Annotated in this window: 40 protein-coding genes and 1 pseudogene; 28 read left to right on the top strand and 13 right to left on the bottom strand. The window is 42.1% G+C overall.

Annotated features, from left to right (window positions below; genetic code table 11):
• The first annotated feature begins 102 nt into the window (after positions 1–102).
• From D3222_RS17935 to truC, 7 genes and pseudogenes are all read left to right on the top strand, one after another.
• Positions 103–471 carry a hypothetical protein gene (locus D3222_RS17935; RefSeq protein ID WP_118987370.1) on the top strand — a complete coding sequence of 123 codons (369 nt, stop codon included), beginning with the start codon at positions 103–105 and terminating at the stop codon, positions 469–471.
• Positions 410–1012 (top strand): hypothetical protein, encoded by a 603-nt coding sequence (locus tag D3222_RS26140; RefSeq protein WP_232832570.1) that lies wholly within the window; start codon positions 410–412, stop codon positions 1010–1012. Before D3222_RS17935 ends, D3222_RS26140 begins: the two co-directional genes overlap by 62 nt.
• Before the next feature lie 8 nt (positions 1013–1020).
• Entirely contained in the window at positions 1021–1458 is a 438-nt protein-coding gene (locus D3222_RS17945) for a hypothetical protein (RefSeq protein ID WP_118987371.1), read from the top strand.
• Positions 1459–1650, top strand: a pseudogene (locus tag D3222_RS17950) (DUF637 domain-containing protein); the annotation flags it as partial.
• A gap of 1834 nt (positions 1651–3484) precedes the next feature.
• Positions 3485–4039 carry a SecY-interacting protein gene (syd, locus tag D3222_RS17955; RefSeq protein ID WP_118987373.1) on the top strand — a complete coding sequence of 185 codons (555 nt, stop codon included), beginning with the start codon at positions 3485–3487 and terminating at the stop codon, positions 4037–4039.
• Positions 4040–4563: 524 nt separating this feature from the next.
• Positions 4564–4896 (top strand): YqcC family protein, encoded by a 333-nt coding sequence (locus D3222_RS17960; RefSeq protein ID WP_118987374.1) that lies wholly within the window; start codon positions 4564–4566, stop codon positions 4894–4896.
• Between the two features lies 1 nt (position 4897).
• Positions 4898–5668 carry a tRNA pseudouridine(65) synthase TruC gene (truC, locus tag D3222_RS17965; RefSeq protein WP_118987375.1) on the top strand — a complete coding sequence of 257 codons (771 nt, stop codon included), beginning with the start codon at positions 4898–4900 and terminating at the stop codon, positions 5666–5668.
• Positions 5669–5788: 120 nt separating this feature from the next.
• On the opposite strand, the gene D3222_RS17970 is transcribed toward truC, so the two are convergent.
• Both D3222_RS17970 and D3222_RS17975 read right to left on the bottom strand, forming a co-directional pair.
• Positions 5789–6178: a hypothetical protein gene (locus D3222_RS17970; protein ID WP_157975356.1), complete on the bottom strand. Its 390-nt coding sequence runs from the start codon at positions 6176–6178 to the stop codon at positions 5789–5791.
• Positions 6179–6369: 191 nt separating this feature from the next.
• The gene (locus tag D3222_RS17975; RefSeq protein ID WP_118987377.1) at positions 6370–6615 is read right to left on the bottom strand and encodes a hypothetical protein; all 246 of its coding nucleotides are present in this window, start codon (positions 6613–6615) and stop codon (positions 6370–6372) included.
• Positions 6616–7110: 495 nt separating this feature from the next.
• On the opposite strand from D3222_RS17975, the gene D3222_RS17980 reads away from it, so the two are divergent.
• Complete coding sequence (locus D3222_RS17980; RefSeq protein ID WP_118987378.1) at positions 7111–7560, top strand: flavodoxin; 450 nt, start codon at positions 7111–7113, stop codon at positions 7558–7560.
• A gap of 57 nt (positions 7561–7617) precedes the next feature.
• Here D3222_RS17980 and D3222_RS17985 read toward each other — a convergent pair whose 3' ends face one another.
• From D3222_RS17985 to map, 4 genes are all read right to left on the bottom strand, one after another.
• A complete protein-coding gene (locus tag D3222_RS17985; RefSeq protein ID WP_036781518.1) occupies positions 7618–8004 on the bottom strand; it encodes a DUF3461 family protein in 387 nt (128 codons plus the stop codon).
• A 209-nt stretch (positions 8005–8213) separates the two neighbouring features.
• Positions 8214–9038, bottom strand: a complete 825-nt coding sequence (gene dapD / locus D3222_RS17990; RefSeq protein ID WP_118987379.1) for a 2,3,4,5-tetrahydropyridine-2,6-dicarboxylate N-succinyltransferase — start codon at positions 9036–9038, stop codon at positions 8214–8216.
• A gap of 46 nt (positions 9039–9084) precedes the next feature.
• On the bottom strand, positions 9085–11733 hold the full coding sequence (gene glnD, locus D3222_RS17995; RefSeq protein ID WP_118987380.1) for a bifunctional uridylyltransferase/uridylyl-removing protein GlnD: 2649 nt from the start codon (positions 11731–11733) through the stop codon (positions 9085–9087).
• Positions 11734–11872: 139 nt separating this feature from the next.
• On the bottom strand, positions 11873–12670 hold the full coding sequence (gene map, locus D3222_RS18000; protein ID WP_118987381.1) for a type I methionyl aminopeptidase: 798 nt from the start codon (positions 12668–12670) through the stop codon (positions 11873–11875).
• Between the two features lie 433 nt (positions 12671–13103).
• Between map and rpsB the strand changes: the two genes are divergently transcribed.
• From rpsB to tilS, 18 genes are all read left to right on the top strand, one after another.
• The gene (rpsB, locus tag D3222_RS18005; RefSeq protein WP_046974080.1) at positions 13104–13829 is read left to right on the top strand and encodes a 30S ribosomal protein S2; all 726 of its coding nucleotides are present in this window, start codon (positions 13104–13106) and stop codon (positions 13827–13829) included.
• A 150-nt stretch (positions 13830–13979) separates the two neighbouring features.
• Positions 13980–14831, top strand: coding sequence for a translation elongation factor Ts (tsf, locus tag D3222_RS18010; RefSeq protein WP_118987382.1), 852 nt, complete (start codon positions 13980–13982; stop codon positions 14829–14831).
• A gap of 278 nt (positions 14832–15109) precedes the next feature.
• The gene (gene pyrH / locus D3222_RS18015; RefSeq protein ID WP_118987383.1) at positions 15110–15838 is read left to right on the top strand and encodes a UMP kinase; all 729 of its coding nucleotides are present in this window, start codon (positions 15110–15112) and stop codon (positions 15836–15838) included.
• 119 nt (positions 15839–15957) lie between these two features.
• On the top strand, positions 15958–16515 hold the full coding sequence (gene frr / locus D3222_RS18020) for a ribosome recycling factor (RefSeq protein WP_046974077.1): 558 nt from the start codon (positions 15958–15960) through the stop codon (positions 16513–16515).
• A 142-nt stretch (positions 16516–16657) separates the two neighbouring features.
• Positions 16658–17854 (top strand): 1-deoxy-D-xylulose-5-phosphate reductoisomerase, encoded by a 1197-nt coding sequence (gene ispC / locus D3222_RS18025; protein WP_118987384.1) that lies wholly within the window; start codon positions 16658–16660, stop codon positions 17852–17854.
• 281 nt (positions 17855–18135) lie between these two features.
• The gene (ispU, locus tag D3222_RS18030) at positions 18136–18831 is read left to right on the top strand and encodes a (2E,6E)-farnesyl-diphosphate-specific ditrans,polycis-undecaprenyl-diphosphate synthase (protein ID WP_232832572.1); all 696 of its coding nucleotides are present in this window, start codon (positions 18136–18138) and stop codon (positions 18829–18831) included.
• A 9-nt stretch (positions 18832–18840) separates the two neighbouring features.
• Positions 18841–19689, top strand: a complete 849-nt coding sequence (gene cdsA / locus D3222_RS18035) for a phosphatidate cytidylyltransferase (protein WP_118987386.1) — start codon at positions 18841–18843, stop codon at positions 19687–19689.
• Positions 19690–19717: 28 nt separating this feature from the next.
• A complete protein-coding gene (gene rseP / locus D3222_RS18040) occupies positions 19718–21073 on the top strand; it encodes a sigma E protease regulator RseP (RefSeq protein ID WP_118987387.1) in 1356 nt (451 codons plus the stop codon).
• Between the two features lie 34 nt (positions 21074–21107).
• Complete coding sequence (gene bamA, locus D3222_RS18045; RefSeq protein ID WP_118987388.1) at positions 21108–23501, top strand: outer membrane protein assembly factor BamA; 2394 nt, start codon at positions 21108–21110, stop codon at positions 23499–23501.
• Positions 23502–23611: 110 nt separating this feature from the next.
• Positions 23612–24109 (top strand): molecular chaperone Skp, encoded by a 498-nt coding sequence (skp, locus tag D3222_RS18050; RefSeq protein ID WP_118987405.1) that lies wholly within the window; start codon positions 23612–23614, stop codon positions 24107–24109.
• Between the two features lie 3 nt (positions 24110–24112).
• Positions 24113–25141, top strand: coding sequence for a UDP-3-O-(3-hydroxymyristoyl)glucosamine N-acyltransferase (lpxD, locus tag D3222_RS18055; RefSeq protein WP_118987389.1), 1029 nt, complete (start codon positions 24113–24115; stop codon positions 25139–25141).
• Between the two features lie 133 nt (positions 25142–25274).
• Positions 25275–25727 (top strand): 3-hydroxyacyl-ACP dehydratase FabZ, encoded by a 453-nt coding sequence (gene fabZ / locus D3222_RS18060; RefSeq protein ID WP_011145059.1) that lies wholly within the window; start codon positions 25275–25277, stop codon positions 25725–25727.
• A 3-nt stretch (positions 25728–25730) separates the two neighbouring features.
• Entirely contained in the window at positions 25731–26519 is a 789-nt protein-coding gene (lpxA, locus tag D3222_RS18065) for an acyl-ACP--UDP-N-acetylglucosamine O-acyltransferase (protein WP_118987390.1), read from the top strand.
• Between the two features lie 4 nt (positions 26520–26523).
• Complete coding sequence (lpxB, locus tag D3222_RS18070) at positions 26524–27708, top strand: lipid-A-disaccharide synthase (RefSeq protein ID WP_118987391.1); 1185 nt, start codon at positions 26524–26526, stop codon at positions 27706–27708.
• Positions 27705–28295 carry a ribonuclease HII gene (gene rnhB, locus D3222_RS18075; RefSeq protein ID WP_118987392.1) on the top strand — a complete coding sequence of 197 codons (591 nt, stop codon included), beginning with the start codon at positions 27705–27707 and terminating at the stop codon, positions 28293–28295. The genes lpxB and rnhB overlap by 4 nt, the downstream gene beginning before the upstream one ends.
• A gap of 57 nt (positions 28296–28352) precedes the next feature.
• Positions 28353–31835 carry a DNA polymerase III subunit alpha gene (gene dnaE / locus D3222_RS18080; RefSeq protein WP_118987393.1) on the top strand — a complete coding sequence of 1161 codons (3483 nt, stop codon included), beginning with the start codon at positions 28353–28355 and terminating at the stop codon, positions 31833–31835.
• A gap of 13 nt (positions 31836–31848) precedes the next feature.
• Positions 31849–32808 (top strand): acetyl-CoA carboxylase carboxyl transferase subunit alpha, encoded by a 960-nt coding sequence (gene accA / locus D3222_RS18085; protein WP_118987394.1) that lies wholly within the window; start codon positions 31849–31851, stop codon positions 32806–32808.
• 215 nt (positions 32809–33023) lie between these two features.
• Positions 33024–34352 (top strand): tRNA lysidine(34) synthetase TilS, encoded by a 1329-nt coding sequence (gene tilS / locus D3222_RS18090; RefSeq protein ID WP_118987395.1) that lies wholly within the window; start codon positions 33024–33026, stop codon positions 34350–34352.
• 32 nt (positions 34353–34384) lie between these two features.
• On the opposite strand, the gene rof is transcribed toward tilS, so the two are convergent.
• Positions 34385–34651 carry a Rho-binding antiterminator gene (gene rof, locus D3222_RS18095; RefSeq protein ID WP_112879158.1) on the bottom strand — a complete coding sequence of 89 codons (267 nt, stop codon included), beginning with the start codon at positions 34649–34651 and terminating at the stop codon, positions 34385–34387.
• 333 nt (positions 34652–34984) lie between these two features.
• On the opposite strand from rof, the gene nlpE reads away from it, so the two are divergent.
• Complete coding sequence (nlpE, locus tag D3222_RS18100) at positions 34985–35650, top strand: envelope stress response activation lipoprotein NlpE (protein ID WP_118987396.1); 666 nt, start codon at positions 34985–34987, stop codon at positions 35648–35650.
• A gap of 108 nt (positions 35651–35758) precedes the next feature.
• On the opposite strand, the gene proS is transcribed toward nlpE, so the two are convergent.
• From proS to metN, 6 genes are all read right to left on the bottom strand, one after another.
• On the bottom strand, positions 35759–37477 hold the full coding sequence (proS, locus tag D3222_RS18105; protein WP_118987397.1) for a proline--tRNA ligase: 1719 nt from the start codon (positions 37475–37477) through the stop codon (positions 35759–35761).
• A gap of 125 nt (positions 37478–37602) precedes the next feature.
• The gene (tsaA, locus tag D3222_RS18110; RefSeq protein ID WP_118987398.1) at positions 37603–38310 is read right to left on the bottom strand and encodes a tRNA (N6-threonylcarbamoyladenosine(37)-N6)-methyltransferase TrmO; all 708 of its coding nucleotides are present in this window, start codon (positions 38308–38310) and stop codon (positions 37603–37605) included.
• Complete coding sequence (gene rcsF, locus D3222_RS18115; protein WP_118987399.1) at positions 38307–38705, bottom strand: Rcs stress response system protein RcsF; 399 nt, start codon at positions 38703–38705, stop codon at positions 38307–38309. The genes tsaA and rcsF overlap by 4 nt, the downstream gene beginning before the upstream one ends.
• A gap of 142 nt (positions 38706–38847) precedes the next feature.
• Positions 38848–39663 carry a MetQ/NlpA family lipoprotein gene (locus tag D3222_RS18120; RefSeq protein ID WP_118987400.1) on the bottom strand — a complete coding sequence of 272 codons (816 nt, stop codon included), beginning with the start codon at positions 39661–39663 and terminating at the stop codon, positions 38848–38850.
• Positions 39664–39727: 64 nt separating this feature from the next.
• Positions 39728–40381 (bottom strand): methionine ABC transporter permease MetI, encoded by a 654-nt coding sequence (locus D3222_RS18125; RefSeq protein WP_118987401.1) that lies wholly within the window; start codon positions 40379–40381, stop codon positions 39728–39730.
• Positions 40374–41405 (bottom strand): methionine ABC transporter ATP-binding protein MetN, encoded by a 1032-nt coding sequence (gene metN / locus D3222_RS18130; RefSeq protein WP_118987402.1) that lies wholly within the window; start codon positions 41403–41405, stop codon positions 40374–40376. Before metN ends, D3222_RS18125 begins: the two co-directional genes overlap by 8 nt.
• A 194-nt stretch (positions 41406–41599) precedes the next feature.
• On the opposite strand from metN, the gene gmhB reads away from it, so the two are divergent.
• On the top strand, positions 41600–42166 hold the full coding sequence (gmhB, locus tag D3222_RS18135) for a D-glycero-beta-D-manno-heptose 1,7-bisphosphate 7-phosphatase (protein ID WP_118987403.1): 567 nt from the start codon (positions 41600–41602) through the stop codon (positions 42164–42166).
• Positions 42167–42533: the final 367 nt, after the last annotated feature.

Raw genomic sequence — 42533 nt, forward strand, 5'->3', positions numbered from 1 at the left:
AAATTATTTTTATTAACTTTTAGAGCTGACACGCAAGTTCAATAATTAGCTGATCATCTTTTCGGTTAAATCCATGCTTGGCGGCTGAATTAGCCGCCAAGCATGGAAAGCAGGCTATTTGAACCGGCATATAAGAATGAAACAGAACGGCAAATTCATAAACTTCAGGAAGCGCTGACGGGTAATGAAGCTAAGGCCCAGACGGCTAAATTTATCGGGGCGTTATCAGGTGCCCTGATTAGTCATACCCCGGAAGGCGCTTACAGTGCGGCAAACAGCGCGGAGCTTGTCTATCGTAATAACATGACTGAGCACATGTTGTATCAGTTATCGGCAGATAATCAAAAAGATATCTTGGCGGCGGAAAAAGGGGATAAAGCGGCGGAATGCCGCGATTGCCGTCACCGCCGTGGCGGCAGGCGGCTATGCGCTGGTTTATGGCGGTCATATACTGATTGCGGGCTCGGCTGAAATGGCAACGGCAGGGCGTATTGCGCTGGAAGGCTGTAAAGCCAATCCGGCGCTGTGCCTGAATAACGTGGGGATTTTTGTTGCGGATGCGGTTGCGCCGGAAGCGGCGGTTGGGACCGGTGCTTTGGCGGCTGGAGCGGTAAAAGTATTAGGTAACAGCAAAGAAGGGGCGAAAAATCTGGCAGAAGAGTTGAGTCATGCCTCAGAACCGCTGTTAAGAAATGCTAAACCTGATACCCATGCCGTAGCTAGTTTGATTGAAAATGAGAAGTTGTATGTTGGAAAGGGGACGAGCGCAAATAAACCCCTTGATTTAGGCTCTACTGGGCGCAATACTCCTGCAAATTTGAATGAAAAATTAGCACTTGAGCAAGCTATATCCAATCTTAATTCGGGGCGGCAGCTCCCTGTTCCTATGACTGATAAACGGTGGCCTGCGTCAGATGGTTGGGTAAAAATGTCTCAAAATATTAACGGAATAGAAGTTCACTATGTAAAGAATACAAAGACAGGGGCTATTGATGATTTTAAATTTAAGTGAGTATTTTTATGTTAATTAAATGTATTTTTAATTCGGGAAAAAATTTACCTGATGATAGCCGTTGTTTTGGCGAAACAGATGAAACAGATTATTCTTTTTTGGAGATTGGAACTGAATATGTAGTTTATGGTTTGATGTTGCTTTCATGTCGAATCGATTATTTAATCTGTCCTAATAAAGGTAACCCTGTATGGATTCCTGCTAATTTATGCGAGATTAAAGACGGTAAATTGTCTTCTAATTGGTCAATTTGTATAACTCATTTAAATGATGACTATAAAGTCTTATATGATAATTTTAAGATACAATCGATTATAGGTTATTCTGAGTTAGTCACATCCATCTCTCATTACATAGGTATTATTGAAAGAGAATCAGAGGATCTAGGAGTTTTTTTTCTCGAAAAGCAAAAAATCGATGGCGAATTTGCTTCTACAATTGACTGAAATGGCGGCAGTTTTACGGATAATCTGCAAGCGGCGTTGTTGAGCAATGTGGGTAACCAGATTAACGCGGAAGGCGCCAGGCTGATTGGTGATAATGGGGAGATTTTAGGCCACTCAGGAAAGATGTTAAGCCATGCGGTTGTGGCAGGCATTAGCGCTGAAATCGCTGGTGGGGATGCCAAAGGGGCTGCTATGGCCATTTAAAAGCACGAAAGCAGAGATATTAAAGCTTTTATATAAAAGACGGATTTAACTATGAAATGACATTAATTAAATTCAATGAAATTACATTAACCATTAAAAGAGAGCTAAAAATAAATCAGCGAGAAAAAGAATATTATCTGAAAAACATAAAGGGGTATTTTTATGCCATCAGGCTATTTATGGGTTGATTTATGAAGATAAAATAAAGGAATGTGACTTATAAAAACTACTCAGGATTGCCAATAAAACAGCGTCAGTAAAGATAAAAAGTACATTGATTAAACGTAAAACATAATATATCGTGATGATTAAACTTTAATAAAAATAAAGTATTAAAAGCAATAAAAATAATGGTTAAAACCTTATTATACAAGTTAAAACTAGAGGTTAAAAAAATGACTTTTAATAAGAGTTAAAAAACTGCCTATCATAAATCTATCAGTGAAAATGAGAAAAAGAATTGGCTTTATTAATGCTTTATATACCACGAACAAAAGGATAAATAAAAATATGAATCGGTTAAATAAGGTTTCATAATTCCGCTACACATGGTTTTATTCAACTCATTGTTATACATAGGGTTGTTGGTAGGTAAGGTGTAGCACCATTTTGGAAAGTTATTTAATCAGACAATCTGTTTTCTAAAATGAACCGACTTTAATAACGTTTTCAACCGGTGAATAAACTCTTTCATAAACCAGTTAAATAATTATTCATAAAAAACAGGAATAACAAAATCCGCAAATAAATAAATCAACCGAATACGAGATGGATGACTTACAGCGTTGTTATGTGGAATTTGTTATGCAACACTGCGATACATTAAATACATTCGTTAAAACTTGTTTTACACTACTTTATCCCGTTTAATAGCATTGCTTTTCTACCGTTTGATTTAAGTTATGCCTCTTTTTATACCTTAAATGTGATTTAACGATAAAATCAATTTATATTTTTATTTTCCCAAGCTATTTTCATACTCAGTTAACGTTTAAATACCCATTTAATCATTATACCCTTCATCTTTCAAGCTGCTGCTTTGTTGGCTACTTTCACTCACCCCAGTCACATAGTTATCTATGCTCCTGGGGATTCGTTCACTTGCCGCCGCGCTGCAACTCGAAATCTATTAGGTATATAATCTTTCTGGCTGATTAATCCGTCAGACTTTTCACTATTGTTGATATGATAAGGTGTTATTAAATTAATTCACTGTTCTATTTAAACATCATTTAAATAGATGTCGATCGGCAAGCTGCTTTTTTCGGTGATTAGTTAGTTAAAGGTAAAAAACAGGTATCCATTAATCCCAGATTTTGAAAAGGCACAGAGTGACTAAAAACGGATTATTCCCTATCATGTTTAATGTATTTATCAACGATGTTATCCTTATCTTATTTTACATTTACCTGTCCTGCCATAACCATTTAAAAGCACAAAAACAGATGTATTAAAGATTTTATATAAAAGACGAATTTAACTATAAGTGCAGTCTTTTTAAATGACATTAACCATTAACAGAAAACTTAAAATAAATCAGCGTGAAAAAGAGTATTATCTAAACAGGCTCATATTAAAGTGCTCTCTCGTCATCATTATTACGAAGTAAGCGATAAAAAATGGATAAAACGGTACCCATGCTTTCATGGTGAACCATACCCCGGGGTGTTGTGCGGTGGGTTTCGCTGTAATGTTAGCCGCAAATATTTTGGGTCAGTTTGGTGATGTGTAGATATCTATAGCCTTTAGGCAGGGGAACAGTCAGAATATTTGGTTTACAATAACATTAAGTACACCCTAACAGTTACTGGTTGAAAATAATATGATTTCTAATGTTACAGAAGCGCTGTCTAATTTTACCCGTCGTTATGTTGATTTGTGGCAACAGGAAACTGGATCCCCGCCTGTCAGCCGTGAACTTTATGGTGTACCATCACCTTGTATTACCCAGACTGGTGACAACATGGTTTATTGGCTTCCTCAGCCTTTTCCTTTAAAAGATAAGCTGAATAGCGTCGAAGTTGCACTGGATATTCAATTACAACCGGCAATTCATGATTTTTATACGTCGCAATTGGCCGGTGATATGACGGTAACGTTTGAAGGTCAACAGTTTAGTTTAATTCAGGTTTGGAGTGAGGATGACTTTATCCGTTTACAGGAAAACTTGATAGGACATTTAGTGACGCAGAAACGGCTGAAACTGTCGCCAACGGCGTTTATTGCAACGATGGAATCAGATGATATGGGGATCATTTCTCTGTGTAACTTGACCGGTGAAGTGATCTTGGAACAATTTGGTAGCCACAAACGAATGCGGTTATTTACCGATTTAATTGGGTTTCTTGGTGCAATTGAACCTGTCTCTATTTGTTAAGCCCGGATTTTTAACGCTATATTTGTGAGATATCTCTTACACTTCATGTAAGAGATATCATGGTTTACTTTTGTGAGTTTCACATTGGTTTATTATTTTCATTTTATTTCAATAGGCTATAAATAATCACAGATTTTATTCCCTGTTCTCACTTACTGGTTCCATTATGTGTAGCTTGTTTCATCGAACGAATTAATTCATTCTGTCCTCAGCAGGAAAGGAATCATTGCGCACAATTTCTCAAGGACAGATGAGTGATGATGGTCAGGATGACACAATGCATAACAGGATCGTATGCAACATAAATAAAATGATGGGTAACGGATAACCAACTAGGGACAATTTGTCAAGGAGTGAGCAGGGAGCATATTATTAGCGGGACTGCTATAAAATCAACTTAAGGGGAGCGCTTGTTCGCTCCCTTCTCTTATTTGGTGGAGCAAGCAAATTTTCAGCTTAAGGGGTATCGATGGTATTCTTGCGAACTTGGTCGTGTTGAGTAAAAACTGAGTCAGGCTGAAAATATGAGTACTGCAAAACAAATTCTGCATAAATTACAGTTAATTGAAGAAGCCATGAGGGAAATTGATCTGTGGCAGGGTCATCCGCCTAAAGCGGAAGCTTTCGAAAGTGTTGAGCCATTTTCCATTGATACGATGTTAGCTGAAGAGTGGTTGCAGTGGGTATTGATTCCGAGAATGTATGCATTGTTGGCGCAGGGATTGGCGTTGCCTACGGCATTTGCTATCGCGCCTTACTTTGAGGAGTTTTATAAAGAAGATACTACCGGGCGTTACCAGCAACTGCTTGAACATCTTCGTACGTTGGATTGTTTATTTATGCAGGATAATGCCTGATATGTTGGAAGTATTATATCAGGATGATCATATTGTGGTAGTTAACAAGCCTGCGGGGTGGTTAGTTCATCGTAGCTGGTTGGCGCGTCATGAAACTGTCTTTGTTATGCAGACATTGCGTGATCAGATTGGTCAGCATGTTTTCCCGGTACACCGTCTGGATAGACCAACGTCAGGTGTATTGCTGATGGCACTTTCCAGCGATGTTGCCCGTCAGCTTTCCCAACAGTTTGAACATCATCAGTTACAAAAAACTTATCATGCCGTTGTGCGTGGTTATGTGTTGGAATCGGCTATTATTGATTACGCTCTGGTTGAGGAGCTGGATAAGATCGCGGATAAATTTGCAGAGGGTGATAAAGAAGCTCAGCCTTGTGTAACTTATTACCGATCATTGGCAACGGTAGAGTGTCCGGTAGAAATAGGCCGTTATCCTACATCACGTTTTAGTTTGTTGGAATTGACACCGAAAACAGGCCGAAAACATCAATTAAGACGCCATATGTCACATATTCGTCACCCAATTATTGGTGATACGACACATGGCGATTTACGGCAAAACAGAGGGGTTGCCGCTCATTATCAAACCAGCCGGTTGATGCTTCATGCTAGTCATCTTGAATTAGATCATCCCGTTACGGGGGAGAAATTATCGCTTACGGCAAAATGGGATGCGTCATGGCAGTATTTGATACAACAATTTGGTTGGCAAGGTATTATTCCTGATTTGGAATATGATGAAGCGAATAAGATAGAAAATTTCATCGATTAAGATATTTTAAAAAAATACCCGTTGCCTTTATTTCTTAATTAATTCAATTAAGAGATAAAGGCAAGATTTAGATATTATTAATAAAGGTTGTCAATGTGTAAGTTTATTAATTTTTACTGGTTAATGTTGTTGTTTTTTTGAATTTATTCTTGAAAGAAAAATAGTCGATATAACTATTGAAGAAATTAGTAATATTGTAAATCCAGCAATGATTTCTTCAACGCCAACACCTAAATAAGTAGTATAAAAGAGAATAATCATAGTAATAAATACATAAGTCACTGATTGTATACCTAAAGTATAAAGAGAGTTTTTTGAATATAACCCTAAATAAGAGAAAAAAACAGGTTGCATAATTGTATTAGCTAAAAATACCATAATTGTGAATAGCAAATAGAGTATGCCAGAATTTATAATAATACCAAGTAGACAAAATCCGAGAGAAAATAATTGAATGATATTACCTACCGTGATTCTTTTGGTTAAAAGTACGGATTTAATGGCTTTCATGATGCCAATTGCACAGGGGAACCATATAATCAGTAGTATGATATACATTTGAATCATATCAATATGTTCAAAATATTGTGTTCGCATTGCTGGCATAATCATTAAGGAGAGGAAAAAGCAAACATTGATGATAACCAAACTGGAAAAGGCAAAGAAAACAACTAATGAAAAGAGAATGCAGTTTATAGTTGCTAATAATAAGAAGAATCCAAAAATATTTTTTTAAAAAAAGTAATATTCATTTTTCGAATAAAAAAGGATATGGTCATACATCCCAGAGATAACCCCAATAAATAGGAAAAAACAGGAATGTAGGCATTTAAAATCATACCGCCATCTTTAAGTACGGCATCTACCCAAGTCATCAGACCCGATGAGCCTGTAATGTTTGCTGTACTTAATAACACACTAAGCACGATGGCTCTATTATTAAACATGGTGATTGATCTCATTATATTTATTGTTCGCCTACGTTGTTCTATTAATCTGATTCGGCTATTATTTTTATTGAAATAGAGTATGTGGCACTCTTCTATGTTAATGAAAATGTTATCAAACAAAGTTGTTACAAGAAGTAATGTTAACACTAAATTATTATTGGATAAATAACTGAGTTTAATGTTACTGCATTTTAGCTGTTCTATAATAGTTGTCACGGATAACAATGTGTTTGATGATTACTTGTTACCGTTTTATGTAGAATAGCCACCGTCATTGATCAGTACATCTGCCTGTAATTAGTCTGGCAGATATATCGTTAGTCATTAGTGCTGATGAGATATTGTTTACATGACAGATTGAACTTAATAATGGCAATATTTGGTGCGATGGCTTAGCTGGTAAGGTAATTATCCCTGATTTGGCAAGGGTTGAGTTTTCTGTTGTTGCCAGCGAGGATAACTGATAGTTCCTTTAAAAAGAGATAAGAAGCTATGGCGAAAATTGGTATTTTTGTTGGTACTGTTTACGGTAATGCCCTGGCAGTTGCAGAAGAAGCACAGCAAATCCTTGAACAACAAGGTCATGAGATAGAAGTATTTGAAGAAGGGGAATTGGAACAGTGGCAGTCCTATCTTGATCACGTGATTTTGGTTATCACTTCAACGACTGGGCAGGGGGATTTGCCCGATAATATTCAGCCACTTTATTGTGCTTTATGCGATGAATTAGGTTATCAGCCGGAATTACGCTATGGCGTCATCGCTTTGGGTGATAGTAGTTACGAGAATTTTTGTGGTGGTGGGTGCACTTTTGATGAGTTGCTACAAGAGCAAGGAGCAATAAGAATCGGTGAAGTTTTGATGGTGGATGCGGTGGAAGAAGCTGAACCGGAAGTTTTTGCTCAGCCTTGGATCAGGCAATGGGGAGAATTAATTGAATAATCACAATACACCGCTTATACCAAATAGGATATAAGCGGTGTAATTAATAGAACCATTTTATTTACGGGTCAGCTTTTCCAGATCGGCTTCAATCTCGGCAATCTTGTTGGCAACAACGTGTTCAAGATGACGCAAGTCATCAAGGATTTTGTGTTTCAAATCGACTTCTGCTTGATCACGTTTGCAAATTTGATCCAACTCTTCAATCACATAACGTAGGTTAGTGTTGATTTCGTTGATCTCTTTGTATCCTTGCTCTGTATTGTTTGCAGTTACAGTTTTGCGTTGGCGCGGATATTTGAATTTCACGCTTTTAGCAAAGAATTCACCTTTATCCTTGCGAAAATAGATTTTCAGAATATCGTTGTTAGCTTCTTGACGCAGACTATAGCGGTCAATTTCTTCGGGATATGTGATTCCCAGACTCTTTAAGTTATCGTACATGGCACCACCTTAAGGGTATTTTCCCAGTAGGTTATTCTATGCGTCATTTTGAATGTGGGTCGTGCTCAAACGCCTTATGTACGCTGTGTCCGTTTCAGGTTGTGCACGTTGCCCGCGTTCAAACCGCCTATATTAATAACACTGACTGAGGTCGGTAATGATGATAAAAAGCAAAAAAATAGCGGATTTATTATCCGCTATTTTGAAGTTTAATCTATCGCTCTTAAGAGTTCATTAATGCTTACTTTTGCCCGTGTTTTAGCATCCACTTTTTTTACAATGACAGCGCAATACAGGCTGTAGCTGCCATCTTTCGATGGGAGGTTGCCAGAGACAACAACAGAGCCGGCAGGGACTCGGCCATAATGGATTTCGCCTGTTTCACGATCATGGATTTTGGTGCTTTGACCGATGTAGACGCCCATTGAAATCACAGAACCTTCTTCGACAATGACACCTTCTACAATTTCAGAACGGGCGCCAATAAAGCAGTTGTCTTCAATGATGGTTGGGTTGGCTTGCAATGGTTCCAGCACGCCCCCGATACCGACGCCGCCGGATAAATGGACGTTTTTACCAATTTGGGCACAGGAGCCGACAGTTGTCCAGGTATCTACCATTGTTCCTTCATCAACATAAGCGCCGATGTTGACATAGGAAGGCATCAATACGCAGTTACGGGCAATAAAGGCCCCTTGACGTGCTGTCGCGGGAGGAACCACGCGGAAACCCTCTTTTTCAAATCTTGCCTGATCATAGCCAGAGAATTTCATTGGGACTTTATCGAAATAACGGCTTTCGGTACCAGTGATGATCTGATTTTCATTGATACGGAAAGAGAGCAGTACCGCCATTTTCAGCCATTGATGCGTGACCCACTGACCGTCAATTTTCTCTGCAACACGCAGTTTTCCACTATCCAACAGATTGATGACTTGAGTAACAGCATCACGTGTTTCATGGTTAACTGTTGCTGGAGTAAGCGTTGCGCGGTTTTCAAAAGCATTTTCGATAATGGATTGTAATTGCTGCATTGCATCGGTTCCTTGGTTATCGTCCGAATCATAGGCTTATATTCAGTTATATTTTATCCTTTGGATTTAGGGTTGCTGTCAACCTTTCTGACAATTCTTCTCTGACTTTTTTATTTAATGCTTTGTGATCCTTATCCGCCAGAACAAAAAAGTCTTCGACACGTTCACCGATCGTGGTGATATGCGCACCATGTAGTGAAACCCCCATTTCGGCGAAAATATTACCGACTCTTGCCAGTAACCCCGGCTGATCTAGGGCAAATAGTTCCATATAGGTTCGTCGTTCGTTATGGGTAGGCAGGAAGGTCACTTTTGTTGGGACGTTGAAGTGGCGCAGTTTGGTTGGTAATTTTCGTGTTTTCGGTGTTTTGGTATGAGGATCCTGAACGACTTGTAAAAGTGCGTTACGTATTATTTCGTGGCGATCCGATGCTAAAGGATGACCATTGGGTTCCAGTACCAAGAAAGTGTCCATTGTCATGCCATCACGATTGGTAAAGATTTGAGCATTATGAACACTCAGGTTACGTCTATCCAGTTCACCGACAACCGCCGCAAACAGGGAAGGACGATCTAAGCTCCAGATAAAAATTTCTGTACCGCCGCGGGTTGGCTTGGTACTTATCAGTATCAGTGACTCTTGAGAATCATGTTGCATTAGATGACGGGCGTGCCAGGCGAGTTGTCTTGGCGTATGGCGAAGGAAATAATCTGCATGACAACGACTCCAGAGCTGATGAAGTTTCTGTTCGTTAATATTATCTTGGCGCAACAGAGCAAGTGCCTGAAAACGGTTATGACGGATGCGCTCCCGAAAATCTGGCGTATTTCCCTGGCGCAATTGATTCTCTGTAGAGAAATAGAGTTCCCGTAACAAGCTCTGCTTCCAACTATTCCATAGGTTGATATTGGTTGCGCAGATATCAGCGACTGTCAGGCAGATCAGGTAGCGTAACCGGGTTTCATTGAGGATTTGATGGGAAAATTGCTTGATGATTTCTGGGTCCTGAATATCTCTCCGCTGAGCTGTAACTGACATTAACAGATGATGACGAACCAGCCAGGCTACCAAATCAGCTTCTCGTGAAGTGAGCCCATGTTGCAGTGAAAATGCTAGCGCATCGTCAGCGCCAAGTTCGGAATGGTCGCCGGTACGCCCTTTGGCGATATCATGAAATAGTGCAGCAAGACGTAGAAGCTCTGGTTGAGGCAGACGAGGGTATAGCTCGACACAGAGTGGGTGGGCTGGGCGGTTATTCTCATCGGCAAAACTTTCCAGTTTTCTCAGTACGCGGATAGTATGTTCATCGACGGTATAAGCGTGAAACAGATCAAACTGCATCTGACCGACAATATTGCCCCAAAGTGGTGTATAAGCGCCAAGAACACTGTGACGATGCATGGGCACAAATGCGCTTTCAACCGCCCTTGGGTGACGTAGGATATCCATAAAGATTTGGCGAGCTTCCGGTAATTCACACAACGGCTGAGACAGGTTGCGGCGTGCATAACGGAGGTGGCGTAACGTAGTAGAATAAATACCTTGAACTTCTTCATGTTCCGCCATGCGATAAAACATTCGCATAATAGCCGCGGGTTCTTTGATAAACAGGGTTTCATCGATTAGATCAATAAGTTGCCCCCGTAGCTGGAATTCACTATCCAGTGGGCGGGATTTTTCATTGGTTTCCAATGCCAGAATGGCTTCATCAAACAGTTGCAGTAGCATATTGTTGAGTTCGCTAACGCGGCGTGTCATCCGGTAGAAATCTTTCATCATTCGTTCTACCGGTTGATTACGTTCTCCTTGATAGCCCAGTAATTGGGCAATGCTGAACTGGCGATCAAATAACAGGCGATTATCATAACGATTGACGATCAGATGAAGAGCAAAGCGGATATGCCAGAGGAAACTTTGGCATTCATTTAATTCATTACGTTCTTCTGCTGTCAGGAAACCAAAGTCGACCATTTCATCTATGGAGGTTGCACCAAAATGGCGACGGGCAACCCACAGTAAGGTATGAATGTCTCGCAATCCTCCGGGGCTGCTTTTGATATCAGGTTCCAGGTTATAACTGGTGCTGTGATAGCGCTGATGGCGTTCGTGTTGTTCGACAATTTTGGCATCAAAGAATTCAGTGGAAGGCCAAAAACCATCACTGAAAGTATGTCGCTGTAATCGAAGAAAAATGGATGGATCGCCACAAATTAACCGTGATTCGATTAAATTCGTCGCAATAGTTAGATCTGATAGCCCTTCCAGTAAACACTCTTCAAGTGTGCGAACACTGTGGCCGACTTCCAGCCGGATATCCCATAGTAAAGTGATAAATTGCCCAACATTCTGAGCTTGAGGCGGTGTGAGTGGTTGTTCACTGAGTATCAGTACGTCGATATCAGATAGCGGATGCAGTTCCCGCCGACCGTATCCACCGACGGCAATCAATGAAAGCGATGGAATTTTATCAAATCCATAGGCATACCATAATCTTTGTAACAACTGGTCTATGTAATCACTGCGTGCGGAAATCAAGGCTTCTGCGGAAATACCCGCTTTAAATGCCTGTTCCAGCCAAAACTGAAATTCTTCGAGGTGCTGTTTCAACACGGGATAGCGAAGTTCTTCACCAGAAAAATCAGCGGGAGAAAGTGGCGGGATAGGGGCTTGAATTGTGGCGATATCTGCTGACATAAGTATAAACCTATGAGAAAAGCGAATCATAACGGCCAGATTACTGAGAAAGTAGGGTGTTAAACAAGGGGATATTGCAGATGAAGAGATTGGAAGCCTTGTGTGTAATTTCATCAAGGCTTCGCTGTTTGCTATTTAATTATTCATTAATTAAAACTGCGGAGAGAGCGGGCTCTTCTTCTTTACGCAATGTCATGATTTCGCAGCCGTTATCAGTAACAACGATGGTATGTTCATACTGCGCGGACAGGCTACGATCCTTCGTTTTGACTGTCCAGCCATCTTTCATGGTACGGATGCGGTAGTCACCGATGTTAACCATTGGCTCAATAGTGAAAGCCATACCTTTTTGCAGAACAACACCACCATCATCTGCATCATAGTGTAGTACTTGTGGTTCCTCATGGAAGCCTTTGCCTATGCCGTGACCGCAATATTCACGGACCACGGAAAGATCGTTGCCTTCAACAAATTGTTGGATGGCTTTACCAAGGGTACGTAGACGAATACCAGGTTTCACCATTTTCAAGGCCAGATAAAGGCTTTCCTGAGTGATGCGGCACAGGCGCTCACCCTGAATGGTTGGTTTACCAACTATGAACATTTTTGATGTATCACCGTGGAAGTCCTCTTTGATAACAGTCACATCGATATTAACAATATCGCCATCTTTCAAGGTTTTATCATCATTGGGGATACCATGACACACTACGTCATTAACAGAGATACAAACAGATTTTGGGAAACCGTGATAGCCAAGGCAGGCAGAGACAGCTTGTTGTTTGTTGGTAATGTGATCGTGACAGATACGATCTAATTCACCTGTTGTTACACCGGGTTTGACGTAAGGTTCAATAAGTTCCAACACTTCTGCCGCCAGTCGACCAGAGACGCGCATTTTTTCAATATCTTCAGAGGTTTTAATTGAGATTGCCATGAAACTTGTCCATTCAAAGCCAGCGAATCTGCTGGTTGTCTGTTTTTCAACAAGGAAAAAATTATTGAACTAATGGTATCAGCCTACAGAATATCTGCCAATAACAGTTGGCAGCCCTATTTCCCTCGTTACCTTTATTTACCCATCAAGAATACCGTTCGTAACCCTGCTTTTCTTTATCACATTGAGCTATCAGAAAATGGCAACAAAAGTTGGTGTCTTAGGCGGGTTTGTGATATAAAGCGCGCCGGCGTTCTGTGTATTTGTTTCTAAGGCAAAACACCAGAGGCGTTAAATATACTCACTGTGTAAATAACACACACGGGTCGGCACATACGCCGGGGTGCTCTCATGCAGAACATGCAGCTAAAGAGTCGGTGTTATGGGGCTCGTGGAGGCATAACCCCAACTTAATATTTTACAGAGGTTTACAATGGCAACTGTTTCCATGCGCGATATGCTGCAAGCGGGCGTTCACTTCGGTCACCAGACTCGTTACTGGAACCCAAAAATGAAACCATTCATCTTTGGTGCTCGTAACAAAGTGCATATCATCAACCTGGAAAAAACTGTTCCAATGTTCAACGACGCGTTAGCTGAGCTGAACAAAATTGCTTCACGCAAAGGCAAAATTCTGTTTGTTGGTACTAAGCGTGCTGCAAGCGAAGCGATTAAAGAATCAGCTCTGAGCTGTGATCAATTCTTCGTTAATCACCGTTGGTTAGGCGGTATGCTGACTAACTGGAAAACCGTTCGCCAGTCCATCAAGCGTTTGAAAGATTTAGAAGCACAGTCTCAGGACGGTACTTTTGACAAACTGACCAAGAAAGAAGCGTTAATTCGTTCTCGTGAGCTTGGTAAGTTAGAAAACAGCCTGGGCGGTATCAAAGATATGGGCGGCTTACCTGACGCTCTGTTTGTTATCGATGCTGAACATGAACACATTGCTATCAAAGAAGCGAACAATCTGGGTATCCCAGTATTCGCTGTTGTTGATACCAACTCTGATCCAGATGGTGTTGATTTCATCATCCCTGGTAACGATGACGCAATCCGTGCAGTAAAACTGTATTTGGGTGCTGTTGCTACCGCTGTTCGTGAAGGTCGTTCTCAAGATCTGGCTGTTCAGGCAGAAGAAAGCTTTGTAGAAGCTGAATAATAAGGCAAGCTCATTGTTGAGCCCTTATTAACCAGGTATTGAAATATATTGGTTAGGGGGGCCTGTTATGGCCCCCTTTTACGTATCTGATATAAGAACTATCCATGAGGAATACTCTCTTCCCGCGGGATACATCGAGGAATAAAACAAATGTCTGGAATTACCGCTGCTTTGGTAAAAGAACTGCGTGAGCGTACTGGCGCAGGTATGATGGAATGTAAAAAAGCGCTAGTTGAAGCTAATGGTGATATCGAATTAGCGATTGACAACATGCGTAAATCAGGTCAAGCGAAAGCGGCTAAGAAAGCTGGCCGTGTTGCTGCTGAAGGTATTATCCTGGCGGAAGTGGCTGCTGATGACAAATTCGGCGCTTTGGTTGAGCTGAACTGTGAAACTGACTTCGTTGCTAAAGATGCAGGCTTCATCGCTTTCGGTAAAGAAGTTATGGCAACAGTATTAGCTGATAAAATCTCTGATATTGAAACTCTGAAAGCTAAGTTTGAAGAACAGCGTACTGCACTGGTTGCTAAAATCGGTGAAAATATTAACATTCGTCGCGTTTCTGTATTAGAAGGTGAACAACTGGGTACTTACCTGCATGGTGCGCGTATTGGTGTTCTGGTTGCGGCTGAAGGTGCTAATGAAGAGCTGATTAAGCATGTGGCTATGCACATCGCCGCAAGCAAGCCAGAATATGTTAACCCAAGTGATGTACCGGCTGATGTTGTTGATCGTGAGCACCAAATCCAACTGGATATCGCAATGCAGTCTGGTAAGCCACGTGAAATCGCAGAGAAAATGGTTTCTGGCCGTATGAATAAATTCACCGGTGAGATTTCTCTGACAGGTCAGAATTTCGTGATGGACCCAAGCAAAACAGTTGGCGATCTGTTGAAAGAAAACAATGCTAAAGTGACCAGCTTCATCCGTTATGAAGTGGGTGAAGGTATTGAGAAAGTTGAGACTGATTTCGCAGCAGAAGTTGCTGCAATGAGTAAATAGTCTTAATTTTTACAAACAGGGCCGCCAAATGGCGGTTCTGTTTTATCTAATCTAAACCGCCTATCCCAGTAGGTGTTGAGTTTTTGCATCTGGCCAGAATGGCCCGGATGTATATATACCTAATAGATTTCGAGTTGCAGTGCGGCGGCAAGTGAACGAATCCCCAAGAGCATAGATAACGATGTGACTGGGGTGAGTGAAAGTCGCCAACAAAGCAGCAGCTTGAAAGATGAAGGGTATAAATCCCCAATATACTTTTCTGCTTAGGACAGAACATCATGGCAACCAATGCAAAACCCGTATATCAGCGTATCCTGCTTAAACTCAGTGGAGAAGCCCTGCAAGGTGCAGAAGGTTTTGGTATAGATGCCAGCGTGTTAGATCGCATGGCTCAGGAAATCAAAGAACTGGTTGAGTTAGGCGTAGAGGTCGGTGTCGTCATTGGCGGTGGTAATCTGTTTCGTGGTGCTGGCTTGGCAGAAGCAGGAATGAACCGTGTAGTCGGCGACCACATGGGCATGTTGGCAACAGTGATGAATGGTCTGGCAATGCGGGACGCATTACATCGCGCCTATGTGAACGCCCGTCTAATGTCTGCCATTCCTTTAAATGGCGTTTGCGATAACTATAGTTGGGCAGAAGCGATTAGTTTATTACGTCATGGTCGTGTTGTTATTTTCTCCGCGGGTACCGGCAATCCGTTCTTTACTACAGATTCGGCAGCATGTTTGCGTGGTATTGAGATTGAAGCAGATGTTGTGCTAAAAGCAACTAAAGTAGATGGTGTTTACTCTGCTGATCCAGCTAAAGATGCAGAAGCGGTATTGTTCGATAAGCTCTCTTATCAGCAGGTATTAGAGCGTGAATTAAAAGTCATGGATTTGGCGGCATTCACTCTGGCTCGTGATCATAGCTTACCCATTCGTGTATTCAATATGAATAAACCGGGTGCGTTGCGTCGTGTGGTGATGGGTGAAAATGAAGGTACCCTGATTTTCCACGAATAATGTTCAGAGACACCAGAGATGTTTGGCGGTATGATTAGTCGCCTGATACGTCAAATTTAACAAACATGGTCATAATGACTTATGGCTTGAAAAACAACCAGTTCCCAAGGGTTTGTAACGTGATTAATGAAATCAAAAAAGACGCGCAAGACCGTATGGAAAAAAGCGTCGAAGCACTTAAAAACCAAATCAGTAAGGTTCGCACTGGCCGTGCTTCTCCAAGTCTGTTGGACGGTATCACTGTTGAGTATTATGGTGCGCCCACACCTCTGCGTCAGATTGCTAACGTCATCGCTGAGGATGCACGTACTCTGGCTATCACGGTATTTGATCGTACTATGACGCCGGCGATTGAAAAGGCAATCATGGCTTCTGATTTAGGTCTGAACCCCTCTTCCGCGGGTACAACAATCCGTGTTCCTTTACCCCCATTGACAGAAGAACGTCGTAAAGATCTGATTAAAGTGGTTCGTGGTGAAGCTGAACAAGGACGTGTTTCCGTGCGTAATATTCGTCGTGATGCTAACGATAAAATCAAAGCCTTACTGAAAGATAAAGAGATCAGTGAAGATGATGAGCGTCGTGCACAGGATGATATTCAGAAGTTGACCGATAATTTCATCAAAAAAGTTGATGAAGCTTTAGCTAAGAAAGAAGAAGAACTTATGGAGTTCTAATCTCTTTCGTGAGATATATCAAGCGTCGCTATCGTGCGGCGCTATTTTTTATCCGGCATTTCTCTGAGGCCATAGGCATTCATAGCCAGGCGAATCAGACAAGTATTAATACACATCAAACAGAGCAATTCAGAGCATCAGTATGAAAAGGTTGACCATCCTTGGTTCCACAGGTTCCATAGGCAAAAGTACACTTACTGTAGTTCGCAATCATCCTGATAAATTTGAAATAACGGCGCTTGTCGCTGGGAAGAATATTCAGGTTATGGCTGAACAATGTCTGGAATTTCAGCCTCAATATGTTGCGATGGCGGATGAAGTTTCCGCAAAAGAGCTTAGACAGTTGCTTATTGAACAAGGTTGTAAGACCGAAGTACTTTTCGGCGAACAGGCTGCATGTGATCTGGCTGCTTTGAATGATGTTGATCAGGTTATGTCTGGGATTGTTGGTGTGGCTGGTTTATTGCCAACGCTGGCTGCTATCCGGGCGGGTAAACAGATTTTACTTGCTAATAAAGAGTCGCTGATCACCAGCGGTCGGTTTTTTATGGATGCCGTGGCGAAACATAATGCTCAATTATTACCCATTGACAGTGAACACAATGCTATTTTCCAGAGCTTACCTGAGGTAATACAGCGAAACCTTGGGCGCGGAGATCTAAAACAACATGGAATTGCTAATATTATTCTGACAGGATCTGGCGGGCCTTTTCGTCATACCCCTTTGGAGCAATTAGCTTTTGTAACACCGGACCAGGCTTGTGCTCATCCGAATTGGTCGATGGGGCGTAAGATTTCGGTAGATTCTGCGACAATGATGAATAAGGGCTTGGAATATATTGAGGCGTGTTGCCTGTTCAATGCATCTGCTGCGGAAATGGAAGTGGTAATCCATCCTCAGTCAGTCATTCACTCTATGGTCCGTTATCAGGATGGCAGCGTTATTGCTCAATTAGGAACGCCGGATATGTGTACACCCATTGCCTATGCAATGGCATACCCAAATCGTATTGCTTCTGGGGTTGAACCTCTTGATTTTTATTCTTTAGGTACACTGACGTTCTCGAAACCAGATTATGAACGGTATCCATGCTTGAAACTGGCTATTGAAGCTTGTCACGCAGGCCAGGCTGCAACGACGGCTTTGAATGCAGCGAATGAAGAAATCGTTAAGATTTTTTTACAAAATGGAATCTCTTTCACAGATATTGCAATTATAAACCGGCAGGTTGTAGAAAAATTAAATTTACCGGAACCTCAGAGCATTGAAGAAGTCTTACAGATTGATAAGCTCGCAAGAGATTTAGCTATAAAGACTATCAGTTCATTTATTAGATAGTATTGCTTTGGCAAATGGGTATTTGTTCGCATTTTTACCTGATGGTATAGTTTTTGTATAACTGTTGGCTGGTATAATTAACAGTTCAGATTTTGGGGGGTTCTTTCAGATAATTAGGTCTTTACCCAAGTCGTGATACAAGACACGGCTTTTTTATGTTTGGCTGCCTGAATTTGCAAGAGAATTACCCTAACCAGTAAAGGATTAATTGAGTGATATTATCCAGTGATCATCATCAGAACGATTTGTCGTCATTATTACCTAAACACGTTGCCATTATTATGGATGGTAACGGCCGTTGGGCAAAGAAACGTGGGAAATTAAGAGTCTTTGGTCATCGTGCAGGGATTAAGGCGGTACGGAGTGCGGTGAGTTTCTCTGCTAAACACAAAATTGAGTCGTTGACTCTGTACGCTTTCAGCAGTGAAAACTGGAATCGGCCGGAGCAGGAAGTCAGCTCTTTAATGGAGTTGTTTATTTTTGCACTAGATAGCGAAATCAAAAGCTTACATAAACATAATATTAGATTATCTGTTATTGGTGATATCAGCCGGTTCAGTGAGCGTTTACAGGAGCGTATCTGTCGCTCGGTTAAGTTGACTGCTAATAATACGGGTCTGCAACTCAATATTGCTGCAAATTATGGTGGTCGCTGGGATATAGTTCAAAGTGTTCAGAAAATTGCCCGGCAGATTAAGGATAATTCCCTTGAGCCACAGGATATTACTGAAGAATTAGTTAATAATTATATGAATCTAAGCCAGCAGCCTCAGGTTGATTTGGTCATTAGAACCGGAGGTGAACATCGTATCAGTAATTTTCTGTTATGGCAGATAGCTTATGCAGAATTCTATTTTACCGATATACTCTGGCCTGATTTTGATGAAAACGTTTTTGAAGGTGCAATTAATGCCTTTGCCAAAAGAGAACGCCGATTTGGCGGAACAATACCAGACGATGCCGATGTGGGATCATAGGAGGAACTCTTGCTGAAGTACCGCCTTATAACGGCTGTGATATTAATCCCTCTTGTGATTGCCGCTCTGTTTTTGCTGCCACCAGTAGCGTTTGGGCTGATGATTATTGCTGTTTCAGCCCTTGCTGCATGGGAATGGGGGCAATTCGCTGGCTTATTTAACCAAAAGAAACGGGCTATTTTGGCAGTTCTGTTTGCTATTGGTTTATTGGCTTTACAATATACTCTGCCAGATTTCACTGATTTGATTGGACAATCGCAAATCACTTTTATCCTATGGGGGGGAATGATTTGGTGGATTGTCGCGACGCTTCTAGTTGTTACCTATCCTTCTTCCGCTGCAATTTGGAAGAGTTCCACTTTATTGCGCCTTTTATTTGGTGTCCTGACATTAGTGCCGTTTTACTGTGGAATGATGGTGTTACGGACTCAGGGATATGATGATAATTCATATTATGGTGCATGGTGGTTACTGTATGTCATGTTACTCGTATGGGGAGCGGATTCCGGTGCTTATCTCTTCGGACGTACTTTAGGTAAACGTAAAATGGCACCGAAAGTTTCTCCAGGAAAAACACTGGAAGGATTAATAGGAGGGTTAATGACAGCGGCTATTATTTCATGGTTGTTTGGAAAATATGCTCCAGTACCTGCAATGCCTGAAAAACTCATGTTGTGCTCTGCTATTGTTGTTATTGCTTCTGTATTTGGTGATTTGACTGAGAGTATGTTCAAACGTGAATCGGGTATTAAGGATAGCAGCCAGCTAATTCCGGGACATGGCGGTGTTATGGATCGTATTGATAGCCTGACTGCGGCGATCCCTGTTTTTACTGGCCTAATGTTGCTGGTATTTTGATCTCTCTGTTTGACGGTGTTTGAAGAATATGATGGGAATTCTCTGGAATCTGGCGGCTTTTATTATTGCGCTAGGGATATTGATCACTGTGCATGAGTTTGGTCATTTTTGGGTGGCTAGAAAGTGTGGTATTCATGTTGAACGTTTCTCCATTGGTTTTGGTAAAGCTTTATGGCGGCGTACAGATCGTCAAGGAACTGAATATGTTATAGCCCTTATTCCACTGGGGGGATATGTGAAAATGCTTGATGAGCGTGTTTCACCTGTTTCTCCTGAACACCGTCATATGGCATTCAATAATAAAACACTTGGTCAGCGTGCTGCGGTGGTCAGTGCCGGGCCAATTGCTAACTTTTTATTGGCGGCTGTGGTTTATTGGTTGGTGTTTATTATTGGCGTGCCGGCAATACGTCCTGTTGTTGCGGATATCAAACCAGATTCTATCGCTGCGCAAGCAAATATTTCATCGGGAATGGAACTAAAATCCGTAGATGGTATCGAAACGCCTGATTGGAATTCAGTTCGTTTTGCTCTGGTAGGTAAGATAGGTGACGATAACATGACTGTTCAGGTTATCTCTCCAGGCTCATCATATCCAGTGGAGAAAATTTTGGATTTGCAGCAATGGAACTTTGATCCGGATAAGCAGGATCCTGTGTTGTCACTAGGGATTATGCCTGTTGGGCCTCGTTTGGATTCTCTGGTGGAAAAAGTTATCCTTGGCTCCGCAGCAGAAAAAGCGGGTTTGCAAAAGGGGGATAGGATAGTTAAAGTCGGTAGCCAGGAAATAGATGCTTGGCATACTTTTACATCCTTTGTCAGCAATAATCCGAATGTCCCGCTGGAACTTTCTGTGGATCGGGCTGGTCATATTATTTCTCTCTCTATGACGCCGGAAGCAAGACAACAATCTGGTGGTAGGACAGTTGGTTTTGCCGGTGTGGAACTGCGAGTTGTGCCATTAGCCGATGAATATAGAATCGTTCAGCAATACGGGCCTTTCTCTGCCATGTATCAGGCAGGAGATAAGACTTGGCAACTGATGCGATTAACTGTCAGTATGATTGGTAAGCTGATCGTTGGTGATGTGAAAATTAACAACCTGAGTGGGCCTATCTCTATCGCCAAAGGGGCGGGGGTGTCGGCTGATTCGGGCTTGGTGTATTATTTGATGTTTTTGGCGCTAATAAGTGTCAATCTTGGGGTTATTAACCTGATCCCATTACCTGTGTTAGATGGTGGACACTTGCTCTTCTTGTTTATCGAAAAGATAAAAGGTGGGCCGGTTTCCGAGCGTGTACAAGACTTCAGCTATCGCATCGGTGCCATAGTACTGGTGTTATTGATGGGGCTTGCACTTTTCAATGATTTCTCCCGTTTTTAAAGCGGAAGACTAGTTAGGAAGACGCATTACAACGATGGCGATGAAAAAGTTACTCATAGCGTCGCTGCTGTTTGGCAGCGCCACTGCATACGGTGCAGACGGATTCGTAGTTCAGGACATTCACTTTGAAGGTCTTCAACGCGTCGCCGTAGGTGCGGCATTACTGAATATGCCAGTTCGCGTAGGTGATACGGTCAGCGATGAAGATATCGGACGTACCATTCATGCACTATTTGCTACTGGTAACTTTGAAGACGTTCGTGTCCTGCGTGATAGCAATACACTTATTGTTCAGGTAAAAGAACGGCCGACTATTGCCAGCATCACTTTCTCCGGTAATAAATCGGTAAAAGATGATATGTTGAAACAAAACCTTGAGGCATCTCATGTTCGGGTCGGAGAAGCCCTTGACCGCACGATGTTGTCCAATATCGAAAGAGGGTTGGAAGATTTCTATTACAGTGTGGGTAAATACAACGCCAGTGTAAAAGCGGTTGTTACGCCACTTCCACGTAACCGTGTCGATTTAAAACTGGTTTTCGCTGAAGGTGTTTCGGCAAAAATCCAGCAAATTAACATTGTTGGTAATAAATCATTTTCTTCTGATGAGTTATTGAATCGTTTCCAACTTAGAGATGATGTGCCGTGGTGGAATCTGACTGCCGATCAGAAATATCAGAAGCAAAAACTGAGTGGTGACCTTGAAGCATTGCGCAGTTTTTACCTTGATCGCGGTTATGCCCGTTTTAACATTGATTCGACTCAGGTCAGTTTGACGCCGGATAAAAAAGGTATTTATGTCACGTTGAATATTACTGAGGGGGATCAATACAAAATATCTGGTATTGACCTGAACGGTAATATGGCGGGCTATCAGTCAGAAATCACGAAACTGGCTAACATTGAGCCTGGTTCTCTGTATAACGGGACTCAGGTGACTAAAATGGAAAGTGAAATTAAAAATTTGCTTGGCCGTTATGGTTATGCCTACCCACGAGTGATGACGCAACCTGAAATCAATGATCAGGACAAGACAGTAAAACTGCATGTCAATATTGATGCAGGTAACCGTTTCTATGTTCGTAAAATTCGTTTCTCTGGTAATGACACCACTAAAGATTCTGTTCTGCGTCGTGAAATGCGTCAGATGGAAAGAGCATGGTTAGGAAGTGATCTGGTTGAACTGGGTAAAGAGCGCCTTAACCGTTTGGGTTATTTCGAAACGGTAGATGTTGAAACTCAGCGTATACCAGGCAGCCTTGATCAGGTCGATGTCGTTTATAAAGTTAAAGAACGTAATACCGGTTCTCTGAACTTTGGTGTTGGTTTCGGTACAGAAAGTGGCGTTAGTTTCCAGGTTGGTGCTCAGCAGGATAACTGGTTGGGTACAGGTAATGCTGTTGGAGTTAATGCCAGTAAGAACGATTATTCAACCTATGCGGAGCTCTCCTTCACTGATCCATACTTCACGATTAATGGTGTGAGTCTTGGTGGTCGGGTATTTTACAACGATTTCAGAGCTGATGATGCTGAATTATCCGGTTACACTAACCAAAGCTATGGTATAAGTGGTTTCCTCGGTTTCCCGATTAATGAAAATAACTCCCTGAATTTTGGCTTAAATTATATTCATAACTCGCTGTCTGAGATGCTTCCTCAAGCTGCAATGTGGCGTTATCTGCGGTCTATGGGCGAGAAACCAGATTTTGAGAGTAAAGCCGAGTTCAAAGCGGATGACTTCTCTTTAAGCATGGGATGGACATATAACAACCTTGACCGTGGCTTCTTCCCAACATCCGGTGTGAAATCGACGTTGAATGGTAAAGTAACTATCCCAGGTTCGGATAATGAATTCTATAGAGTGACTCTTGATACTTCTGCCTATTATCCAATTAATGATGATCGTACTTGGGTGATTTTGGGGCGTAGTCGTTTAGGTTATGGTGATGGATTAGGTGGCAAAGAGTTACCATTCTATGAAAACTTTTATGCAGGTGGCTCCGGTACGGTTCGTGGTTTCCGTTCTAACAATATTGGTCCTAAAGCTATTTACCTGAATAAGGACGGGTTGCCTAAGAAAGAGAGTCCATCTCGTGATGCTGTAGGTGGTAACGCAATGGCGGTAGCTAGCCTTGAGTTGATTACGCCAACACCATTCCTTGATAGTAAGTATTCGAATTCTGTCCGAACTTCATTCTTTATTGATTCAGGTACGGTTTGGGATACCGATTGGAATGATTCTGCTGCGATGAAAAGCAAAGGTATACCTGATTACAGTAAACCAGGTAATATCCGCGTTTCGGCGGGTATTGCATTGCAATGGATGTCTCCTTTAGGTCCGCTGGTGTTCTCTTACGCTAAGCCGATCAAAGATTACGAAGGTGATAGATCAGAGCAATTCCAATTTAATATTGGCAAAACCTGGTGATAATGCGTTTTTATCTTATTATTGATAGAGCAAGCTCTGAAATCACAGGTTTCAGAGCATTAACTAAGTTTTCCAATAGGTTACAGATAGCGTGGTTTAAGGAGTTTATAGTGAAAAAATTGTTGTGTGCAGCAAGCTTTGGTATTGCATTAGCTTTCTCCGCTGGTGCTCAGGCAGCAGACAAAATTGCCGTTGTCAATGTTGGTGAGATTTTCCAGCAGTTGCCAGCCCGCGAAGCTGTTGTGAAGCAGTTGGAAAATGAGTTTAAAAACCGCGCATCTGAATTGCAACGGATGGAAACTGACTTACAATCCAAAATCCAGAAATTACAGCGCGATGGTTCTACCATGAAATCCAGTGTGCGTACTAATCTGGAAAAAGAAGTGATGGCTAAGCGTGAAGAATTTGGCAAAAAAGCCCAAGCTTTTGAACAAGATCACCGTCGTCGCGAGATGGAAGAACGCAACAAAATTCTAAGTCGTATTCAGGATGCAATCAAAGTGGTTGCTGGCAAAGAAGGCTATGATGTCGTTATTGATGCGAATGCTGTTGCTTATTCAGTATCTGGCAAAAATATTACTGCAAGTGTATTGAAACAGGTTAAATAATAGATGTCTTCAATTCGATTGGCTGATTTAGCTCAGCAGTTGAATGCACAATTACATGGTGATGGCGATATTGTTATCACCAGTATTGCCCCAATGCATTCGGCCAATAACGAACAGATCACTTTTTTGTCTGATAGCCGTTACCGTGAACGTTTAGGCGAATGTCAGGCTGCTGCTGTCGTTCTCCGCGAGTCAGATCTTCCTTATTGCAATATTCCGGCGTTGGTTGTCGCCAATCCTTATCTGGCCTATGCCTATATGGCTCAAATTATGGATACAACACCGGTTCCCGCACAGGATATTCACCCTTCCTCGGTGATTTCACCTCAGGCAACTTTGGGTAAAAATGTTGCTGTCGGAGCCAATGCGGTTATCGAATCTGGCGTTGTTCTTGGCGATAATGTTGTTATCGGCGCAGGCTGCTTTATTGGTAAAAATGCGCGTATTGGCGCGGGAACTCGTCTCTGGGCGAATGTCTCTGTTTATCACAATATTGAAATGGGTGAACAGTGTTTGATTCAGTCAGGAACAGTGATCGGGTCTGATGGTTTTGGCTATGCGAATGATCGTGGTAAATGGGTTAAAATCCCGCAATTAGGTTCAGTCATTATTGGTGACCGGGTTGAGATTGGTGCCTGTACAACGATCGATCGAGGAGCTTTGGATAATACCATTATTGGCAATGGCGTCATTATCGATAACCAGTGTCAGATTGCTCATAATGTTATCATTGGTGACAATACGGCGGTTGCTGGCGGTGTGATCATGGCCGGTAGTCTGAAAATCGGTTGTTACTGTATGATTGGTGGCGCCAGTGTAATTAATGGACATATGGAAATCTGTGATAAGGTAACCGTCACGGGGATGAGTATGGTGATGCGTCCTATCACTGAACCTGGTGTATACTCCTCTGGCATTCCAGCACAACCAAATAAAGTTTGGCGTAAGACGGCAGCTTTAGTTATGAATATCAATGAAATGAATAAACGTCTTAAGTCAATGGAGAGTAAGCTGGAAGACGAAAGCGAGTAATTGCACTATATTTAATTGCACTATATTTTTGGTTGTGTCTTATTTTTGCGGCCTGCCTGGAAACTCTGGATTTGGGGTTTAAGCGGGCCGTGTCGTTAATACAATTAGTCCTTTTGACAGGAAGAGTATTTAGATGAGTGATAATCATACTCTGCACATTGAAGAAATTTTAGATCTACTTCCGCATCGTTATCCGTTTTTATTAGTGGATCGCGTTCTTGATTTTGAGGAAGGTAAATTCTTACGTGCAGTAAAAAACGTATCTTTTAACGAACCCTTCTTTCAGGGGCATTTTCCCGGCAAACCTATTTTCCCAGGCGTTCTGATCCTTGAAGCTATGGCACAGGCCACCGGAATTCTGGCATTTAGGAGTGTGGGCAAGTTAGAGCCAAATGAGCTCTATTATTTTGCCGCTATCGATGGTGCCCGTTTTAAACGCCCGGTAGTGCCTGGGGATCAAATGATATTAGAAGTAGAATTTATTAAGGAACGTCGAGGGGTTGCGCGTTGTAGAGGCGTAGCGAAAGTCGATGGAGAAATAGCTTGCGAAGCAGAAATGATGTGTGCTCGCCGTCGTGAGGTTTAGTCTATGATTGATGAAACCGCTTATATACATCCTAGCGCTATTGTAGAAGATGGTGCGGTTATTGGTGCCAATGTTCGTATTGGGCCGTTTTGTTGTATTGGCTCTCAGGTTGAGATTGGCGAAGGTACAGAGCTGAAGTCTCATGTTGTTGTCAATGGAATAACCAAAATCGGCCGTGATAACCAGATTTTTCAGTTTGCTTCTATTGGCGAAATGAATCAGGACCTGAAATATCACGGTGAACCAACCCGAGTTGAAATTGGTGATCGTAACCGTATCCGCGAAAGTGTCACTATTCATCGTGGCACCGTGCAGGGTGGCGGTGTAACGAAAATCGGTAATGATAATTTGTTGATGGTTAATGCCCATATTGCTCATGACTGTATTGTCGGTGATCGTTGTGTCATTGCGAATAATGGTACTTTGGGGGGGCATGTTATCCTGGGTGATTATGTCATCATTGGTGGTATGAGTGCGATTCATCAGTTTTGTCAGATTGGCTCTCATGCTATGGTGGGCGGGTGTTCCGGTGTGGTACAGGATATTCCGCCATACGTTATTGCTCAGGGGAATCATGCAACGCCTTTTGGCACTAATGTCGAAGGCCTGAAACGCCGTGGTTTTGATAAAGATTCATTGCATGCAATTAGAAATGCGTACAAAATTTTGTATCGTAACGGAAAAACGTTAGAAGAAGCACAACAAGAAATTGCTGAGCTGGCTGAAAATAATCAGCATGTAAAAATCTTCAGCGATTTTCTGGCAAATTCTACCCGTGGCATTGTCCGTTAAGTAGATGAAGGATACTCCTTTGACTACCATTTCTTCTATTAATAGTCTGCGTCCGCTGACTATTGGATTAATCGCCGGAGAAACCTCCGGTGATATCCTTGGAGCAGGTTTAATTCGTGCACTAAAAGCGAAAGTACCTAATGCCCACTTTGTTGGTGTGGCAGGTCCTCTTATGCAGGCTGAAGGTTGTGAAGCTTGGTATGAGATGGAAGAGCTAGCAGTAATGGGGGTTGTCGAAGTTCTCGAACGTTTGCCTCGTTTATTGAAAATACGTAAGGATCTGACAACCCGTTTCACGGAACTGAAACCTGATGTGTTTGTGGGCATTGATGCGCCGGATTTCAATATCACTTTGGAAGGTCGGTTAAAACAGCGGGGCATCCGCACCATTCATTATGTCAGTCCGTCAGTATGGGCTTGGCGGCAGAAACGTGTTTTCAAAATTGGTAAAGCCACAGATATGGTTCTGGCTTTCTTGCCTTTTGAAAAAGCGTTTTACGATAAGTTCAATGTTCCGTGTCGGTTTATTGGACATACCATGGCGGATGCTATGCCATTGCAGCCAAATAAAGCGACGGCACGTGAGCTATTAGGTATTCCGCCAGAGGCTGTTTGCTTGGCTTTATTGCCGGGGAGTCGCCATTCTGAGGTTGAGATGCTGAGTGCGGATTTTCTTAAGACTGCTCAGCTATTGCAGCGGAGTATGCCAAATCTGCATGTATTTGTGCCATTGGTGAATGCTAAACGGCGTGAACAATTTGAGCGTATTAAACAAGAAATTGCGCCAGAGCTGAATGTTCACCTTGTGGATGGCAAAGCGCGAGAAATCATGATTGCAAGTGATGCCGCACTTTTGGCTTCTGGTACTGCTGCTCTGGAATGTATGTTGGCAAAATGTCCAATGGTAGTTGGTTACCGGATGAAGTCATTGACTTTCTGGTTGGCAAAACGCCTGGTAAAAACGCCTTATGTTTCATTGCCTAACTTATTATCCGGTGAAGAGCTGGTTAAGGAATTATTGCAGGAAAAATGTCAGCCGCAAAAACTTGCAGATGAGTTGTTGCCGTTACTACAAGGCAGTGAAAAAATTGAAGTATTGAAACAGACATTTTTACATTTGCATGAAAGCATTCGTTGTAATGCTGACGAACAAGCAGCACAAGCCGTATTGGAATTGGCAGGAAAATGATGGAATTTATATATCCTCAGGCGAGTCTGATTGCCGGAGTTGATGAAGTTGGTCGAGGCCCATTAGTCGGTGCAGTTGTGACTGCGGCTGTTATTTTAGATCCATTGCGGCCGATAGTTGGTTTGGCTGATTCTAAAAAACTGAGTGAAAAACGCCGCGAGGCACTGTATCTGGAGATCACGGAAAAAGCATTGTGCTGGAGCTTGGGGCGTGCAGAACCGGCAGAAATTGATCAATTGAATATCCTGCATGCAACTATGCTTGCGATGCAAAGGGCCGTGGCTAATTTGCCTATCTCTCCTGAATATGTACTGATTGATGGTAACCGTTGCCCTAAATTACCCATGCCGACACAAGCGGTGATAAAAGGCGATGGGCTGGTTGCTGAAATCAGTGCTGCTTCTATTGTGGCGAAAGTTACCAGAGATCGGGAAATGGCTGAACTTGATCAACTGTTTCCCGAATATGGATTTGCTAAGCATAAAGGCTACCCGACGGCATTTCATTTAGAAAAGTTGGCTCAGTTGGGAGCGACAGAACATCATCGTAAAAGTTTTGCGCCAGTTAAGAGAGCAATTGGCCTTTAAGTAAACTTGTTGATTGAATATAGCTATTCTTCAAATTGACATCATCTGGATAAATATATGGCCGAACCCCGTTTTGTGCACTTACGTGTTCACAGCGACTATTCAATGATTGATGGCTTAGCCAAAACCAGCCCTTTAGTGAAAAAGGTTGCGCAGTTAGGTATGCCGGCTTTTGCGATCACTGATTTTACTAATTTGTGTGGGCTGGTGAGATTTTACGGCAGTGCTCACGGGGCAGGAATAAAACCGATTATTGGTGCTGATTTCTATGTGGAAAGTGAACTGCTTGGTGATGAGCACGCAAGCCTGACCATTCTTGCGCGCAATAATACTGGTTATCATAACTTGACATTGCTGATATCAGAGGCTTATCAGAAGGGATATGGTGCGATTGGTCCGACAATTAAACAGGAATGGCTGATAAACCATAAAGAAGGGCTAATTCTGCTCTCCGGTGGTCGTATGGGGGATGTGGGTAAATTCCTGCTACGTGGTAATCAGATTATGGTGGACCAATGCCTTGAGTTTTATCAGGAGCATTTTCCCGGCTGTTATTATTTGGAGCTGATCCGTACTGGCCGTGCAGATGAAGAAAGTTATCTTCATGCGGCGGTTGCACTGGCAACGGAAAAAAGCCTGCCTGTCGTTGCAACTAATGATGCGTGTTTTATCGACAGTGAAGATTTTGATGCTCATGAGATTCGCGTAGCGATTCATGATGGCTATACCTTGGCTGACCCAAAACGTCCGAAAAATTACAGTCCTCAGCAATATCTGCGTAGTGAACAGGAAATGTGTGAGCTATTCGCTGATATTCCTGAAGCGCTGGAAAACAGTGTAGAAATTGCTAAGCGTTGTAATGTCACTATTCGCCTTGGTGAATATTTCCTGCCGCAATTCCCTACGGGAGAAATGAGTACCGAAGGTTATCTGATAGATAAATCTAAACAAGGGTTGGAAGAACGTTTAGCATTTCTCTATTCAGATCCTAAAGTACGCGCAGAAAAACGTCCTAAATATGATGAGAGACTCGATATTGAACTTCGGGTTATCAACCAGATGGGATTTCCTGGCTACTTCCTGATCGTGATGGAATTCATTCAGTGGTCGAAAGACAACGGTGTTCCTGTTGGCCCAGGACGTGGTTCGGGTGCAGGTTCTCTGGTGGCTTATGCCCTAAAAATAACCGATCTCGATCCTTTGGAATTTGATCTGCTATTTGAACGATTCCTCAACCCTGAACGTGTTTCCATGCCCGATTTTGACGTCGATTTCTGTATGGAAAAACGTGATCTGGTGATCGATCATGTGGCTGATATATATGGTCGTGATGCCGTATCTCAGATCATCACATTCGGTACGATGGCAGCGAAAGCCGTCATTCGGGATGTTGGCCGTGTGTTGGGGCATCCATATGGGTTTGTTGATAGAATTTCCAAATTGATACCGCTTGATCCAGGTATGACATTGGAAAAGGCATTTATCGCGGAGCCACAACTTCCTGAAATTTATGAAGCGGATGAGGAAGTTAAAGCGCTGATAGATATGGCGCGTAAATTGGAAGGTGTTACCCGTAACGCGGGGAAACACGCGGGGGGGGTGGTTATCGCCCCGACTAAGATCACGGATTTCGCGCCTCTCTACTGTGACCCGGAAGGTTTGAACCCAGTTACTCAGTTTGATAAAAACGATGTGGAATATGCTGGGTTGGTGAAATTCGACTTCCTCGGACTGAGGACGTTGACTATCATCAATTGGGCGTTGGAAATGATCAACGCACGCAGAGCGAAGAAAGATCTGGACCCAATTGATATCGCAGCGATTCCGCTGAACGACGTCAAGAGCTTCGATATGCTGCAACGCGCTGAAACAACAGCGGTATTTCAGCTCGAATCCCGTGGTATGAAGGATCTTATCAAACGCCTGCGTCCTGACTGCTTCGAAGACATGATTGCTCTTGTGGCACTGTTTCGTCCGGGTCCTTTGCAATCAGGCATGGTGGACAACTTCATTGACCGCAAACATGGTCGGGAAGAGATCTCATACCCAGATGTACAATGGCAGCACGAATCTTTACAGTCTGTGCTGGAGCCAACTTACGGCATCATCCTTTATCAGGAACAAGTGATGCAGATTGCTCAGGTGCTGGCGGGATATACTCTCGGTGGCGCAGATATGCTCCGACGGGCGATGGGCAAGAAAAAGCCGGAGGAGATGGCTAAACAGCGTTCTGTCTTTGAAGAAGGCGCAAAGAGACTGGGTATTGATGGCGAACTGGCAATGAAAATCTTTGACCTGGTGGAGAAGTTTGCCGGTTATGGATTTAACAAATCTCACTCTGCTGCGTATGCCTTGGTTTCTTATCAGACTTTATGGTTGAAAGCGCATTACCCGGCTGAATTCATGGCTGCGGTAATGACTGCTGATATGGATAATACAGAAAAAGTCGTTGGGTTGATTGATGAATGCTGGCGCATGGGGCTGAAAATCTTACCACCTGATATTAATAGTGGCTTGTATCATTTCCATGTTAATGATGACGGGGAGATCGTATATGGAATCGGGGCAATTAAAGGGGTAGGTGAAGGGCCGATTGAAGCGATTATCGAAGCTCGTCAGAAAGATGGTTATTTTAGAGAACTGTTTGATTTATGTGCCCGCGTTGACACCAAGAAGTTAAATCGCCGAGTAATGGAAAAACTGATCATGTCAGGGGCATTTGACCGTTTAGGGCCGCACCGTGCGGCACTGATGTCCTCGTTGGAAGATGCGCTAAAAGCGGCGGATCAACATGCTAAAGCAGAAGCTACTGGTCAGACTGATATGTTTGGTGTATTAGCTGAAGCGCCAGAAGAAGTGGAACGCTCTTATGCCAATATTTCTCAATGGTCGGAACAGATTGTTCTTGATGGTGAACGGGAAACACTGGGTCTCTATTTAACCGGGCATCCTATCACCCGTTATTTAAAAGAAATTGAGCGCTATACTAATGGATTGCGGTTAAAAGATGTGAATCCAACCCCGCGCGGTCAAGTAACGACTGTGATAGGTTTGGTGCTGGCATCCAAAGTGATTATAACCAAACGAGGTAACCGGATTGGTCTTTGTACTTTAGATGATCGTTCAGGACGTCTAGAAGTGATGTTATTTTCCGATGCCTTGGAGAAATATCGGCATTTGCTAGAACAAGACCGGATATTAATCGCTACGGGGCAGGTCAGCTTTGATGACTTCAATGGTGGTCTTAAAATGACAGCCCGTGAATTAATGGATATTAGTGAAGCGCGTGAAAAATATGCGCGTGGGCTTGCTATCTCGCTGTCAGACAGGCAAATTGATGATCAATTGTTGAGCCGTCTTCGTCGTGCATTGGAACCACATCGTTCGGGAACGATACCGGTTCATCTTTATTACCAGAGGGAAGACGCCCGCGCCCGTTTAAGATTTGGCGCGACGTGGAGGGTAACGCCAACGGATAACCTTCTGACAGATTTGCGAACTCTGCTGGGTAATGAGCAGGTAGAATTAGAATTTGACTAAAATTAGGAATGTTATGAGTCTGAATTTTCTTGAATTTGAACAGCCGATTGCCGAGCTGGAAGCGAAAATTGATTCGCTAACCGCAGTTAGCCTTCAAGGTGAAAAATTAGATATAAATCTGGATGAAGAAGTACAACGTTTGCGGGAAAAAAGTCTGGAATTGACTCGCAAAATCTTTTCAGATTTAGGTGCCTGGCAAATTGCTCAGCTTGCTCGTCACCCACGTCGTCCTTATACGTTGGACTATATTCAACATATTTTTACTGATTTTGAAGAGCTTGCTGGTGATCGTGCTTATGCTGATGACAAAGCAATTGTGGGTGGTCTGGCTCGTATTGATGGACGTCCAGTGATGGTGATTGGTCACCAAAAAGGCCGTGAAACCAAAGAAAAAATTCGCCGTAATTTCGGTATGCCCGCGCCAGAAGGTTATCGTAAAGCTTTGCGCCTGATGGAAATGGCAGAGCGTTTTAAACTGCCAATTATTACTTTCATTGATACTCCTGGTGCATATCCTGGGGTGGGTGCAGAAGAGCGTGGTCAATCTGAGGCGATAGCGCGCAACTTGCGTGAAATGTCCCGTCTGTCTGTGCCTGTTATTTGTACTGTGATTGGTGAAGGTGGCTCTGGTGGCGCTCTGGCGATTAGTGTTGGTGATAAAGTGAATATGCTGCAATATAGTACTTATTCTGTTATCTCCCCAGAAGGTTGTGCCTCAATTTTATGGAAAAGTGCGGAAAAAGCACCTTTGGCGGCAGAAGCAATGGGGATCACTGCTCCTCGTTTGAAAGAACTGGAATTGATCGATTCTGTGATCTCAGAGCCATTAGGTGGCGCTCATCGTGACTATGAAGCAATATCCACGTCGTTGAAAGCTCAGTTGTTGATTGACCTGGCAGAGCTTGATCATTTGACATCCGAAGAGTTAATCAACCGCCGATATCAGCGTTTGATGCAATATGGTTATTGCTGATATTTGAATTAATTGTTTGAATAAGGGATGGTAACTGACTGGAAATGATAAATTTCAGTCACTTCCATCCTTTACTATTTCTGCTTCTTTTTGTCATTTTATATTCTTAATGAAAGTAGTGAAAAACATTATCTGACTGACAGAGATTTTAAACTTACTAAAGTAGATAATAATGAATTCATATTATTGCAAGCTAAGGAACTCTTGAACCTATAATGACAAACATTGATGAGAGACTATTTGTCACTTTGGCTGAACAGCTTGGTGAATATAAGAAAATCCTGGTTGGATTCAGTGGTGGGCTGGATTCCTCTGTTTTGCTTCATTTGTTGGTTAATTGGCGTAATCAACATAATCAGAAAATTCAACTAAGGGCAATACATATTCACCACGGTTTAAACCTAAAAGCAGATCAGTGGGTTGAACATTGCCAGCTGATCTGTGATGACTGGCAAGTGGAGTTTCATTCTGCAAGAGTCACGATAGATGCTCGTCAAAAGGGGATTGAGGCTGCTGCTCGTGATGCTCGATATCAGGTATTTAAGCGCGAATTACAAAAAGACGAAGTTTTGGTAACAGCTCAACATCTTGATGATCAGGCGGAGACTTTTTTACTGGCATTAAAGCGAGGTAGTGGTCCGGCAGGTCTTGCTTCTATGCCTTCAATCGCCGTATTTGCTAATACATTATTGTTACGTCCTCTACTTGATTATAGTCGGAATGAACTGGATATGTATGCCAGTAAACATCGTCTGAATTGGATTGAAGACGACAGTAATCAAGATGATCGTTATGACAGAAATTTTCTGCGCTTACATATTATGCCGTTACTGAATCAACGTTGGCCGCATTTCCCACAATCTGTTGCTCGAAGTGCAAGTTTATGTGGCGAACAAGAACAGCTTCTGGATGAATTACTGAATGAGTCTCTGAAAGAGCTAATAATTCAAGATGGTGCTTTGGGTATTTCGTCTTTGGTTGTATGTTCAGAAGCTAAACGAAATGCTTTGTTACGCCGTTGGTTTGGTTACCATGAGATGAAAATGCCTTCACGAGAGCAGCTTAACCGGCTTTGGTATGAGGTGGTTCTTGCTCGCACTGATGCTGAGCCTCGACTACAATTTGGTGAATATGATATACGTCGTTATAAGCAAAAACTCTGGTTGGTTCCTCAATTACAATCTTTGAGAGACACTATTCTTGAGTGGGATATTTGCAATATTTTGGTATTACCGGATCGCTTGGGAGAATTGAATATTTCTGATCGCGGTATCCAAGTAAGGGCCCCGGCTGATCATGAACGAGTGACTATTCGCTTTGGTGTCCAGGGAATGATAAGTATTGTGGGGCGTCAACATTCTCGGCATAGTAAAAAATTGTGGCAAGAGTTTGGGGTTGCTCCGTGGCTGAGAGAGCGAATTCCATTGCTTTATTACAACGAACAATTGATAGCGGCGTTAGGTGTTTTTGTTACCAAGGAAAGTAAAGCGGCAGAAGGAAGAGAGATGTTAACAATGAACTGGCATAAAACGCTGTTAAAATAAAAAGTTAAGCCGCCAAAGGCGGCTGTTTTCTATCAAGATTCAGAGTGTTCAATAATAATAGTGCCAATTTTAGGGTGACTGAAACTAGCAATATGATCTAACCGCAATTCACGAGGTTTACCTTCTGTTTCAATTATCAAGTATTCAACTTTTTTTCTTAAAACCAAATCACAGGCTTTTCCTTCAATAACTTCCCCACCCCGCAACTTTATGTGGAGGTGGAGCTGATGTTGGCAAGTTGACTCAAGATTATCGTAGTCGTCACAGTTAATTGGTTGATATTCAGTATTTATAGACATATTTGCTCACCACTATGGTTAGTGGCGGTTATTGCCGCCCGTGGTTGTTAAAATTGTAACTCAAAAGCACTATTAATGACTATAGCACAGGAAATCAATCGTGATTAATGAATAACTTTGGTTATTCATTCTGAACAGTAAGTAAATAAAAGTCCTATTTCACAGCAACTTCCTGACAAAAGTATTAAAATCGGCCCACGTTATTTTGCTATTATTGAATAACATCCTTAAGAAGGACAGTATTTACGCTATTAAGCTTGAATAATCGCTATGTTCCTTGTGTTACTTATAAGATGAGAATTATAGAACTCATTATACTGTGTGGAGATAAATGTGAATAAAAAACTTTTGACAGCGTTGGTTGCTGTGGGCGTATCTGCTTTGATGGGATGTAAAGGTAACTCAGCACAACAAACGAGTTCACAGCCAGTAGATCAGACTTTTCATGGTGCTCTTCCTTGCGCTGATTGTTCTGGTATTGATACCACACTGTTATTGGATAATGATGGTACTTATATTCTGGAACAAACTTATCTTGGCGCTCGTGATGGTGATCAGTCGTTCTTTGAATCTGGTCTATGGGTGAAAGATGGAGAGAAAATTCGCCTGACAAAATCAGACGACCAGAAATCTTATTATCTGTCGAAAGGTGAAAACCTGGTAATGCTGGATATTGAAGGCAATAAAATTGAATCATCATTCAATTATGAACTGCAACGGGTAAAACCGAAGAAACTGGCGGGTGAATACAGTTATATGGCTGATGCAGCTTTGTTTACAGATTGTAGTACAGGTAAGCAGTATGCTGTAACGGAAAGCCTGGATTTGGAGCAAGGCTATCACCAAGTTGGTGTGGAAGGTGGAACGCCGGTTTATGTTGAAGTTGAAGGCTATTACAGTGTCCGTCCTTCAATGGAAGATGGGCAATTTGATCCTGCCCTGATTCAGACAGGTAAAATCCATTTCGATAAATCGAAATCTTGTAATATGAAGAAATAATTCTAGCTTCGGTATATATGGTGATAATGGGCTAAGAAGCGTAAAATGTTCTGTTACGATGTGACCATTATCACCATACTATTCAATAAATTACTACAATAATCTTAATTAACAACCAAGTTGTTGTTTCAGGTAATCAACGACATCATCTAGTTTCAGCATCTGTTTTTCATCACCACGACGATGTTTATATTCCACTTCGTCATTATCGAGATTACGGTCACCGATAACGATAGTGTGTGGTACACCGATAAGCTCCATGTCAGCAAACATCACACCTGGGCGTTCCTTACGATCATCAAAAATAACATCAATGCCGCTAGTGCGTAGATCAGCATACAGTTTCTCCGCAACTTCTTTAACGCGATATGACTTGTGTATATTCATTGGCAAAATAGCAACTTGGAATGGTGCAATTGCGTCAGGCCAGATGATACCTCGGTCATCGTAATTTTGTTCAATCGCTGCGGCGACAATACGAGTAACACCAATACCATAACAGCCCATAGTGACTATCTGATTATGGCCGTCTTCGCTTTGAACAGTCGCTTTCATGGCATCAGAATATTTGGTGCCAAGTTGGAAGATATGGCCAACTTCAATACCACGTTTGATGAGCAATGTACCTTTACTATCCGGGCTGGCATCACCTTCAACAACATTACGGATATCGGCAACTTCTGGTACTGGTAGATCACGTTCCCAGTTGATACCGAAATAGTGTTTGTCATCGATATTGGCACCTGCGCCAAAGTCACTCATCACTGCTACACTACGGTCAATAATAACGGGTATTGGCAGATTGACAGGGCCCAATGAACCTGGACCTGCACCAACAATTGAGCGAATCTCTTCTTCGGTAGCAAAAGTCAGCGGGCTGGCAACTAAAGATAATTTCTCTGCTTTGATTTCATTAAGTTCATGGTCGCCGCGAACCAGTAAGGCGATCAATTTATGACTTGTTTCTTCTGTTGCGTGAACCATCAGGGTTTTAACGGTTTTCTCAATTGGCAGATTGAATTGCTCAACCAGTTCAGCAATTGTTTTTGCGTTTGGAGTATCTACCAGATGCATCTCTTTTGTTGGTGCTGCGCGATCATGGGCGGGGGCAACCGCTTCGGCTAATTCAATATTAGCTGCGTAATTGGATTCAGTGGAGAAGACGATATCATCTTCTCCACTGGCTGCCAGAACCTGAAATTCATGGGAAGCACTACCACCGATGGAACCGGTATCGGCCAGAACAGCACGAAAATCCAAACCTATGCGGGTAAAAATTTTGCTGTAGGCTTCGTACATGTTGTCGTAAGTTTCTTGTAATGATGCCTGGGTAGCATGGAAAGAGTAAGCATCTTTCATTAGGAATTCACGGGAGCGCATAATGCCAAAACGAGGGCGAACTTCATCGCGAAATTTAGTCTGGATCTGGAATAGAGTCAGTGGTAATTGCTTATATGAGCTGACTTCATTGCGGATCAGATCAGTGATCACTTCTTCATGAGTGGGACCTAGTACAAAAGGACGATCACCTCGGTCAACAAGGCGCAGTAACTCTGGACCGTATTGTTCCCAGCGACCGCTTTCTTGCCATAGATCCGCTGGTTGTACGACGGGCATGGATATTTCAATCGCTCCGGCATTGTTCATCTCTTCTCGAACAATTTTTTCGACTTTTTTGAGTACACGGATACCTGTAGGCATCCAATTATACAGACCTGAAGCGAGTTTACGGATCATGCCCGCACGAAGCATCAGCTTATGGCTGATAACCTCCGCATCGGCAGGAGTCTCTTTTAGTGTAGAGAGCAGATATTGGCTAGTACGCATTGTTAGGTTCCATTAGAGCAGCAAATTGCTTCTGACTGGCAGAAATTTGCCAGCCAATAAAAAAACGAAAATAAGCCTTTAGTCTACCAGTGAGTTTAAGATGCCAAAAGGGTATATGCTGATTTTTAATGGGGATCTATGGCGATCACTTCGGTCAATGTGCCACGGATTTTCCAGCGCACATTAAAATTCAGTAAATGAACGGCATATTCCCGATTTTCCTGTTCTCCTTTCCGGTAAGCGGGACGAGGGTCCTGGGCCAAAACTTGGCTGATAAAACGGCGTAAATTCGGATAAATATTTTGAACTGATATGAGTTGTTGCTCAGCGGCAGGTAAAAATATCACTTCCATATTGGTAGAAGGGGCTTGCTGGGCAAAACCTGCTACTGCGTGTGGCTGACATTCAGCAAAAGGTAGATAAGGCTTAATATCAATAACAGGTGTACCATCAACTAAATCTAGGCTACCCAGTTCCAGAGTAACTCGACCTTTTCTGTATTCTATCCCTTTAAGTTCAATCAAAGACATACCGATTGGATTTGGTCGAAAAGTCGAACGGGTTGCGAATACACCCATTTTTGCATTGCCACCTAAACGAGGAGGGCGCACCATTGGCTTCCAACCGCCATCCATTGTTTGGTGGAAGATAAAAATAACCCATAGATGACTAAATTGCTCCAGACCACGAACTGCATCTGGTTGATTATAGGGAGGAAGAAGTACCAGTTTCCCACCACCATCTTCAATAAGACCTGGTTGGCGGGGAACGGCAAATTTTTCTTTATAAGGGGAGTGAATAACCCCTATCTGAGTAAAATGAAAATCGGTCATTGGGTAGTAAGCAGGGCTGAACCTTCACATATTGCTATCTGGTAGCATCCTTGGCCTGATAATATTTCGCATTGATGCAATAAAACAGCGTTAGCATTCAAATAAGCTGCTTTGGTTATCATCTGGTTGCGTGCCATAGTGATATTAACTGGTGGGTCTTGTAAGGAACTACGGCATGATTGACCAGAAACAATCCCTAAATCTTTAAATGAGGTACTTAATAATTCTTCACTCTTGGTATATAACTTTACGGATGAAGATAAATGTTTTTTTTCTCCAGTTGATAGTTTTGTGAGCCTCATATCTGATAACTGGGAAGAGTCAGGAAATGTTGTTTGTTGTACTGAACATCCTGTTATGGACAGTACTAACAAAGAGGCAAGTAGCCTACGCATTATAGATCCTCGAATTTTTACTGTTAGAGTTAAGCGAATAGATCAGGTTAACAAAAAATATCGAAAACATGATGCCATAATAAATCAGGCGGACAATCTGTCCGCCTGATTATTCTAATATCGATGAGCGTAATATGAAAGATTACCAACCTTTCACTGCACCACCATTAAAGATCTTATTGGCAGCTTCATCAACTTCGTCGGATTGATATGCCTTAACGAATTTCTTAACGTTTTCAGCATCTTTGTTATCTTCTCGACTAACCAGTAGGTTTACATATGGAGAATCTTTATCTTCAACAAATAAACCATCTTTTGCTGGAGTCAGACCAATCTGGCTTGCATAGGTTGTATTAATGATTGCGAGAGCAATTTTTTGATCATCCAGTGAACGTGGTAATTGTGGTGCTTCCAATTCGACTAGTTTTAAACTCTTAGGATTTTCAACAACGTCTAGAACCGTTGGTAATAAGCCTATGCCATCTTTCAATTTAATTAAACCTTGTTTCTGCAACAGTAATAAAGAACGGCCTAAGTTCGTTGGATCGTTTGGTAACGCAATTTGGGAACCATCCTGCAATTCATCCAGGGATTTAATTTTTTTGGAATAACCCGCAATTGGATAAACAAAAGAGTTGCCAACTGTGACCATCTTATAACCACGATCTTTGATTTGTTGATCCATGTAAGGTTTGTGCTGGTATGCATTCAGATCAATATCACCTTTACTCAGAGCTTCGTTTGGCAATACAAAATCATTAAAAGTGACCAGTTCTACATCAAGACCATATTTGTCTTTAGCTACTTTTTTTGCAATTTCAGCAACTTCCTGCTCTGCACCAACGATAACGCCTACTTTAATATGGTTTGGATCTTGTTTTTCCTGCCCGCAACCAGACAGAATTAATGAACCTAAGAGAGCGCTGATAGTTGCGATGGTTTTTAATTTAACAGACATATTTTATCCCTATGGAATACTGATTTATTAGCACCGGCAAGGTACTGTTATTAAAATAATCTTATCATTTACGTGTTGTGGCCTTGACTAAATGGTCACCACTTAATTGAATTAAATAAACTAAAATAACCAGTAACACTAATACGGTGTTCATTACTGTTGCATTATAGCCGATATAACCATATTGGTAGCCAATCTGGCCTAATCCACCTGCACCTACAGCACCTCCCATTGCAGAATAGCCGACTAAAGTAATTAGGGTAATTGTGGCTGCATTGAACAAACCAGGTAATGCTTCAGGTAACAGAATTTTCTTTACAATCTGGAATGGGGTTGCTCCCATTGCTCTAGCAGCTTCAATTAGTCCCGATGGAATTTCCAGTAAAGCATTTTCCACCATACGAGCGATAAATGGTGCAGCACCTATGGTTAATGGGACAATGGCAGCCTGTAAACCGATCGATGTTCCCACAATTAGTCTGGTAAAAGGAATCATCCACACCAGTAAAATAATGAATGGGATAGAGCGGAAAATATTAACTACCGCTGAAAGAAAACGATAAAGTTTACTATTTTCCATAATTTGACCGGGACGGGTGACATATAACAATACACCTACCGGCAGCCCGATAATGAAGCCAAAGAAACCAGAAACAAAAGTCATTACTAGAGTTTCCCAGACGCCTTTAGCCAGTAATAAAATCATTCCTTCAGACATAACCGAGAACCTCTACTTTCACATGATGATCTTGTAAAAACTTAATCGTTGACTCAACGCCACCATTTTCACCGTGTAATTCAGCTAACATCACACCAAATTTTACGCCACCGGCATAGTCGATTTGAGAACTTAATATATTCATATCAATATCAAAACGACGTACCGCCATTGAAATCAGTGGGGCATCTACCGACTGACCGGTGAATTCCAGTTTCAATAATGGACTAAGATCTGGTGCTGGGTGGCTTTGCATTTTTTGTACATAATCTTCAGGGATATCCAGATGCAAAGTTGACTGAATAAATGCCTGAGCGATAGGTGTCTTGGGATGAGAGAACACTTCACTAACAATGTCTTGCTCAATCAGTTGCCCACCACTAATAACGGCTACTTGGTCACAAATACGTTTGACGACATCCATTTCATGTGTAATTAACAGAATGGTTAGCCCCAAACGGCGATTAATATCTTTCAATAATTCTAGAATAGAACGCGTTGTTGCGGGATCCAGAGCGCTGGTTGCTTCATCACATAAAAGTACTTTAGGTGAATTAGCTAGAGCACGGGCAATAGCAACGCGTTGCTTCTGTCCGCCAGAGAGATTTGCTGGATAAGCATCATGCTTATCTGCAAGACCCACAAGCTCCAATAACTCGTCTACCCGTTTTTTGATTTCAGCCTTTGGAATGTTATCCAGTTCCAAAGGTAAAGCTATGTTGCCAAACACTGTTCTTGAAGACAGCAAATTGAAGTGCTGGAAAATCATGCCAATACGACGACGTGCACGAGTTAAATCACTATCAGATAAGATAGTTAAATCCTGACCATTAACCAGTACTTGCCCGGAAGTTGGACGCTCAAGCATATTTACACAGCGAATCAGTGTACTTTTACCTGCGCCGGATGAGCCAATGACACCGTAAACTTGTCCTTGCGGAACATGCAGACTGATGTCTGAAAGCGCGTTAATAGAACGGGCACCCTGCTGGAATATTTTATTGATATGAGACAGTTTTATCATTTTTATTCTTATTTGTTTTTATAAAAATTCGAAAATTAATAGTTTGAACATTTTTGAGAAAACAAACCACTAGTTAAATCGGATGTTAAGGTGTCTAGACGTCTAAGTCAACTGGGAATAAATTAATTGCTGCATTCTCATTCATGGCTAAATCGTGCGATACTGAGGGCTTCTTACATTCTTGGAGCAATCAGGTGACACAAGGTATTCCAGCCGTATTTTTAGATCGTGACGGAACAATAAATATCGATCATGGTTATGTACATGAAATAGATGATTTTCAATTTATCGATGGTGTCATTGAAGCCATGACTGAATTGAAAAAGATGGGGTATGCACTGGTATTAGTCACAAACCAGTCAGGTATTGCCCGTGGCATTTTCGATGAAGAGAAATTTTTGCAACTGACAGAATGGATGGATTGGTCACTGGCAGACCGAGGCGTGGATTTGGATGGCATCTATTATTGTCCTCATCATCCAGATGCAACTGAAGAGCAATATAAGAAGAGCTGTGATTGCCGTAAACCGCAGCCGGGTATGTTGCTGGACGCACAAAAGGAGCTTGGTATCGATATGACGGCTTCTTTTATGATTGGTGATAAATTCGAGGATATGCAAGCCGCGACGTTGGCAAAAGTTGGCACTAAGGTATTGGTTCGCACAGGTAAACCCGCTAACACTGAAGCTGAACAAGCGGCTGATTTGATAATAAATAGTCTTGCAGACTTACCTAAAGCAATTAAAGGCATCAAAAAGTAGGCTTTTTGTTCTTTATATCGCCATTTTGTTGAAAAGGCATGCGAATAAAAGTTTTTTTCAAATAAATGCTTGCCAGCGCCGAAGAACGCCCTATAATGCGCCCCCACTGACCGACACAACGCTGATAAACATTGTGAGGTCAGGCAGAGGGAAAGCAAATAAGCGCTTGACTCTGCGGGCGAAAAGCGTAGTATACGCAGCCCGGCTGAACGAGAATGTCATTTTTTAATTCAGCCTGCTCTTTAACAATTAATCAGACAATCTGTGTGGGCACTCACAAGACCGTATCATCAAAAAATACGTTTTAAAGTCTTGAAGAGTGAACAACAGTGAATTCATTACGAATGAACGGTCAGTTTCTTTGAGC

Source organism: Photorhabdus sp. CRCIA-P01 (assembly GCF_003545805.1).
GTDB classification, from domain to species: Bacteria; Pseudomonadota; Gammaproteobacteria; order Enterobacterales; family Enterobacteriaceae; genus Photorhabdus; species Photorhabdus antumapuensis.

Bases quoted from the DNA above. Each gene is read 5' to 3' on its own strand.
- D3222_RS17935 (WP_118987370.1), top strand. From the start codon at position 103: ATGGAAAGCAGGCTATTTGAACCGGCATATAAGAATGAAACAGAACGG.
- D3222_RS17945 (WP_118987371.1), top strand. From the start codon at position 1,021: ATGTTAATTAAATGTATTTTTAATTCGGGAAAAAATTTACCTGATGAT.
- syd (WP_118987373.1), top strand. From the start codon at position 3,485: ATGATTTCTAATGTTACAGAAGCGCTGTCTAATTTTACCCGTCGTTAT.
- D3222_RS17960 (WP_118987374.1), top strand. From the start codon at position 4,564: ATGAGTACTGCAAAACAAATTCTGCATAAATTACAGTTAATTGAAGAA.
- truC (WP_118987375.1), top strand. From the start codon at position 4,898: ATGTTGGAAGTATTATATCAGGATGATCATATTGTGGTAGTTAACAAG.
- D3222_RS17970 (WP_157975356.1), bottom strand. From the start codon at position 6,178: ATGAAAGCCATTAAATCCGTACTTTTAACCAAAAGAATCACGGTAGGT.
- D3222_RS17975 (WP_118987377.1), bottom strand. From the start codon at position 6,615: ATGTTTAATAATAGAGCCATCGTGCTTAGTGTGTTATTAAGTACAGCA.
- D3222_RS17980 (WP_118987378.1), top strand. From the start codon at position 7,111: ATGGCGAAAATTGGTATTTTTGTTGGTACTGTTTACGGTAATGCCCTG.
- D3222_RS17985 (WP_036781518.1), bottom strand. From the start codon at position 8,004: ATGTACGATAACTTAAAGAGTCTGGGAATCACATATCCCGAAGAAATT.
- dapD (WP_118987379.1), bottom strand. From the start codon at position 9,038: ATGCAGCAATTACAATCCATTATCGAAAATGCTTTTGAAAACCGCGCA.
- glnD (WP_118987380.1), bottom strand. From the start codon at position 11,733: ATGTCAGCAGATATCGCCACAATTCAAGCCCCTATCCCGCCACTTTCT.
- map (WP_118987381.1), bottom strand. From the start codon at position 12,670: ATGGCAATCTCAATTAAAACCTCTGAAGATATTGAAAAAATGCGCGTC.
- rpsB (WP_046974080.1), top strand. From the start codon at position 13,104: ATGGCAACTGTTTCCATGCGCGATATGCTGCAAGCGGGCGTTCACTTC.
- tsf (WP_118987382.1), top strand. From the start codon at position 13,980: ATGTCTGGAATTACCGCTGCTTTGGTAAAAGAACTGCGTGAGCGTACT.
- pyrH (WP_118987383.1), top strand. From the start codon at position 15,110: ATGGCAACCAATGCAAAACCCGTATATCAGCGTATCCTGCTTAAACTC.
- ispC (WP_118987384.1), top strand. From the start codon at position 16,658: ATGAAAAGGTTGACCATCCTTGGTTCCACAGGTTCCATAGGCAAAAGT.
- ispU (WP_232832572.1), top strand. From the start codon at position 18,136: ATGGATGGTAACGGCCGTTGGGCAAAGAAACGTGGGAAATTAAGAGTC.
- rseP (WP_118987387.1), top strand. From the start codon at position 19,718: ATGATGGGAATTCTCTGGAATCTGGCGGCTTTTATTATTGCGCTAGGG.
- bamA (WP_118987388.1), top strand. From the start codon at position 21,108: ATGGCGATGAAAAAGTTACTCATAGCGTCGCTGCTGTTTGGCAGCGCC.
- lpxD (WP_118987389.1), top strand. From the start codon at position 24,113: ATGTCTTCAATTCGATTGGCTGATTTAGCTCAGCAGTTGAATGCACAA.
- fabZ (WP_011145059.1), top strand. From the start codon at position 25,275: ATGAGTGATAATCATACTCTGCACATTGAAGAAATTTTAGATCTACTT.
- lpxA (WP_118987390.1), top strand. From the start codon at position 25,731: ATGATTGATGAAACCGCTTATATACATCCTAGCGCTATTGTAGAAGAT.
- lpxB (WP_118987391.1), top strand. From the start codon at position 26,524: ATGAAGGATACTCCTTTGACTACCATTTCTTCTATTAATAGTCTGCGT.
- rnhB (WP_118987392.1), top strand. From the start codon at position 27,705: ATGATGGAATTTATATATCCTCAGGCGAGTCTGATTGCCGGAGTTGAT.
- dnaE (WP_118987393.1), top strand. From the start codon at position 28,353: ATGGCCGAACCCCGTTTTGTGCACTTACGTGTTCACAGCGACTATTCA.
- accA (WP_118987394.1), top strand. From the start codon at position 31,849: ATGAGTCTGAATTTTCTTGAATTTGAACAGCCGATTGCCGAGCTGGAA.
- tilS (WP_118987395.1), top strand. From the start codon at position 33,024: ATGACAAACATTGATGAGAGACTATTTGTCACTTTGGCTGAACAGCTT.
- rof (WP_112879158.1), bottom strand. From the start codon at position 34,651: ATGTCTATAAATACTGAATATCAACCAATTAACTGTGACGACTACGAT.
- proS (WP_118987397.1), bottom strand. From the start codon at position 37,477: ATGCGTACTAGCCAATATCTGCTCTCTACACTAAAAGAGACTCCTGCC.
- tsaA (WP_118987398.1), bottom strand. From the start codon at position 38,310: ATGACCGATTTTCATTTTACTCAGATAGGGGTTATTCACTCCCCTTAT.
- rcsF (WP_118987399.1), bottom strand. From the start codon at position 38,705: ATGCGTAGGCTACTTGCCTCTTTGTTAGTACTGTCCATAACAGGATGT.
- D3222_RS18120 (WP_118987400.1), bottom strand. From the start codon at position 39,663: ATGTCTGTTAAATTAAAAACCATCGCAACTATCAGCGCTCTCTTAGGT.
- D3222_RS18125 (WP_118987401.1), bottom strand. From the start codon at position 40,381: ATGTCTGAAGGAATGATTTTATTACTGGCTAAAGGCGTCTGGGAAACT.
- metN (WP_118987402.1), bottom strand. From the start codon at position 41,405: ATGATAAAACTGTCTCATATCAATAAAATATTCCAGCAGGGTGCCCGT.